Here is a 56,894-nt window from a genome sequence, read left to right as displayed (position 1 = left end):
CTTTCAGGAAACGGGCCGGAATGATCTGATCGGTATCTATGTTTTCGATCGGCAGCGGAACTGCTGATGATCGTAGTACTTCAAACTTATCCATTAGTTGAGATATTGGGTTATATCCACGATTTTACCTTCTACCGCCGTAATGGCTGCCACCAATGGGCTTGCCAGCAAGGTGCGGGCTCCAGGACCCTGGCGGCCTTCAAAGTTACGGTTAGAGGTAGAAACACAATAGGCCCCGGCCGGAATCTTGTCTTCGTTCATGGCGAGGCAGGCACTGCAGCCCGGCTCACGTAGTTCAAATCCAGCTTCAGCCAGTATTTTGTCAATTCCTTCTTCTCTGGCCTGCTTCTCCACCAGCTTAGAGCCTGGCACTATGATCGCTTCCACGTTCAGGGCTTTCCGCTTTCCTTTCACAAAAGAAGCCACGGTGCGCAGATCCTCGATGCGGGAGTTGGTGCAGCTGCCAATAAACACATAGTTTATCTCTTTGCCCAACAACGATTCGCCCGGCTCAAAGCCCATGTATTTCAGCGACTTGTCGAAGCTCACCTTTTCACTGGCAGGCACATGATCCGGAATAGACGCATTTAAGGCAATGCCCATTCCCGGGTTTGTGCCGTAAGTGATCATAGGGGCGATGTCTTCGGCAAAGTAAGTCAGGTCAGCCTCGAAGGTAGCGCCCTCTTCGGAATAAAGTGTTTTCCAGTAGGCCAGGGCCTTCTCCCACTCTTCTCCCTTGGGCGCGTACTTGCGGCCCTTAATATATTCGAAGGTAGTCTCGTCGGGGGCAATCATGCCGCCGCGGGCACCCATTTCGATGCTCATGTTGCAAACCGTCATGCGGCCTTCCATGCTCAGTGAGCGGATGGCGCTGCCGGCATACTCCACAAAGTAGCCTGTAGCGCCACCTGTTCCGAGTTTGGAGATAACATAAAGGATTACGTCTTTGGCGGTTACGCCTTTTCTAAGCTCGCCGTCTACAGTTACGCGCATGCGCTTGGGGCGGCTCAGCAGCAGACACTGCGAGGCCATTACCTGCGTTACCTGGCTGGTGCCAATACCGAAGGCTATGGCTCCAAATGCGCCGTGCGTGGAGGTGTGGCTGTCGCCGCACACAATGGTCATGCCGGGTTGTGTAATACCCAGTTCCGGACCGATTACGTGTACGATGCCCTGGTGCTGGTGCCCCAGCCCGAAAAGCTCTACGCCAAATTTCTGGCAGTTCTCGGTCAGTTTATCTACCTGCATTCTGCTCAGAGGCTCCTCTATCGGCAGATGCTGGTTTTTAGTGGGAACGTTATGATCGGCGGTAGCCACTATCTGCCTTTGTCGGTAGAGCGGCAGGTTACGCGCCTCCAGTTCATCAAAAGCCTGCGGGCTTGTTACTTCGTGAATTAAGTGCTTGTCGATGTAAAACACATCCAAGCCACCACCCGGGATCGACTTCACAACGTGCGCATCCCAGATCTTATCAAATAATGATTTTGCCATAAATTAATTAGCAGCTACCAAATTCTCCTGTTCAACAATATGGTGCAGGTCTTTGTCCACCACTTCTTTTTTCTGATCTGCCATCTGCAGGAAAGAGGCATAGGCCTTGTCCAGCGTTTCCTTATCAAAGGTGTAACCCAGTTTTTGCAAACGGTACGCTAAAGCAGCACGTCCTGAGCGGGCCGTCAGCACAATAGAGGAGTCGCTCACGCCTACATCTTTCGGGTCAATGATCTCATAGGTTTCTCTGTGCTTGATCACGCCATCCTGGTGAATGCCGCTGGAATGAGAGAAGGCATTTGCCCCTACAATGGCTTTGTTTGCCTGCACCGGCATCCGCATCATATCCGATACCATAGCCGAAGTCAGGCTAAGCAGCTTCGTGTTAATATTGGTGTCCAGGTTCAGGTATGGGTGCTGACGCAGGATCATAACAACTTCTTCGAGCGCTGTGTTCCCGGCTCTCTCCCCTACTCCGTTTATCGTGCACTCGATCTGGCGGGCGCCGTTTATAACACCTGCTATTGAGTTGGCCGTGGCCAGCCCCAAGTCATTGTGGCAGTGCGTGGAGAGCGTTACTTTATCCACACCTTTCACGTTCTCAACCAAATATTTGATTTTAGCGCCATATTCCTCCGGCAGGCAATAGCCGGTAGTGTCGGGGATGTTCAGCACGGTGGCACCGGCCTTTATCACTTCTTCGCACACCCTGGCCAGAAACTCATTGTCGGTACGGCCGGCATCCTCTGCATAGAACTCAACGTCTTCTACAAAAGATTTTGCCAGCTTAACAGCCGCGATGGCACGCTCGATCACGTTTTCCTGCGAAGTGCGCAGCTTATATTTTACATGCAGCTCCGAAGTGCCGATGCCGGTGTGGATTCTGGGCCTGGCAGCGCCTTTGAGTGCTTCTGCCGCAACCCGTATGTCGTTTTCAACAGCACGGGTCAGACCGCACACCGTGGCATGCTTGGTTTGCCTGGCTATTGCTTTGACGGCCTCAAAATCGCCTGGACTGGAGACCGGAAAGCCTGCCTCTATCACATCTACACCGAGCAACTCCAGCTGATTTGCGATCACCAACTTCTCATCCATATTCAGCTTGCAGCCAGGGACTTGCTCCCCGTCGCGCAGCGTAGTATCAAATATTTGTATTTTTTGAACCGACATTGTTACTTTGGTCATTAAAGCAGAAACAGTCTTTTTTTCTTTTCACAAGAACAGAGTTTATATGCTTTGCAAAAAACAATTATTAACTTTATCTACTATTTCTAAGTAGATTTTTATTTATTACAACACACTGAAATTAAACAAGTTACCTTTATAAATTTTACAATGCCTAACGCTAATACCGACCCGGTTTTTCAATTAGTGAAATCTTTAACACGATCTGAGAAACGGCACTTCCGCCTGTTCACCAACAGGCAGGGCTCCAGCGAAGGCCTTAAATTTTTGCAGCTGTTCGATGCCATCGAAAGCCAGGACAAGTTCGATGAGGAGAAGATCCTGAAGCAGGTGCCGGCCATCAAGAAAGTGCAGCTGGCCAACCTGAAGGCGAACCTCTACAAACAGTTACTCTCGAGCCTGCGCATTTACCACGCCAGCCAGAACCAGGACATTCAGCTGCACGAGCAGCTCGACTACGCGCGGGTGCTGTATAACAAGGGCTTTTACCAGCAGAGCCTTAAAATGCTGGAGAAAGTAAAAATAGCCTCCCGCCAGGCCGAGATGCTGCACATTACCCTGCGGGCGCTCGACTTCGAGAAGCTGATCGAGTCGCAGTACATTACCCGCAGCCTGAAAGGCAGAGCGGAGTCTTTGTCGGACGAGGCCATGGACACGGCCCGGCACGTATCGCAGATGCATGCCTTATCAAACGCTTCCCTGCGGCTCTATGGGCTCTATATTAAGGTGGGCCACGCCCGCAACAAGGAGGAACATGACCAGATCACGGCTTTTTTCCGCTCCACGCTGCCGGAAACGGATTTGCAGGGAGCCGGCTTTTTTGAGAAACTGTATTACTACCAGTCGCATGTGTGGTATTACTATATCATACAGGATTTCAGGGCCTGCTACCGCTATGCCCAGAAGTGGGTCGATTTGTTTGAGGCTAACCCCGGCATGCAGGACAGGCAGAGCACCCAGTACATAAAAGGGCTGCACAACCTGCTGGCTGCCTTGTATAACCTGCTTTACTACAGCAAATTTAAAGAGGTGCTCCAGATGCTCGAGACCTTCGCAGCCGACGAGAACAGGCGCCGAAGCTCCAACACGGAACTGCTTTTGTTTCAGTACATTTATGCCGACCGGATAAACACGCATTTTATGGAAGGCACGTTTTCGGAAGGCGTGAAACTGGTACCCGAGATTCTGGAGAACCTGAAGCTGTACCAGTCGCAACTGGACCCCTACCGGCGCCTGATCTTCTATTATAAAATTGCGAGCCTGTACTTTGGCAGCGGCGACAACCACACCTGCATCCAGTACCTGAACAAGATCATCAATTTCAGGGATGTGGGCTTGCGGGAGGATTTGCAGTGCTTTGCCCGCATCCTAAACCTGATTGCCCACTACGAGGCCGGTGAAGACGAGGTGCTGGAGTACCAGATCCGCTCCGTTTACCGCTTCCTGGGCAAGATGAACGACCAGCAGCAGATGCAGATCGAGATTTTCCGGTTTCTCAGGAACCTCGGCAACGTGGCGCCGCATGAGTTAAAGGATGCCTTTATTGCGCTGCGGGAGAAGCTGTTGATCATTGCCGCTGACCCCTACGAACGCAGGCCCTTCCTCTACCTCGACATCATATCCTGGCTCGACTCTAAAATAGAAGGCATCCCGGTGCAGGAGATCATGAAGCGCAAGCACAAGGAGATGAAGTAGGCGCACCTGTGGCAGCAGCAGAAGGGTTCAGGAACTCCGGAGGGCCATTTTTATTGAAATAATTTGGTTGCTGGTTAGTTGTTAATGGTTGCAAGGACACCAGAGCCTTTCCACGTTGTCATCCAAAAAGGATTTTGTGAGCGAGAAGCATATGACAATGGCCAAAGAACATACTGTAAATCCTTAAAATCCTTATTCTGACAAAAACCTACCAATCAATCGGCTCCTTGCCTTTAGACTCCAGGTAGGCGTTGGCTTTGCTGAAGTGGCGATTACCGAAAAAGCCCCTGTCGGCGGCAAACGGCGAGGGATGTGCTGACTGCAGCACCAGGTGTTTGCCGGCATCAATGATGGCTCCTTTCTTCTGGGCGTACGCTCCCCAGAGCATAAACACCACGTTCTCTTTCAGTTCATTTACCTTCTGCACCACGGCATCAGTAAACTGCTCCCAGCCCTTTTTCTGGTGAGAGCCCGCAGCGCCAGCCCGCACCGTGAGGGTGGCATTGAGGAGCAGCACGCCCTGCTGCGCCCAGCGCTCCAGGTTGCCGGTGGCAGGCAGGTCTTTGCCCAGGTCGCTTTTAATTTCTTTGAAGATGTTGATCAGCGAAGGTGGCATCCGGACTTCGTCTTTCACTGAAAAAGCCAGGCCGTTGGCTTGGTTAGGGCCGTGGTAGGGGTCCTGCCCAAGAATGACTACCTTTACCTGGTCGAAGGGGCACATCTCGAAGGCATGGAAGATCTGGTTACCCGGCGGATAAACTTTTTGGGAGGTGTACTCGTCTTTAACAAAAGTGACAAGCTCCTTGAAATATGGCTTTTCAAATTCATCTTGTAGCACTTTCTGCCAGCTTTCTTCTATCTTTACAGTCATGAGTTGGTTCGAATGGTGGGTTGCGATTTAAAATTCTTGAGCTTTTTTTCTGCTGATTACAGCCAGAAACGGTTCCAAGTATACAAAAAACTCTAAACATGGATGCAAAAACAACAGAAGGCGTTAAAGTGACGGTTACCACCAATTACCTTCCGGATTATTCCAGTCCGGTTCAGCAGCACTATGTTTTTGCCTATAAGATCAGTATAGAAAACAACAGCGAATTCACGGTAAAGCTGCTCCGGAGGCACTGGTTTATCCACGACTCTGCAGGTGTTGTACGGGAAGTGGAGGGAGAAGGTGTAGTGGGCCAGCAGCCGACTCTGGAGCCGGGCGAATCGCATGAATATGTGTCGGGCTGCAACCTGAAAACGGGCATGGGCAAAATGCGTGGCACTTACCTGATGGAGCGCCTCGTAGATGGCAAGCAGTTCCATGTCACCATCCCCGATTTTACACTCATCGTGCCTTACAAGCTTAATTAGGTGCCTCCGGCAGGCTAATTCCGTTAGAAAAACCTGATTGCCGGTTGTTGATTGTTAAAGTGTTCTGTTGAAGATTCTGCACACAGCAAATTCAACTCATAAATTTAACTTTTAACTCAAAAAAAGTCTTAAATCCCAGAAAGAAAAAGTGCTTCCTTTTCGATTAGCTGCTGAATACCTGCTCTACCGGCTTCGGGCCTTTAAATTACATGGTGTTCATTCCCCTTTTGTTTTTGACCTTTACCACAACGTAATCCTGCATGACGGGCATTTTGTGGCTAACGAGCGGGTAGAAACCCTGCGGCAGCAACTCCTGGAAAGCGACCAAAAGCTACAGGTAACAGATTTTGGGGCGGGCTCCAGAGCCGGGCTTAAAAAGGAACGCAAAATAAAGGACATTGCCCGCACCTCGGCCAAGCCCGCCAAATACGGGCAGCTGCTCTACCGGCTGGTGAACCACTTTCAGCCCAAAACCATTTTCGACCTCGGCACCTCGCTCGGCATTACCACCTCTTACCTGGCCGAGGCTCGGAAACAAGCCAGCCTCTACACGTTCGAAGGTTGCCCGGCTATTGCTGCTGCCGCTCAGCAAAACCTAAACTTACTGGGCCTGGCACATGTGCAACTTGTGCTCGGCAACCTCGATGAAACCCTGCAGCAGCAACTCCAGCAAATCGACAGCCTTGATTTCGCTTTCTTCGATGGGAACCACCGCTATGAGCCCACCATGCGCTACTTCGAGGCCTGCCTGCAAAAGCACCACGAGCACAGCGTGTTTGTGATCGACGACCTGTATTGGTCCGGAGAGATGAAACAGGCCTGGCAGGACATCAAAAAGCACCCGCAGGTGCACCAGTCGGTGGATCTCTTCTTTATCGGGCTGGTATTTTTCCGCAACACGCAACCAAAGGAGCATTTCACGCTGAGCTTTTGATAGTTGCCTGAATAAAAATTGCCAGAATCAGGATTTTCAGGATGGATGGATTAACAGGATTCTTTGCCAGGCATCCTACTCGCCATCAAAATTATTTAAATAAAAATGGCCCTCCGGAGCTCATCTTATAGGGACCCTACCCCAAGAATTTACAGAGTTTCTTAACCTCATAAGGAATGGTAATAAAGTCAGTACCATTTTTGATTTCTATCCTCTTTTTATCTTCTGCAGAACTCAAACCTTCCAATCAGTTCATTCTTAAATAGAGGAAAATTAGCACATAAGCACATTAAATCCTGCTGCTGGTAGCTTGAGGTCCTGATCAGCCAAGAGGGCTGAGGTAACGGGAATGATCTTATTTCTCACTCCCTAAACCTTCAAAACTCCTAACTTTCTACCTTACAGGATGGCCTGCCTGATACGGATGAGCTTTTGCAGCAATCCTTCCAACTGGTCGAGGGGCAGCATGTTGGCGCCGTCTGATTTGGCGATGCTGGGTTGTGGGTGCGTTTCGATGAACAGGCCGTCGGCTCCTACGGCAATGGCGGCTTTGGCGATGGTTTCGATCAGGGCGGGTTTGCCGCCGGTTACGCCGGAGCTCTGGTTGGGCTGCTGCAGCGAGTGCGTCACATCCATCACCACGGGTACCTGGTTGGCCTGCATTTCGGGCAGGTTACGGAAATCCACGACCAGGTCGGAGTAGCCGAAGCTGTTGCCACGATCCGTCAGAATTATCTTCTCGTTGCCAGACTCCCTTACTTTGTCTACTGCAAAACGCATGGCGGCACCCGATAGGAACTGGCCTTTCTTGATGTTCACTACTTTTCCTGTTTCAGCGGCAGCTATCAGCAGGTCGGTCTGGCGGCACAGGAAGGCTGGAATCTGGAGCACATCCACATAAGCGGCAGCCATGGCGGCTTCTTGGGTTTCATGAATATCGGTTACGGTGGGCACCTCGAACGTCTCCCCTACTTTCTGCAGAATCCGCAGGGCCTTTTCGTCGCCAATTCCCTGAAAAGAGTCGAGGCGGGAGCGGTTGGCTTTGCGGTAGGAGCCTTTAAATACAAGCGGAATCCGGAGCTTGTCGGTTATCTCTTTCAGGCGCTCTGCTATCTGCAGGGCCATTTCCTCGCCTTCGATGGCGCAAGGGCCCGCCAGCAGGAAAAAGTTTCCGGAGGTGGTATGCTTTAGCTTTGGTATTTGGAACATAAGTGTAATGACAGAATTACTATATGAATGAATGGACTGTAGGGTGCCCGCCTGGTTCTGCTGACAGGGGTAAAGGTACAAAGTAAGTAAAGTCCTCAGAATATTTTGAGTAACTAAAAATGATACAGCAGCTAAGAAAGCTTTTATGGCTATCAGGAAGCATCTTTGTAAGGACCTAGAATTTTTTAATTTCTAACTTCTAATTAGCTAAGCTTCAAAAATGGGTCTGCAAACCTATCAAACAGGCACTTACAGCTTTTGCAGACAAATAAACAGCTCTTTCCCCTGCCGCGGCGGAATAGAGTTGTAGGCCCGCTCAAAATGCAGAAATTTGAAATAGGTAGCAAAATAGCTGCGGTACTCTTCCCGGTCGCCGCCAAAAGGCGGGCCCGGTTGCTCAAACTGCGTATCGAATAATACGCCGACAAGTTTACCACGCGGCATCAGCAGGTCGGCGCATTTTTTGGCGTAGGCAGGCCGCAGGGCTGGCGCCAGGGCACAAAAGAAAGTCTGCTCCACGATCAGGTCGTACTGCCCCTGCAGCTCAAAAAAGTCCTGCTGCAGGAGCTGCTCCTTCGGAAAATCGGGCACACGGGCAGCAAAGTTCTGCAGCGGCGCCCCGGCAAAATCTGCCAGGATAATATTCCGGAACCCGGCCCTGAACAAATATTCGGCCTCCCAGCCATTTCCACAACCAGGAATAAGTATGCGCAAATTCTTATCTGTAAGCTGATCAAAATATTCTTTGAGCGGTGTCGTTATTCTGGCAGTATCCCAGCCAGTTTGCGCAACCTTATAGCGGTTCTGCCAGTATGTGGCGTTAAATTCTTGTGTCATGATATATATTTAATAAAGCTAATCTCGTATATTTGATACTTGCTCAATGCCGCAGACAATCTAAAAATCCTTAATTTTACCTCAGCTTTACATACAACTTAAACCATTTTCTATGGCAACTAACACTCCTGAAAACAGAGGTAACAGAAAGCTGCTGATTGGCGGACTTTTCGTCATCCTTGTTAGTATTAACGGTATTCTGCTCTACAGTAACTACCAGAAAAAAGAAAAAACGGAGGAGCAGGCAGAAGTTATACGCATAAAAAACAGTGAACTCGAGAATCAGATAAAAGTATACGAAGCCCTGAAATCTGACTTTGAGCGGCAAAGCCAGGAACTGCAGGCGATGGGCCTCGAAAACGATTCGCTCGAAGCCCGCATCACCGTGATCATGGCAGACCTGAACCAGTTACGCGGCTTCCGGAAAAGCAGTTTTACCCTGGCCGACCAACGCAGGTTCAGGGAGCGGGCCGGCAATTTTGAAAAGCAGCTAAAGGTGAAAGACCAGGAAATAGCCAACCTTAAAAAAGAAAACGAGGTGCTGTTTACTGAAAACACCACCCTCAAAACGACCCAGAACAAACTCAGCGACAGCCTTACCACCTTTAAATCGACAAACCAGAATCTTACCGAGAAAGTAAAACTGGCCTCCCGGCTGGAAGCCCAGGACATTGCCGTAAATATTATAAACCAGCGCGGAAAAGACAAAGACAACAAGTCTAACGAGTTCAGGACCAGGCAGGTAGACAAAATCCGGATTGCTTTTAGGCTGGCTAAAAACGATGTAGCCCCAAAAGAGCCTAAAACAGTTTATATGCGCATGATCGAGCCTGATGGTGCTGCCCTGTATAACCTCAGCACCGGCTCCGGCTCTTTCCAGATAGATGAGAAAGACATGTACTACACGGCCAAACGCGATTTCGTGTTCGACAACACCCAGCAGGAACTGAGCTTTGTGTACGACAAAGAGGCTGAGTACAAAAAAGGAGAGCACACCATAGAGCTGTATGCCGATGGCTTTATGATCGGGAGAACCTCTTTTGTGCTGAAATAGCTTCCTGGTTCAGGCACTGAACACACTTTCACGATAACCAATACGGCCTCTGTTTCTTCAGGAACAGAGGCCGTATTGGTTAGTGGCAAACGATAAAGCCATCATCTTGAGTTACCTCCACTATACTTCATTCCTGAGGTTACGCACCTTGCTCAATAGCTTCCTTTCGGGCAATTATTTGAATAAAAAAGCCCCTTCGGAGGTTCTGCTGCTCTTTATGGGGGTGTTACCCTGTCAGTGCTTTTGGTTAACTGGTGCGGAACATCTGTTAATAATTTCACAGGTCTTGTTCTGGCTTTAAGTACTATTTGGTTGAGCCCCGTGTTTAAATCTCTGAAAAAAGGCAGGCAGAAACTAAAAAAGCCCATTCCATCGGAAGGGGCCTTAGTCCATCATTCACATTGATATTTTCGGGAGTCAGGAAGCTACATCCTGCTCTATAAACTCTTTCCGGTCTTCCAGCACTTTAAAGTTCTCCACCATTTTTACCGACTCGGCCACATCTTCCGTAAAGATGGCGATCATAGCCCCCTCTTCGGCATTTTCCAGGGCGTAGGCAATGGCGCGCATCTCTTCGGGTATTACCTTCACGGGTTTATGCGCTGCCACTTCTTCTATGCCCAGCATTAGCTGGTTCACTATTTCTTCCGGGGTTTTGCCGCGCAGATCATTGTCGAGCCTGATAATGATTTCATCAAACACGTCGCCTGCCACTTTTCCCAGTTCGTAAATATCCTGCGGCCGCCTGTCGCCTACGCCCGCCACAATTCCGATTTTCCGACTCACAGGCAGGTCACTCATAAACTCACCCACTGCCTTTAATCCGCCCACATTGTGCGCGTAGTCAACCAACACCTCAAATTTCGGGAACCTGAAGAGGTTCATGCGCCCCGGCGTTTTAGCCGGCGACGGTATAAAGGTGCGCAAGGCGGTTTTAATATCTTCTATGTCGAAGTGCGAAATGTAACCTGCCAGTGCAGCAGCCAGCACGTTTTCGATGTTAAACCTGGCCCGGCCTCCAAACGTGAGGGGCACATCGGCCACACGGTCTATCCGTATTTTATAGCTGTTCTTAAAAATCGAGATATAACCGTTTTCAAACACAGCGGCTAAACCGCCTTTGGCTATGTGCTTCAGAATGCGGGGATTGTTTTCGTCCATGCTGAAGAAAGCGACCCTGCACTGCACTTCTTTGGCCATGGCGTACACCAGATCATCGTCTGCATTCAGAATGGCGAAGCCCTCTTTGCTCACGCTCTTCGGAATAACCGCTTTTACACGGGCCAGTTCCTCCAGCGTATGGATATCGTTCAGCCCCAGGTGGTCAGAGCTCACGTTGGTCACAATACCGATATCGCATTGCTGAAAACCGAGGCCAGACCGCAGCAAGCCTCCACGGGCGCACTCCAGCACGGCGAAGTTCACGGTGGGATCCTTGAGTACGAACTCGGTGCTGTAAGAGCCGGTGGTGTCGCCTTTTTCGAGCAGCTTGTCCTGTATATAAATGCCATCGGTGGTGGTGTAGCCCACCTGGTAGCCTTTGCTCCGGACCATGTGCGCCACCAGCCGCGTGGTAGTGGTTTTACCGTTGGTGCCGGTTACCGCGATAATCGGGATGCGGGAAGGCTTGCCATGCGGAAACAGCATGTCGATTACCGGCTCTGCCACGTTACGCGCCAGGCCATAAGTTGGTGAGATGTGCATCCGGAAACCAGGGGCGGCATTCACTTCGAGCACGGCGCCTTTGGTTTCGTTGAGCGGAATGGCGATATCGGTGGTCATAACATCGATGCCGCAAATGTCCAGACCGATCAACCCGGCGATCCGCTCTGCCATCAGGATATTGTAAGGGTCTACCAGGTCTGTTACGTCGGTGGCCGTGCCGCCGGTGCTGATGTTGGCGGTGCTTTTGAGGTAGAGCACCTCCCCTGCCGGCAGCACACTCTGCGCTGTAAGCCCTTTGGTGCGCAGGATCCGGCGCGTCTGTTTATCGATAGAGATCTGGGTGAGAACTTTTTCGTGTCCTATGCCTCTTCTCGGGTCCTTGTTCTCGCGGTCAACCAACTGCTTGATGGTAGAAAAACCGTCGCCGGTAATCATAGCCGGGGTGCGCATGGCAGCCGCCACAAATTTACCGTTTATCACCAGCAGCCGGAAGTCGTTGCCTTCGATATACTCCTCTACCATCACCCCGTCTGAGAAACGGCGGGCATCGGTAAACCCTTTGCTGGCATCTTTGCTGTTGGTGATGTTGATGGTGGCACCCTTGCCGTGGTTCCCGTCGAGCGGTTTGGTCACGATGGGATACCGGAGCCAGCCCAGCACGTTTTTAAGTTCCTCCTGCGAGTAAACGGTGGCGCCTCTGGCTACAGGAACCCCGGCCTGCTCCAGCATCTCCTTGGTGGCTTTTTTATCGCCGGCAATTTCTACGGCAAAGCAGGCGGTGCCGGAGGTCATGGTGGCCTGCAGGCGCTTCTGGTTGACTCCGTAGCCTAACTGGATGAGCGAGTGGCAATTGAGGCGGATATACGGAATACCTCTGCTGACGGCCTCCGACACAATAGAAAATGTGCTGGGCCCGAAATATTCATCTTCCCGAATCTGGTGGAGCCGGGCCACATCAGGTGCCAGCTTGTAATTTTCCCCTTTTACCAGCGCCTGCGCAATTCGTACGGCAGCATAGGCAGCGTATTCGCCGGCACGTTCTTCCTGGTACTCAAACACCACAAACTGGAGCCCCTCTCCCTGCGCAGGTTTGCAGAACCCATACCGGCTCTCCATGCCAGCCAGCCGCTGCAGCTCCAGCGCCACATGCTGCACTACCTGCTCCAGGGGCATGCCCTGTTCTATGGCTTTATAAATGGTTTGCTCCTCTCCTTCTTCCGCTCTGTGCCTGCTGATGCCGGGCATCAGTTTCTGCAGCCGGTACGGCAGCTGAGGAAATGAAGTGGTGAGGGTACCCTGCAGGTCTTCGAGGGCGAGTTTGATAACAATAAGTTTGGTATGGATAACTGACCAGTAGTTTGGCCCACGCATAATGCGTAAATCTATAATCTTCATGATGCTGAATCGATGTTGACGCTAAAGTTTGTCTGGCTTTGTGTTGAATGAGAGCGGAGTTTTCCTATGCGCAGGCCTGGCCTTTCTCTTAGGATCATGCTAAAAGAGCTGTCTGTTTTCTTTTTGTGTTCGTGATGCAGCCCTGTGACCGCAGAAGTGTTCATGCTTTAGGCTGCTGGCTAAACCAGTTGCTGATGTAGGCTCTTCTACGGAAATTGAGGCTCAAAAGATTGCATGATAAAGAAGATTCCGCTTTGTATATACAACTTCCTCATGATCAGATTATTATACAAAATTTCGTATGTATGCACCGTGCGTTTAACCAAAACAGCCACGCCTTTCATACAATAGCTCCAGAAATTATTTCAATGATTTTGCCCCTCCGGAGCTCAGGTTGCAGGGAAAAAGAAGGGCCCAGCTTCCTGCATTTTGTGCCAGTACGAGCCTGCAAGCTGCTTTCTGCCCACAAGTGCCACTAATTCGGGTTCAGGATATTCGACTTTCAGAACGGCAACAAGAAAAGACCATAAATATGATTCCGACCTTTAACCCTTCAGCAACCAGCAATTATTTGAATCAAAATGCCCCTCCGGAGGTAAAAGCGACTCCTGGTGCCGCCGCTAAAATGGCAAAGTGAAACAGAGAGAGTACAGGTTTGGCAGAAATTCAGAAAAGGGTGACTGTTAAGAGATAAAACAGAATACCCCAGGAAAGGCGGAGAGAATACGCGCTCGTGTGGCGACGACTGTGTGGGAATGCGCCTGCAAAGGCAGAAAAAGCAACAGCCCCTTAAACCTGGGTTTAAGGGGCTGTTGTTGTTAAAAGAGGTAACGAGCGGATTCGAACCGCTGTAGCAGCTTTTGCAGAGCTGAGCCTAGCCACTCGGCCACGTTACCGTGATTGGGAGTGCAAATATACACAGACAATGACAGGAGTCAAACTATAAGGGCAAATATTTTAAAAGGAATGGCTGTTTTGATGTCCTTACATTTTACCGCACTTCCGTATTTTCTCCTTAACAGGTCATGCTCAACAGGTTACCCTACTGGGGTCTTACAAATACTTTTTGTAAAGAATATACAGCACTCTCTTGTCTTCCTCTGTCAGCGGACTATTTATATCGCGCTGGATAAAATGCAGCTTAAAAGCCCGTATGGCAGCGGGCAAATCCTGTGTGTCGTAACCGATAATGCGCAGCGCTTCCTGTGGATTAAAGGTTTCCGGAATGCTATCGTACACCTGCTTCTGCACCAGCGCAAAGGTGGTGTCGGAAGTAGCGACGCTCTCCAGCACGATGGTGGGCAGCAGCCTGTCCTCGTCGTACCACAGCCCGAAGCCATTTTCGGCCAACTGCTTCCAGGGGAAATGGATGCTGGGGTCCACTTTGCGGGCCGGCGCAATATCGGCATGGCCAATAAAGTTGGCAGCCGGGATGTTGTAGTTCTTCTTCAGCATAGCCAGCACCTGCAGCAAACTGTTTATTTGGGCCTCCGGAAATGGATCCTGGCCATTGTTGTCGAGCTCTATACCGATAGAGGAAGAGTTCAGGTCGGAGTTGCTGCCCCACTTGCCGATGCCCCCGTGCCAGGCCCGCAAGTAGTCGTTGAGCATGTGGTACACTTTGCCATCGCGGCCAATTACGTAATGGGCGCTTACCTGCGTCTGGTGCTGTGTAAAGGTCTTCAGGGTTTGAGCTGTAGAGTCCTGCTCAGTATGGTGGATAATGACATAATTGGGCTTGCGCAGGTTAAAGTTGGTGGTGCCTACCCAGAAGTCTCCCAGCTGCAGGGCCTCTGAGCCTGGCACCGTAACTGGTGTTTCGCTGAGGGAGCGGGCATAAGCCTTCACCTGCTTTTTATAAGATCGGTTGGCAGCGGCATAAGGGTTTGTGGAGCAGGACGAAAAAAAGGAACCTCCCACTATTAGCAGGAAGGCCAGAAAATAACTCACTCTCATACGGTAATTTTTAAACCCCTAAAGCTACTCATAATTCTGAGCAAGCGCCAGTGTAAGTTAACAGGAGCCCCTATAGTACGTGCTGACCAGGCCGGCAACAAATTATGCTAATGGAAATGCCCCTCCTGAGGCGCTGCTGTTACTAAGCTTACCAGTGTAGAAAAGGCTGAAGTAACAAAAAGCCTCACTGTCCCGGAAGGCATGGTGAGGCTTTTTGATCTAATAGGAGGTGATGGTTTTACATCCCGAATTCAAAATTGGCTTTTGGATTTGGGCCATACTGGTTGTCGCCGGGCTGGCTATCGATAAACATAAATATGATGAGCACAATCCAGCCTAAAACCGGAATTAACCCAAACAAAACCCACCAGCCGCTTTTGCCGGTATCATGCAATCTTCTTACCGCTACGGCCAGACTCGGGATGAATACTGCTAGCGAATAAAGGCCACCCAGCAATCCGATGGAGCCTGTTGAAGTTGCTGTGCCAATGGTAAGGTCAACAAAAGACAACACCATCGAAATAAGAACATTAAAAAGGACGAAGTACCAATATTCGCTTCGTCTTGCACGCCCGCTAAATACGGCGTACTTTCTTAATACGGTCATGTACCAGTTCATACTACTAATTTTTTATGGTTTTAGAAATGTGTGAATGTTCTTATGCTTGTCAGCCACCTTAGGTCGGGGAATGCTAAACGCCGGGGTTCTTTTCCTTCACCACCTTCTCTGCCAGTTTCAGCGCCTCGTAAGCGTTTACGATGCCACCTGTCCTGGACAGGTTCGAAAACCTGGTCTTGCGCTTTTTGGAAGATTCACTGTTTGGCAGGTACACTTTCTTTCTGCTGTACACCGATACAGAATTCACGAGCACCTCTTTGAGTTCAACCGCTGTCAGCTCCGGGTAATAAGACCAGACCAGGGCGGCCACTCCCGACACCACCGGGCTCGAGAAGCTGGTGCCGTCCACCTTGGCGTACTTGTTATCGGGTGCCAGCGCCACAATATCTACGCCCGGCGCAAACAGATCTACCGACTGCTTGCCGTAGTTTGAAAACTCGGCCGGCATGTTTTTACCTGCGTTCATGGAGGTGGCGCCCACTTCCAGCCAGCTGCTTACCGACGTGCCATCGTCGCAGTTTCGGGTGGGGTAGTGGATGATTTCATCGATGTTGTAGGCGCTGTTGCCGGCCGCATGCACCAGGAGCACATTGTTGGCTTCGGCATGTTTAATGGCTTCGTCCACGTATTTTTTCTGCGGGGAGAACTCCTTCCCGAAGCTCATGTTAATGATATGGGCTCCATTGTCAACGGCATACCTGATGGCCAGGGCTATGTCTTTGTCGTACTCATCGCCTTCCGGCACTGCCCTGAGGGCCATGATCTCCACGTGTTCGGCTATGCCGTTTATGCCCAGGCTGTTGTTGCGGATACCCGCTATGATGCCGGCTACCGGTGTGCCGTGGTCTGCTCTTGGCCCTGTTACATCGCTGTTGCCATAGTTCCTGTCGCTTATGTCTTCGTGGTTATCGCCCAGGATCTCTCTCGGGTTGAAATCCAGGTTCAGGTGCTTGTCCAGGTAATTATCGGTTCTTTCTTTGTATTTCAGGAACGACTCTTTTTCAAAGCCCATGTTGTAGCGACTCAGCAACCAGCCTCTGGCCCGCATTACGTTTTCGTTTTTGGTCGAAACGGCTTTCAACTCTGCCACCGTAAACTGCTCCTTGCCCAGGTACTGCCCGATTACGGCTTCGCAGGTGTTAAGAATCTCCTCGAAGCGCACCAGGTTTTGCCTTGTCTCCTGCTGTTCTGCCAGCTCCTTTTCGTAGTTCTTTTTGGTTCGCAGAAAGGTGCTGTACGCTTCCTGCTGGTTTGCCGGCACCTCCTCCGCAGATTTTACATACTGATACACAGGTGCCAGTTTCCGGTAAATGCGCACATACTCATACGTTTCGTAGCGTATGTTCTCGCCTTCGGCGTTACCCAGAAAGCTCCAGCCGTGCACATCGTCCACGTAGCCATTGTTATCGTCGTCTATGCCATTGCCCGGGATTTCTTTTTGATTTACCCAGATGCGGCCCTGCAAGTCCTCGTGCTCTGTATCGAGGCCGCTGTCTATCACGGCCACCACTATTTTTTTCTTTGGCTGGCGGGAGTGCAGCAGTTCGCTGTAGGCACGGTCAACACCAACGCCCTGTGTCTTATCTTGCCTGGGGTTACGGTTGTACCAGTTCACAAAGCTGTTGTCGAACGCCGAGACCGAAGTGGCCTCGCCCTGGGCAGCAGCCAGATTAAGAAAGCCGCTGCTCAGCGTAAGCCCAAGCGAGAGTTGTAAAATTCGTTGGAGGTTGTTTTTCATTCTTAAAAGGTAATCAGATATATAAGGTATTGCTTTGTTAAGGGGTATTCAGGTTCTGGCTGCTGCTCCGGCAGAGCGCATCCAGCCACTATAGCTTGTGTTAATCTAAAATAAATTCGCAAACCCAGGAAGGCCATCAAAGTCAGCATCGGAAACAGGTAAGAGTGGCGCTATCTTCAATAAGTAGCAGTAACGTTGCCTGATCCAGGTATTTGCAGCTGGTGCCACTTGCTTTTTTTAGGAAATATAATAAAATATAGCATCTTTTACATATCCTGCTGTAGCATTTCCTGCCAGAATTTTAAAATCATGCTCTTCTCTACTCCTACCAACCAATTATTTCAAGCATTTTGCCCCTCCGGAGGCTCTGCTGTTGCTGCTCCTGTTCCTCCAGCGGAAACAGTTCAGGTCTGGAATCAGGGGAAAACTCCGGGGCCTTTCAGGCAAGATGTTACATCTGGTGCCGCTATAGCACCAGACTTGCTTTAAACACTGGCAGAAAGCCCCCGTGCTCAGAAGCGCTTTCCGCGGTGCGAAATCACACCAGTTCTATCTCCCCTTCCGGCTGCAGGTTTCTGGTGTAGAATATTTTGTGCACATCTACCAGCTCTTCCTGCGCAGAAAGGCGTTTTTTTGCATAAGTGCCGTCTTCTCGCATAATATAGGAGTTCTGGTTATCGAGCAGGTTGTAGTACAGAATATTGATCACCTCCCGCTTCAGTTCCTCGTTCACGATCAGGAAGAGCGCCTCTATGCGGCGGTCGAAGCTGCGCACCATAATATCGGCACTGCCGCCGTACACTTTGGAGTCGCCGTTGTTATGGAAGTAGTAGATGCGGCTATGCTCCAGGTTTTCGCCTACAATCGATTTGACGGAAATATTCTCGCTCAGATCCTCGCGGCCGGGGCGCAGACAGCAGATGCCACGCACAATCAGTTTAATGGGAACGCCTGCCTTGGATGCTTTGTACAGTTCCTCAATTGTCTCCCTGTCTTCGAGCGAGTTTATCTTGATCACGATGCCGCTCTTCAGGCCCTTTTTGGCATTGCGTGCCTCCGTCCGGATAAGCTCAATAAGCTCCGCCCGCATGTTTTTGGGCGAAGTGATCAGGTTTTTATACTGGTTGGGCCGTGAGTGGCCCGTAATTACATTAAAGAACTCCGACACGTCGTGCGCATAGACTTCGTTGGTGGTCAGGAGGCTCACGTCGGTGTAGAGGCGGGCCGTCTGCTCGTTGTAGTTTCCGCTGCCTAAGTGAATATAGCGCGTTACCTTCTCCCCCTCTTTCCGGATGATCATGAGCATTTTGGTGTGTGTTTTGTACTTGCCGATGCCATAGATCACAAAGCAACCGGCTTTCTCCAGCCGCTCCCCTTCCCGCAGGTTCCTTTCCTCGTCGAAACGCGCCTTCACCTCAAACAATACCGACACGTGCTTGCCGTTTTCAGCAGCCTTGAGCAAAGCAGCCGTTACCCGCGACTGGTCGGCCAGGCGGTAAATCGTCTGCTTAATGCCAAGCACATAGGGGTCTTCTGCGGCCCGCTCCAGCAGGTTCACCACCGGCTCCATGCTGTTGTATGGGTGATGGAGCAGCACATCGTGCTCCTTCAGGTAATCGAACATGTCTACGCCATCGCTTGGCAGGCTTAAGGGCATAACCGAGGCGGGCTGCTTGGGCCGCTTATCGCGGAACTGCCGGTGGCTGATGATCTGCCAGAGGCTGCGCAGATCGATCAGGCTGCTGATGGTGAACACATTGGCATTGTCTATGATCCAGCGCTCTTTGAGCAGACGCATCATAAATGGCGAGGGATTTCGCTCTATCTCCAGGCGTACTACGCGCCCCTTTTTGCGGGTGCGCAGCTTCGACTTTATCTCCTGCACAAAGTCTGCATCAATATCATCACTCTCCTCCAGGGTAAAGTCGCCGTTGCGCGTTATCCGGAACAGGTTCGCCGAAACGATCTCCACATTGCGAAAAAGCTTCTTTATCTTCCAGCGGATAATTTCTTCTATCGGCACAAACACCAGCTTGTCTTTCCGGCTGATCTCATAAAAGCGGGCCAGGTTCTGCGGGATCTGCACAAACGTCACCCTGTCCTGCTCCTTCTGCTCCTCTTCGTTGCGGGTAACCACGCCAAAGGTCAGCAGCTGGTTCATGAGCAGCGGAAAGCCGTGGTAATTGTCGTACACCATGGGTGTGAGCAGCGGGAAAATGGTGTTCTTAAAGTAAGAATCCGCCTTCTTCTGCTCGGCTTCATTTAATTCGTCCACCCGCAGAATATCAAAGCCGTACTTGCCGAAGAGCGGCTTCAGTTCGCTGTTAAACGTCAGGTACTGGTCGTTGACAAACCGGTGGGCATAATCGAGCAGTTTTTTCCGGAAAGGGATTTCGCGCAGGCCGGAGTAGTCGGTGCGCTCCTTGCCGTAATCGAGGTAATTATACAAGCTTCCGACCCTGATCATAAAGAACTCATCGAGGTTAGACGAGGTGATGGCAATAAACTTCAGCCTGTCAAAAAAGTTCTTGTCGGTGTCACGCCCCTGATCCAGCACTCTGTAGTTGAATCGTAACCAACTTAAGTCGCGGCTAATGAATTTACTCTTCTTTATCTGGTCCGAAACCTTGTTAATAAGCATGCTTTCTGTGTTAATCTTTTAAGTTTACCTCCTGCAGCAGTATAGGATCTGTGTAATAAGCGTGAAAATATAATTATTAACTAATTAGTGTTCATCTTAATCGAAATTATTTTGTAAAATACGGCTTTTGCGATTGTGCCAAGGCAGGAGCAGTCGACCTTAGCCTCCGCTAATTGGCTTGTGGTGGAGAGGGGAAAACAAAAATCTCGGCATATTACCAGCATAAAAAATAGGCCAAACCTAATTGTTGCCTTTCAAAAAGTACAGGGTTGCAATAGTACCTAAGCAAAAGCGCCACTACCCGGTTCAGTAGTGGCGCTTTTGCCTCAGTTTTCAGGTGCCGCTATTTCTCCTTTGTCTCTACCACCTCGCCATTTCTGAACACGACCGACTTTACCTGTCTGCCGTTCTCATCAAAGTACTTCCAGGTGCCGGTGGCTTTGTTGTTGCGGTGCTGGCCGGATATTTCGGTTTTGCCACTTTCGTAGAGCTGTTTATAGGTGCCAAACCGAAGCCCGTCTTTATAGGCCGTCTCGGATCTTAACTTGCCGGAAGGATGGTAGGTAAAACTCGGCCCGATTATCTTGCCTTTATCGTACTTGTACTTCTCTTTTACCTGACCGTTTTCGTGGTACACCAGCCGCTCACCGGTCAGCCGGTCGTTGGAGTAATTTTCCGAGAGGCTTGCCTTTTTGCCGGGCGCATCGAAATAGGTTTTCCAGGTGCCGTTGCGCAGCTTGTTTTTATACTGCTCCTCGGCCTGCACATGGCCTGAAGGGTAATATTTCACAATCTTTCTGTCGTCGCCGTTGTTGCTGTAGGTTCCCTCTTCCCGCAGGTTGCCTTGTTCGTAAAAATGCTGGGCGGTGCCTTGCATAGCTCCGTTTCGGTACGTGATCACGCTTCTGGGCTTGCCGCTCTCGTACCAGGCCTTTGCCTGCCCATGCATTTTACCCGCCACAAAGCTGCCTTCGGTGCTAAGCCGCCCCGACCGGTAATAGCTCTTGTAGGTCCCCTGCTGCTGCCCGGCCACATTAGTGACCTCAGTTTGCAGCTGGCCGTTGTCAAAATAGGTTTTATAGGAACCCTCCAGCATGCCGCCGCGGTAGTTTGCCTCCGTCTCCAGTTGCCCGTTTGGGAAATACGTTTTTGCCAGGCCATTCTGCTTGCTGTTGCTGTACGTGATCTCAGATTTAAGCTTGCCCGACGGATAATACTCTTTCACGACTCCTTCCGGAAAGCCGTTCACGAAAGCAGACTCCTGCCGCAGCGTACCATCCGGGTAAAATGTTTTCAGCAGGTCGCTTTGCTGGTCATTCTCAAAATTCCCTTCCTGTAGCAGGCGGCCTTCGGGGTGGTAAGAGCGGAAGGGTCCCTGCTTCACATCGTTTTGGTACGTTACCTGCAGCCGTACCTGCCCGTCAGGGTAAAACTCCGTGAAAATACTGTCTTTTTTACCCTCCACGAATTTAGCCACAGCTTCTCGCGCCCCGGTAGGGTAATAGCGGTTATAGGTTCCTATGATCAGCGAATCGGAAGTGATAAAGTAAACTTCCTTTACAGAGGAGCGCTCATCGTTGTGGTAGGTGACCACTTTGGTTTGGGCAGCCAGAGAACTGCCCAGGAGCCACATGCCCGCCATCAAGAAAAGAAATTTGCTCATGCTATTTATTTTGTTCATTTAAATTACAAATATGGCCCGCTAGAAACAAACAGGCCATCCGGAGGTACAGCACCCGCCCCTAATAGATGCCCCGAAAGCGCCTCCTCAGGCCCGGTAAAAAAAGAAGCCTTACGGTTAACGCAAGGCTTCTGACAAAACGTGTGCCGCAAAGGGCAAATTACATTTTTTCTATCACAATGGCAGAGGCGCCTCCGCCACCGTTGCAAATACCGGTCACACCTATCTTCCCGCCTTTCTTATCGAGCACGTTACAAAGCGTTACCAGGATCCGGGCACCCGAGGCTCCCAGCGGGTGCCCCAGCGACACGGCTCCCCCGTACACGTTCACGTTGCTGCCTTCCAGCCCCAGTTTCTGGTTATTCGCAATCGACACAACCGAGAAAGCCTCGTTGATCTCGTAAAAATCGACCTCCGAGGGGTCTACTCCGGCATGCTTCAAGGCCTTGGGTATAGCCAGGGAGGGCGTGGTCGTGAACCAGACAGGGTCCTGCTCTGCATCTGCAAAACCAAGGATTCTGGCAATTGGTTTCACGCCGAGCTCCCCGGCTTTTTCTTTGCTCATGAGCAGCACGGCTGCCGCGCCGTCGTTCAGGGTAGAGGCATTGGCCGCTGTGATGGTGCCTGCTTTGTCAAAAACAGGTTTAAGCGAGGTTATCTTCTCGAAATTCACTTTCAGGTATTCTTCGTCTTCTGTTACCACCAGGGCCTCTTTGCCACGCTGCGGCACCTCCACCGGCACTATCTCATCTTTCAGGTTGCCTGCTTTGGTCGCCTCTGCCACTTTCCTGTAGGAGTTTATGGCGTATTCGTCCTGCATCTCGCGGGTAATCTTCAGTTCCCTGGCTGTGTTCTCGGCAGCATTGCCCATATGGAAATCGTTGTACACGTCCCAGAGCCCATCGCGCAGCAGGCCGTCTATCATCTGCCCATGCCCCAGCTTGGAGCCGAACCTGGCCTTGTCGAGGTAATAGGGCACATTCGACATGCTTTCCATCCCCCCTGCCACAATCACATCCTTATGACCCAGCATAATGGCCTGCGCCGCAAACATGATGGCTTTGGAGCCCGACGCGCACACCTTATTTACCGTAGTACACTCCACCTCGTGGCCCAGACCGGCAAAAATGGCTGCCTGCCGGGCAGGGGCCTGCCCCAGGTTGGCCGACAACACATTGCCCATGATCACTTCCTGCACCAGCCCCTTCTCTATACCGGCTTTTTCAAGGACTCCTTTTATAGCTGCAGCACCCAGTTGGGTGGCAGACAGACTGGCCAGTGCGCCACCAAAGCTCCCGATTGGCGTCCGGACAGCCGATACGATGTATACTTCTTTTACTTGCATAGAAATTCAGGTAAATTTTGTTGAGTGAAAGTATCAGGATTGCTTCATAATTACAAACGTATGTAAGCCAGAACAAGAGACACACCGCCCGAAATCGCTTATTAAGCAGATAATCAGACCTGCAGGCTCTGTTCTGTGAAGAGTGGTTTCCGGACCTCTTTCTTAACGCAGCAGGACTTTCTGAGTTTCGGTTCCGCTTCTTGGTGCATCGCCCGCACACCATGCCACTTAGGGTAGTTCTAAAGGGCATTGCCGCCTTGCCTGCTGCGGCTCGGATGCCGCAATTATGCTAATAAAAACTGCCCTCCGGAGGCCTCTTCTTCTTCTGCTGCTGCTGCTGCCGCCTCGGCTCACATGCCACGGTTGCGACTTGAATGTATTTAGCAAATAGAGTATCTGCTGAAGGAAAAATCTGGCTGGTGTTATGTCTGCGTCAATTGTATTTTCCTGGCACGGCCCTGCTTTGCAGCCTTCACCCTGAAATTGCACTGAATTTAAGAAAAGGCTCATGCTCGTCAGAAGCCGGGGAGAAAAAAGCGCTTTCGCTCCCTGACGAGGCTTCTCGTCAACTTTATCCCAAAGCTAGCTGAAAAGCTGCCTGATGCAAATCCGGAAAAGGTTGGGAAGCGGCATTTGAAAGCCTGCAAGTGTCATTTGCACCTTTATTTCTGCTGAAAAAATATTTGAGAATCTTTTTCTGCACCAGATCTTTCAAAAACATTAGCACTCAAACACATAGCTAATAAGCCAGTTGCTGCCCCGTTAGGTAGAGAAGAAAAATGAAAATAAAACAATAACTAACCGAAACATACCCAAACTTAAAACAGTATAAGTAATACGAGAGAGTAGTTGTGAAACCACTCCGCTTGGCTATGGCACAATTCAGACACACCCGCGAAATTAATTGTGCCGTTTCTAATTCCCTATGAATACTGAAATATCATATAGAACTCCTCTTAAAGACCTGAGAAACAGCTTTTAAAAAGGCATGCACTGCTGTGCAGCTTGCCTGCACGGAGGGCATTATGAGCGACTGAATTTAAAAAATTAAATTGAAAATGAAGGAATTAGAGCAACTACGCAAAGGGCTGGCAATGGGTGATGTCCTGCTGATCGAAGACTATGGAAACTCTTTGAAGTGTATTTTTATGAAAGGCGGGCTGGCCAAGCTCACTTTTACCGTAGAGGACGATGCGTTGGTGGAGGCGCTCCGGCTAAAAGGGGAGCACGGCATTGTAGAAGGAGCCACCTTCCACGCTTTCAGAGCTACTTTCGACAGTTTTGCTTTGCATGTGAAGGCCAGAAAGCTGTATGATGAACTCAACTACAACCTGCCGATGTACATGAAACCCGAGGTGCGGGAAATCCTGCTGCAGCAAGCCGTGGCTTAACATAACACCACATCCTGTTCTGAAATGGAACAGGAACTCAGAGCATGAAACATTGCGCTCCTATTTAAGCACCTGAAACATCAACTATCCGGTGCCTGGTAAAGAGGGAGGTTGCGTCAGGCAGCCTCCCTCTTTACTTTCAACCCCACTAACGTAATCCTTTACCCGATGCTGTAGCCTTCGAGCGTTGTCATAAGTTGGTTGGTGCGCACGAACTGGCCTGTTCCGAAGGCCACTTCTTTCCCCTTTTCATTATACAAAACCGCTTCTGCTACTATCAACTGCCTGGAGGCGGAGCGCACCACCCCCTCCGCCTTTAACAGGCCAGTATGCACAGGACGTAGCAGGTTTATCTGAAAAGAGCTGGTCACGATAAAATAATCCCGCACCACGGAGGCTGCAGCAAACCAAGCGGCATCGTCGAGCAGCTTAAAATAGACAGAACCATGCACCGCTGCAGCCCCATGATAGAACTTCTGATCTGTGGGCAGCATGATCTCAGCCCGCTCCCGGCTTACCCTGATGGTGCTGCCGCTATAAAACTCTTGGATATTTGCTGAAAGAAACAATTTTTCCAGCTGCCTGTAATGGTTTTCTGTTTGCATCTCTTGTTCTGTTGGCCAAAATGCCATGGCCTACCACCTGGCAGGCCATGACATTGAGTGTAAATAACACAAATCCGTTATATATCCGAAATTTCCGTGCCGGCGCCTGCCACTCGGTTCAACAACCTGAATAACACAAGTCACATTACCGGCAATTGCCCAGGTGGTATTACTCACCCCCTGGTTTCAGTATTTTTTTCAGAAAAGGGAACTTTGAAAAAACAAGGACCCCATGTAGATACGCTGATTTTCAGGCGCTTACAATTTTGTAATTTTTCGAATATGTTCCTTTTCTTTCCAATTGTAGAATAAAGAATTAGAAGCTGGAAATAATTCTTTACTAAGTGCAATTTATTAGTATAAATACTCCATAATAAAGTATAACGGTTTTTCATTACTTCCGTACAACCAACCATATTCACCAAAAGTGCTTAGAGCCTGGCAGCCTAATTTAGGAAGGCACCTTTTGCTGGCTAATAACACTATTAAGAAGCAGTACCAAAATCATGTTCATCCGGCAGAGGCAGCATTTCAGTATCCAGACATACTGGCTTCCGCAGGCAAATATCCATAATAATTGCTCTCTGAGCCAATGAATACGCTTAAAACCAGGACTTACTTCACTTCTGCGGCCTTCTCACTAACTTATGCGCCATCTGTTCCAGTGGTCTCCGGCGCATACGCCCTGGGTCGTTTTTGCATGTTGAGGCTGTCAGATAGTCATTCGAGGATATATAGTAGCATCGTCTCTTCTGCCTTTCCAGCCTGCTGCCCTTGTCAACCAGACCAGCTTGGCACTGCTTTTCTTACAAAACCGTCCCTTTTCCACCAAATGGTTCATCCGGAAATTTCATATTGCCGTATGCAAATTAAAATATATTTTAAAAGCTTAATTTATACCTTAAAATGCAAAGACGTAATATTCTTGTTGCTGCAGCGCCTGCAGTTCGGAACCGGATGTAGTATGCACTACTTAGCAGCTTTCATCAGAAATCTTTTTTGCCTGAAACTGAATATACCTTACGGAAGGCTCCAATAAATTAGAACCGCGTACTTGCTTTAACTTACCACCAGCACTGGCGACCAGCTTTAATGAATAGCGAAAGTCGCGTTAAAAAATCAATTTTTACATGATAATACTAGATAAATACTTACAGGAACGCGAGCAGGCAGGCAACCCTATTCGCGTAGGCATTATTGGGGCCGGCGTTATGGCAAAAGGCGTTGTAAACCAGGTCATGCGCTACACGCCAGGGATGGAGATTGCCGCCATTGCCAACAGAACTGTTAGCAAGGCACTCGATGTGTATGCCTACACCGGCACCCAGGCCGAGGTTTGCAACGATGCCGCTGCGCTGCAGAAATGCCTCTCGGCCGGCGGCTTTGCCGTGACAGATAATCCCGACCTGGTTTGTGAGGCTGAAGGCATCGACATTATTGTGGAGATGACCGGCACCATCCACTACTCCACCCGGGTGATTATGAAGGCCATCGAAAATAAAAAGCATGTGCTGCTCTTTAATGCCGAGGTAGACGCCACCATCGGGCCAATCCTGAAAGTGTACGCCGACAAAGCAGGTGTGCTGATAAGCGGTGCCGACGGCGACCAGCCGGGCGTGATCATGAACCTGGTGCGCTTCGTGAAAAGCATCGGGCTAACTCCGCTGCTCTGCGGCAACATAAAAGGGCTGCAGGACTACTACCGCAACCCCACCACGCAGGCCGGCTTTGCCGCCACCTGGGACATGACGCCTGAAATGGTGACGTCGTTTGCAGATGGCACCAAGATCTCGTTTGAGCAGGCCTGTGTGGCCAACGCCACCGGCATGGGCGTGGCCAAGCGCGGCATGATCGGCATCAATTACGATGGGCACATAGACGATATGACCTCTATGTATGATGTGGAGGAGCTGAAGCGCCTGGGAGGAATTGTAGATTATGTGGTAGGACCTAAACCCGGACCAGGCGTATTCGTATATGCCACCGCCGACGACCCCATGACGAAGAAATACCTAGAGTATGGCAAGCTCGGCAAAGGGCCGCTGTACAGTTTCTACACGCCTTACCACCTGTGCTATTTCGAGATTCCGCATTCCATTGGCAAGATGGTGGTTTTTAACGATGTGATCATGGCACCTATTGCAGGACCTGTGGTAGACGTAATAACACTGGCTAAAACCGACCTGAAAGCAGGTAAGCAGCTCGACGGACTGGGTGGCTACGACACCTACGGCCAGTGCGAAAATTCTGTGACAGCACGAAAAGAGAACTTGCTGCCGATCGGGCTGGCAGAGGGAGCCGTTCTGAAACGTGACATCAAGCGCGATGAACCCATTACCTTCGATGATGTGGAACTGCAGGAAGACACCCAGGTGATGCGCCTGTACCGAGAGCAGGTGAGCATGTTCTTCCCGGAGCTGCAGGAAAAATCAGCGATGGCTTGATTTGGTTGTTGGTTGTTAAACATCAGTCGAAGCAGGATTTTGTCCGTTTCTGATGAGCAGCACCAACAAGCACAGAAACCTCTGGAGGGCCGTTTTGATTAGATTAATTCAGATAAAACCTTCTGAACTACGCTGATGGAGCCACAATAAACACCCAGCAATCAACAATAAGCAAACAACAAGTAACAACAAACAAAACAACCAGCAATACAAAAATGACAAGCGATACTATTGAGACGAAGGCAGTGAACCGGATTCTGCAGGAGGACATGGTGGCCATTTACGAAGGGCTATCAGAGCAGGAAAAGGACAAGCTGCGGAATTCAACCATACTTATTACCGGCTGCGGAGGCTTTCTGGGCTATTACTTTATGCACTTCTTCGCGCATTATGCCGAAGAGCTGCAATTGAAGCGCATTATCGGGCTCGACAATTTCCTGACCGGCACCAAAGACTGGCTCGACACGCTGGTGGAGAACAACCAGGGCAAGGTGGAGCTGAAGTATTTTAACGTGATCACCGATAATGTAGCCGATATACCTGGCGCCGCAGAAGCAGACATCGTGATCCACATGGCGTCTATCGCCTCCCCAACCTTCTACCGTCAGCACCCGATCGAGACCGTAGACGCCAACATCACCGGCCTGCGCCGCCTGCTCGATTTTTATGCCGAGAAGCGGCTGAAAGGCTTCCTGTTCTTTTCGAGCAGCGAGATCTATGGCGATCCGTTTCCGGAGTTTATCCCGACCAGCGAAGATTACAGAGGCAATGTGGCCAGCATCGGCCCCCGCGCCTGCTACGACGAGGCCAAGCGCTTCGGCGAGACCCTTTGCTACCTCTTCTCCGAGAAGCACAACATGACCATCGGCATTGCCCGGCCATTCAACAACTATGGTCCCGGCATGAACATAAACGACAAGCGCCTGCCAGCCGACTTCGCCAAAGCGGTGGTAGAAGGCCGCGACCTCGAAATCCTGTCTGATGGCACTCCTACCCGCACGTTCTGCTACATCTCCGATGCCATTACCGGTTACCTGAAGGTGCTGCTGCACGGCAAGTTCGATGTGTTCAACATCGGCATGGACAAGCCGGAGCTCTCGGTGCGGGAGTTTGCCGAGATCTTTAACCGCCAGGGCAAAGCCATATTCGACTACCAGGGCGAGATCAGGTTCAGCAAATCAGCCGATGAGCAATACCTGACCGACAACCCGAACAGGCGCTGCCCCAACATCAGCAAAGCCAGAGAAATACTGGATTACAAGCCAAGAGTTTCGGTAGAAGAAGGCATCAGAAGGTATTTGGAATTTTTACACACTTTTAACGGAAAGCTACAATGATCACAGTATTAGGATTAGGATTTGTAGGTCTTACAACAGCATTAGGCTTCAGTAAAAAAGGCTTCAAGGTGTACGGCGTAGACGTAAACGCTGAGAAGCTCGAAAAAATAAAGAATTACGAAGTGCCGTTTTACGAGCCGCACCTCGACGAGGCGCTGCGCGACGAACTGGGCAAAAGCTTTATAGTAGACGCTTCGCTGGAGGAAGCTGTCAACAACAGCAAGGCCATCATTATTTGTGTGGGCACCCCTGGTAGCGCCGACGGCAGCGCAGACCTGGCTTACCTGCTGGAGGCCGTAAAGAACGTGTTCCAGGCAAGCGACGGCACTTTTAAAGTAATAGTGACTAAGTCTACCGTGCCGCCTTCTACCGTTTCCAAAAAGGTGAAGCCCTATGTGGAGCAGCTCAACAACGAGTATAACAAACCTATTGGGCTGGCCTCAAACCCGGAGTTTTTGCGCGAAGGCTACGCCTGGGACGATTTCATGAACCCCGACCGCGTGGTGATCGGTGTGGAAGACGAGCAGAGCAAGGACATACTCAACGAGATTTATCAGCCGTTTAAGGCTCCTATCCACTACGTAAACTACAACTCGGCAGAGTTCATCAAGTACCTCTCCAACACGCTGCTGTCTACGCTCATCAGTTTCTCGAACGAGATGGCCATGGCCGCCGATCATATTGGCGACATCGATGTGGCCAGAGCCTTCAAGATCCTGCACGAGGACAAGCGCTGGCACGGTCAGCCGGCAGCTATGTCGAGCTACGTGTATCCGGGCTGCGGCTACGGTGGCTACTGCCTGCCTAAAGACACTGCCGCTCTGAGCAGTATTGCGCAGGAAAACGGTTTTAAAGCCCGGATTCTGGACGCCAACCTGCAGATAAACGAAGAGATAAAAGAGCACATGGCGGAGAAGATAGCCCGTGTCGCCTCTAAAGACAGCACCATTGGCATACTGGGCCTCTCGTTCAAGAGCAACTCTGACGACGTGCGTTTTACGCCGAGCAAGTACATTATTGAGAAGCTGCTGGAGAAGGGCTTTACTAATATTGTAGCTTACGACCCGATGGCCAACGAGGTGTTCAAGACTCATTACAACCTGCCGATCTCGTATGTAGACTCGCTGGATCAGGTGGTGGAACAGGCCGACGAGCTCGTGCTGCTCACCAGTTGGCCGGAGTTTAAGGAGAACGAGCAACTGCTGAGGACAAAGCGTTTATTCGACTTCCGCTACGTGTTTACCTCTTCCCGGGCAAAGCCAATCGCTGAGGAAGTGTAGCAAAGCCATTAGCAGTAACTAAAAACGGCTGGCAAGGGGATTCTTTCCTCTGCCAGCCGTTTTTAGTTACTGTTGTTTTTTGTTTGAATCAAAATTTACAGGATTTGAGTATGTTCAGAATAGCGTAGACCTGAATTATTCTAATGAAAATGGACCTTCGGAGGCGCTGCTGCTGCTTCTGCTGTTTGTCTGAACCTTGAGGAAAGGATTTTCCTGATTAACCTGATTCCTAATTATTCTAATGATTTTGCCCCTCCGGAGCTGCTGCTGCTGCTGCTGTTGATGGGGTTATGATCAGCAAGGGCTGAACTTTTGTATGCGTGTTAAAAGGCTCCCTACCCAAGGATCTGCAGGATGTACCTTGTTTTGCGCTTCCCGTTCACAAGATTCCTACCATACTGTCAAATTTGTGATCCGGCTTACAATTCAACCATCAAACAATTTAACAATTCACCAATCTAACAATTAAAATGCTTACCAGTCCGGTTTGGAGCTGTCTGGCTTTTTGGTGGCTTTTTTGGGTAGCTGCTGGATGTATTGCAACTCAGCGCTTTGCATGGCATTGAGCAGCATCCGGGCTTTTTCGGGGCTGATGTTCATCTGTCGCAGGCGGTTACGGCTGGTTTGGGCACGGGGGTCCTCTTCCGAAGCCGTCTCGGCGCTGGCGCTCTTGTTGCTCTGCGCCTGATCCGGGTTGGTCTCGGTACGCAGGCCTTCTGTGTTACCAGCCTCCTGCCCGGCCTCCTGCTCTTTCTCTTTAGACCTGTTGTCCTCGCTCCGATCGTCCATCTGGTCTGTTGGTTCGCCTGATTGTTTGCGGTTTTCGGGCGTGCCTTCCTCGGCTCTCTCCTCCGTTTCTATCTCCTGCTGTTCGGTGCCCTGGCTATCGGGCCTCATTTTTGGCCGGAGCGTCTGATCCTCTTCTGTTGGCGGCGGTACCTCAGAGCTGCCTGGTTCCTCTTCCTCCGGTGCAGCATCCACTGCTTCTGCCTCTTCTATTTCCGGGTGAAGCGCCAGGTACTTCTTTAGCAGCTCATAGTTGAAGCGGGCATTATCGTTACCCGGTTCTGCCACAAGGGCCCTTTTGTAGAACTGGAGCGCCTGCTTATACTTTTTCCTTTCAGCTGCAATATTACCCGACTGCAACGCGGCCACAGCTCTGATGTGCTGGAACGGGTGGCTGGCCAGTTGCTGGTACTGTTGCAGCGACTGCTCCAGCAAACCTGCTTTATAATAGGCATGGGCCAGGTTCAGGCTTATCTGGTCGTCCTGCACATCCAGCTCGTTCAGGAGGTACTCGTAAGAGGCTATGGCAGTGGCATAGTCCTGCTGCTGGTAGGCCAGCGCAGCCTCTCTGGCAAAGCGGTTTATCTGCGAAATGGTTCTGATGCCACCTCCGAACAGGCTTACTAAAAACAGGATCACGAAAAATGCCTTCATATCCGAATCAGTTTTACAGGAATCAGCACATCGAGCAGAATAAGGAAAAACGCCAGTGCGAGCGGGTAAATGTATTTATTGGCCGTAACGTCTACAGTCTTGCTTTCGCGCAGTTCGCCTTCTATGCTGTTGATGCTGCTGATGAGCCGGTTTACTTCGCTAACGCGGTCGTTCACTTCAAAGTATTCACCGTCTGTCTGTTCGGCGAGTTGCAGCAGCGTTTCCGGATTCAGTCTGGTAAAGATAACCTGCCCCGACTTGTCTTTCCGGAATCCTTCGGGCGTTAAAATACGTCCTCCTTCCGGTGTGCCAATGCCCAGGGTAAACACACGCACATTCTGCTCGCGCAGCTGATCGATCAGCCGCTGGCGGTTTTCTCCAAAATCCTCCCCATCGCTGATCAGCACCAGCACCCGCGCCTTCTGCTCCTCCGCCTCTGCTGACTGGTTCTGCGAGAATTTTTCCAGCGCCAGCTGCAGTACAGGCGTGTAATCGGTGCCGGAGGCCGGAAGCAGGCTCGTGCGCAGGGTACGGGTATAGAGTTGTAGGGCTTCCTGGTCGTAGGTTAAAGGGGTATGGAGGTAAGCCTCCGAAGAAAAAACGATAAGGCCGATCTTGTCTGAGTTGAACCGTGTAATCAAACGCTGCATCTCGTGACGGGCTTTCTCGATGCGCGACGGCTGCACGTCGGTGGCATTCATAGAGTCAGAGAGATCGATGGCGATGTAAAGGTCTTTACCAATGGTTTTGATCTCTTTTTTCATGGCCCCAAACGATGGCCCCAAGATGGCAACAACTAGCAGGAGGGCATATACGTGGCGGAGCACAAACTTGAACCATACGATATGCGGGCGCTGCTTAAAAAACAAGGCCACCTTTCGTACCCGAACCAGATACCCGATATAAACGCCTACGAAAATTGCGCCAAACAATAGCTCTAGAAACGTAATGGTCTGGTACCAGGTCATGGATACAATAAAACTTCTTTTTCAGCAACAAAGATACTAAAACAAGCCTATAATTTTATTTTGCTGAAAATTGGGCTTCTGCAGGTAAAAGCGGGCTTCCCGTGCTGCTTCAGGGGTAAGCAACTCCAGCTGAAAAAATATTTTTTTTAAAATAGGCTGACGCAGAAAAAAGGGAAGATAAATAGTATCAATCAGTTAGTATAGCCGGAGCTGTGCAGAAAGCTTAAAAGCGCTGTTTAGGGAACTATTTTTTTATAAAAGCTATTGCGTTTCGTGGAGATTGTTGTAAGTTTGCATACCCTTTAGCAGAAAGGGCCTCGGAGAGGTGGGTGAGTGGCTGAAACCAGCAGTTTGCTAAACTGCCGTACTCGTAAGGGTACCGGGGGTTCGAATCCCCCCCCCTCCGCAAGAAAAGATTTTAAAAATAAATTTTGGTTATTAAAATTCTTCTCTTACTTTTGCACCGCGTTCAACATTAACAGCGACACATCATCGTTGCTTACCGGAGTTGAAAGCATAGTTCGGGGTGTAGCGTAGCCCGGTATCGCGCCACATTTGGGATGTGGAGGTCGTAGGTTCGAATCCTGCCACCCCGACAAGAAAATTTCGGAAGTAATTCCGAAATTTTTCGTTTAAAGGAAGTTCTACCTTCCGGACAACAATGGTCTCGTAGCTCAGCTGGATAGAGCAACTGCCTTCTAAGCAGTAGGTCTTTGGTTCGAATCCAAACGGGATCACAAAAAGCCCCTTCAGATGCATCTGAAGGGGCTTTTTGCTTTTATGGGCACCAAATTGGGCACCATTTTTCAAGTTATCAGTTGATTTTTCCGGAAATAAAAAGAGCGAACAACTGGTGTCCGCTCCTTCCTTGAGTTAAACCTCAACATCCTATCCCTGGCAAACCTGACCCCTCAGGAGAGCTTCCGTTTCGGATAGTCAAAGATACAAAAATTACCCAAAAGCTTTTTCTTCCAGGTCGTTTAGCTGTTTCATTTTATCTCTGGTGTCACCTACGTTGTTGTGCACCTCCAGCTGGCGTGGCCAGGTAAATACCTCCTCTTTCAACTCACGAACCTCCTGGAGCAGCTGTTGTTCAAACTTGCTCAGGGGCCTGTTCTCATCTGCCGGCACTGGTACCGGGCTGGCAGCATCCACCGTCATGCCGCCACCGGCAAAGGCTTTCACGCCCTTCTGGCGCTCGGCCTCCAGGTAGCCCACCAGGTTGGCATACTTGGGAGACTCCACCATCCAGTTCGGGATCACCAGCTCCCGGCCAGCCTCCCCGATCAGGCCCAACTGCGCATCGTTCACCCAGCCGCCGTTGGCGAAGGCGCCGATCGAGCCACCGGAGTGGCCACTGAGCATCTCCCACATGCCGTTCACTTCCACCATCGGAATAGTCTTGCCGCCTTTGGTCATACCACCCTTGGCGAACTGCTGGGCGTGGATCTGCTTGGCGGCACCTGCGGCCCTGCCTACAGCTGCCGCTGTTTTCACGACGGCGATGGCAGTACCGGCACCAGGTACGATGGCATTGAGCGGGTTCTGGTTGGCTGTCTTCCAGATGGCCTGGATCTCCTCCACTACATCCACCCCAATCTTTCCGAGGGAGAAAGACTTGAAGGCGGCCATGGCCACACCTCTGGCCTGCGTCTCCTTACCGAGCAGCTCTATGCCCATTTTAAACGACTCCATAGCATTGCTCATGATGATGGTTTCAATCTCCTTCTTTGCCTTGGCCGTTCGCTCGGCATTCCGGGTCTTACCATCCGCCAGGTCCTTATCGATCTTCAGCATCGCGTTCTTGAACTTGAGCGCCTGGGTGGTTTCTCCCAGACCGGCCTCCTCCAGGATGGCGAGTCGCTGCTGCAGGAAACTTTTCTGCAGCTCCAGGCGGGCCTGCTCCTGATCGAACTCCGCCGTCAGGGTGGTCAGGAACTGGTTCTGCAGGCGCTCCATTCGGAGCTGCTCCTCTTCCTCCAGCTTGGTCAGATCCTCCTCCCGCTTGCGTTGTTCCTCTTCCGCTTTGGCCACGCGCACCTGCTCCTGGTACTCCTGCTCCCGGAGTTCCTGCTGCTGGCGGTAATTCTCCAGCAAGGTTTGTTTCTCCTCCTCGGTGGTGGCAATGTTGGCCAGGGTGGCCTGCTTTTGCTTCTCCAGCTCGGCCATCTCCTGGTCGTGGTGGAGCTTGAGTTTGGCCAGCGTCTGATCAATACCTTTACCCATGATCTCCACCTTCAGCTTGGCCAGCTCCAGCTCCGACTTTTCAGAAGCCCTGGCATATTCCTCGCGGGCTTTATTCAGCTTGTCCTGGTGCTCTTTTTCTTTCTTCAGTCGCTCCTTCTTCGCTTTTTCATCGCCTTTATTGGTGGCGGCCCCCACCTCTTCTCCTTTTTTCTCTGCCTCCTGCTTTTTCTTCTCATGCTCCACGGCCTCCTTCTTCTCAGCCTCCACCTTCTCAGAGGCTATTTTATCATTGTAGCCATCAGAGAAGGCTTTGCCAAGGCGCTCCCCGGAGTTCATGATCTCGGCTATCTTGCCTGCGTTTTTGATTGGGTTCATCAGGAACAGGGCAATGTCACCGGCGATGCTGAGGATCTCCATGAAGGCCCTGCCCAGACCTGCCATGCCGCCTCGTACCGCCTCCGAGCGGTTGTAGAGCAGGATAAAACCACCGACCAGGGCAGCGACAGCCCCGACAACCAGCCCGATCGGGTTGGCAGTCATAGCGGCATTCAGGAGCCACTGGGCGGCGGCGCTGGTTCTGGTGGCGATGGCCCTTCCCTTCTCCACGGCATTGTGATACAGCGTAGAGGCAGCGGTCTTGATGTTGGCAGCATTCAATGCTACTATGGCAATCCCCAACATATAGAACAGATCCTGATTCTCCTTGATGAACCGAGGCGTCTCTTTCAGAATAAGCAGGAACTGCGTGAGCAGTTGCACCCCGGCCCGCTTGGCCACGTTGAGCTTGCTGCCGATGGTGATGGCATAGGACTCCACCACTGAGTCCAGCGCCTTGGTGTCTCCCTCCAGGTTGTCGGTATTGATGGCCTGCTGCTCATAGGCGGTGTTGGTGCCGGTCACGGCCTCGGTCAGCTTCTCGAACTTGTCGACGTTGCCCAAGATAATGCCTCCGGCGATCTGGTTCTCCGCTCCGAACACCTTTGTCAGGGCAGTGGCATCTCCGGAGATCTTCGAGAACTCGCGCAGTCGCTCATTCATCGGGATGCTCTTGTCGGAGATCACCTCGATGTCCACGCTGAACTTCTCCAGCTCCTCCAGCGCGGAGGCTGGCAGGGCTTTGGCGCTGGCCATCTTGCTCAGCACATTCCGGAGCGCGGTGCCGGACTCGGCTCCTTTCATGTTATACTCGGCCAGGGTCTCCACCAGGCCCACTGATTCTTCAAACGTGACGTTGAAAGCGGCGGCGGCAGTACCGAACTTGTCAATGGAGTCGGAGATCTCTGGAATGTTGGCCGCTCCGGCTTTCGAACCGGCCGCCAGGGCATTGATCACCCGGCTGGCGTCCTCTGCCGGCAACTGGAACTGGTTCAGCGCACCGGTCATCGCCTGGGCTGCAGCGGGCAGATCGGTCTCTGCCGCCTCGGCCAGCACCACGGCCTCCGCCGTCACCGCTGCCAGTGCTTCTTTCGTTTCCAGCAAATCAGGTTTCGCAGAACCAATCAGTTTAAATGCCTCCACCGCCTGCGCCCCGGAAAGGGTGCTGGTCTCTCCGATCAGGGCCGCCTGCTCCTTGTAGTACTCCAGGTCCTGCTCAGAGGCTCCTGTCAGGGATTCCAGGCTGCTGACGGATTTCTCAAACTCCTTGGCCGCGTCGGAGGCTCCGGAAAACCAGCCGATCACGCCGGTGAGCATGCCCTCCACGCCACCGGCCAGCATGAAGCCACCGGCCGTGCCGAGTACCGTCTTCATGATGCCGCCCATGTCGTTGAGGCCCAGCTTGGCGGCCAGGGAGGCTTTCTCCACGCCGTAGAGTTCGTTTCTTACTTCCGTGATGCGGCCACGCAGGGCAGTGTAGTCCTCCGCCAGCTTCTTCCTTCCAGGATCGTCGGTTGCCATCTTCCGGAGCTGGGCGTTCATGAGTGCGGCAGAAGCGCCCATCTCTTTGAGGGAGGCGTTTACCTTGGAGCCATTCAGGACGATCTCGATCTCCCGTTGTTCTTTATTCTGGGCCATTAATAGGTGATGGTGAAATTTTGGTCAATACTTCCTTTAATTTTTTCGGTGGCCTCCTGGGCCTTGTAGCCTGACATGAGCAGGGTGAGTTTGAAGGCCTGGTAGCCGATGGCGTCGCGCCGGTTGGACCACCATTTCTTCGGCCTGCGGGCGTTGCCGCGCATTTTGCCGATGAGTTTTCTTGATTCGGTAGAATCTTTTACATCGCCGTATTTGGTGCCCTTGCCCACGCCCATGTCGACCATCTGGCCATACCATGCGTAGGCGATGGTGATCTTGATTTTGTCGCCCCCGGCCTGCTCGATGATCTGCGTTTTAAAGCTGTTGTAGAGGTCGCCGGAGCTTTTGATGCGCATCCTTTTCAGGTTGCTCTGCCAGTTCTGGACGGCATACTTGAGCCACTCCTCTGCCAGCTGGCGCTTGGTCTGCTGCTCCATCAGTACCTGGTCTTCAGTAATGTGACTTTAGCCACTTGCACGCCCCTGAGCGGGCTGACCTGCACGCTGATCTTCTCCCAGAGCGCCATCACGGTACTCTGCCCGTCGTGCACGAGCACTTTCCGATCCTGGCGCAGGGTGCGCAGGTCCGTCAGGCTCAGCTCGATCTCGGCCTCCACCGTCTCGGTTTCCAGAAGAAAGTCCAGCCAGTGGCGGTGGCTCTGCTCGTAGAGATCAGGCAGCAGGACCGGCAGCGCCTGCGGGTAAGGCACGTCGCCCGTGTCAGGCTGGAGGCCCCGGTAAGAGAGCAGGCGGAGGCTGAACTTGCCGGTGTCGCCCTCCTGGCTGGCCTGGGGCATGAGCCAGCGCAGCAGCTCCTGGGCCACCGGCAGGGAGCCCAGGCCCAGGGAGATCGGGTCCTGCCCGGCCCCCACCTGCAGCTGCTGGCTGTCAGCGGGAGGCAGCTCATCGCCCTCGTCGGGACTCAGCTCCAGCATAAAACCCTGCCGGGCTTTGGCCTCCCATTTGGTCACCTTCAGGTTGCGTTTGCGCCAGTCCACGTAGGTGCCGGAAGAGAGCACGTCGCGCAGGCGCACGATCTCCAGCTCCTTTTTGGTGGTGTTGAAGTTAAAGCCCAGCCCGAAGGCGGCGCGGATAGCCTTCAGGAAATCAGCCACCTTCATCTCGGGCACATGCAGGCTGTGCTGCACCTGGTCCCCCTCCGCGAGCGACTGCGTGTTGTAGATCACCAGGCGGCGCGTCTCCTCGGCCTCGATCCAGGGGCCGGTGATGCGGTAGCCGTAATGGGCCAGCACGCGCCGCAGCACGTGCACCAGGTAAGGGAAGGGCACCCGGAGGTAGCCTGTCTTAAACTCGCCGTCATAGTAGTTGAGGTAGGCCAGGTAGCTAGCGCCTTCCTTCAGGAAGCCGGGGTTATGGAGCGGGAACAGCGCATAGTTCGAGGCCGGGTAGATCTCCCGCACTTCGCTCACCTGCTCGTCGGTGCCCAGGTCCAGCTCCCGCAGGTTGTCCTGCTTGAGCCGGGCCGAAATGTCGCCCACATCGGACTGGAAGTTGACGCTGATGCCCTTGGCGTCGGCGGAGAGCACATAGAGCTTGCCCACCCGCCAGAGATTGTCCAGGTAGAGCTGGCAGTCGTAGGGCTCCTTGCGGTAACTCCTGACCGAGAGGTGCCCTGGAAAGCCCAGCAGGCGGCGGTTCTTTTTGCTCCAGGCCAGCGTGGCCGGCAGCGTGTAAATGCTAGGTATGCGATCGAACTGGAACAGGGAGCTGAAGTACTCCACCTGAACCGAAGTGAGCGGATCCATGTCCAGCTCCTCCCCATTTATTCTGAAAGCAATCATGACTCCTCGGTTAAATAAGGTGAGAAGCCCTCCGGCGTGAGCACCGGGGTGTAGCGGTAACGTTTCGGCAGCACCAGGTCAAACTCGAAGGCCGGGGTCCGGTTCTCATCGTCCGAGATCACCACCGACCTGTCGCCCAGGCGGGCCGGGATGTAGCGGCCGGGTCCGATGAACTGCACGTCCTCCGAGATCAGGAAATCCTGCAGGGCGTGCATTTCCTCCCGGCTCTTCTCGCCGGTGCTCAGCTGCAGCGTGGGTTTTCCGAACTTACTGATCACCGTAGAGTCTCCTTCCATGCCATTTCGCGGCAGCCTGCGCTCCACCAGCTGCGCATCGGCATCGAGGGAGTACTTGCCCCGGCCGGTGGCTGCCAGCGTGTTGTAGCCGCCCACGGAGTTGGCGAACAGCACAAAGCGCGTGTGCAGGTAGTTTTTGGTATTGAGCACAAATGTCCTGATCTCGGAGAGGGAGCGGTTCATCTCATCGATCACCCAAACCTGCCAGCTGCGCACTGTCTTGCCCGGCTGCAGCGCCGCCAGGCCCAGCTGGTCGTGACCCACCGGGATGCACCAGAGCTCAAAGCGTTTTATTCCGGCTTGGGTAAAAGCCGTGTAGGTGTAGGAGCTGGAGTCGGTGAAGGTCACGCGCACGCGCACCCGGAAATCCGTCAGGCTGAAATCATCGGGCATGAAGTAGAGGAACTCGGGCTGGGCGGTGAACACGCGCCTGGTGGTCGGCTCCCAGGTAAAGAAAGGCTTCACGCCAGCTTTAAAGGCACTGTAAGTCTGGGCATAGTACTCCAGCGCCTCCAGGCCGCCGCAGAGCACGTAGCGGTTGTCCTGCACCACCACCGGCGATAGTGTCACCGGGTCGCCGTACACCTCGCGGTAACGCAGGTAAAAGCGCTTGAAGGCTTTGTCGGCCCGCTTCACCTCCGCCTGGTTGAAGTCCGGCAGGTGCGGCTCCACAAAAGCGTCGAGGATCTCGGACACGTCGAACTCGGTGCCGCCATCGGCCTCGGCCGGGTGCTCGAAAGGCTCCGGGGTGGCCAGGATAAACTCGCCGGAAAGATACGCGGGCTCCACCCACACTTCGCACACGAAGCGCAGGAAGGGCTTGGTCTCGGGGCTCTCGGCCTGCAGGCGCAGGAGCACCGGGTTCTTGGAAAAGTAGAAGTGCTCCTCCACGATGGTGAAAGACACCTGCTTGCTGCAGCCCAGCGCATCGGTGATGGTGCAGGCGTAGGTGCCGGGAGTCACTTCCAGCCGGTCTTTGGTGGTCACGCCGTCGCTCCAGAGGAAGGCGTATGGCGCAGTGCCACCACTCACCTCCAGCAGGATGGCGTTGTTGCCCACCGAGCCGGTGACGATGATCTCCGCGTTCTGGCCCACCAGGAAGGTGAGCTCCAGCACGCCGGGATGATCCTCCGAGAAAGCCTGGTAGGGACTGTCCTCCGGCAGGCTCGGGTCGAGCGGCTGTGGCCTGGCGCTGTCGGTTACTTTTACTGAGTACTGCCCGGCAGGCAGGGCACTCACATCTTTGGTGGTGGCCCCGTTGCTCCACTGGAATGCGTAGGGAGCCTGGCCTCCGGAGATGTCGAGCAGGATGCTGCCAGTGGAACCGCTGAAGCAGAGCACCTGGCTGACGTTGCCGTTTCCGGAGGGCGGGTTGTCGTTGGTGGCCTTCACCGCAACGCCGGTGGCGCTGTGCCCCACCACCTGGCAGGGGCCGAAGTTCAGGGCATCGCTGTAGGCGGTGGCCTTCAGGGAGACCACAAAGCTGTCGGTCGTGTAGGTGCCGCCCACCTCGTAGTCCGTGATACCAGCCGCCTGCAGATAGCCCTGCAGGGCGGTGACCAGGCTGGAGAAATTGGCCGCTACGGGCGGGCCGAACTGGCCGCTGGTCTGCTGGGCAAAAAGGTTCTGGTTGCCACTCGCCTGGGAGATCGTGGCGGAGGTAAAGTACACCAGCTGCCCTTTGATGGTGAGCTCGATGTAGGTGTCGTGCGGGATTACCCCGCCGAAGTTGCTGATCTCGAGTCTTGCGAAACGTGCCATCTAGAGAATAAATTTGTCTTGTTTGTAGTGCAGGGCCGGGTTCGCGCCCCTGGTGAAGAAGAAATTGAACTTGGTGCCGTGGAAGTCCTCGCCCACCGGGCCGATGCGCTCGTTGGTGATGCCGTTGACGGTCATGTGCTTTTTGGGCAGCGTGAAGTCCTTGTTGATGCGCACCAGGGCGGCCCCCATAATCTCCTCGCCGATCTCCTCGGTGCGGTCGAGCACCTGCTCCAGCTCATCGAAGTGTCCAGGTGTGACCGGGTGCAGGATAATGAAGGAGCCGTGGTACTCCTTGATGCGCTGATCGCCGCCGTTGTCAGCGTAGTCGGCCTCGTAGCTGATCAGGATCATGGAAAAGTCCGGTCCGATGCGATCGCGCAGCGAGTCGTAGAATTCGCGGGCATCCATGATGCGCTGCAGCGGGTCGGAACTCAGGATCAGACGCACAAAGTGGCACTCCTCCTCGGAATGCCGGATGTCGACATGCTGGCTGGCCAGCTGCCGGAAGAAGTCGGTGTATTCGCTGTGTCTCATTTCTGCTGTTTTTGTCGGCGCTCCAGTTCCTCATGCTCCCTGGCCTTGCGCTGAATCTCCTTGAAAATGGTGTGCACGCGCTGCTGGCTGGTTTGCTCCACGTGCCCGAACTTCTCTCCGGAGAGGCTCAGGAGCACATCGCCCCAGTCGCCCTCGGCTGCTTTCTGCTGGTTGGTCTGGGTAAATACTTTGTCGTAGATCAGCTCGAGCTCTTTGCGGCAGCCCCGGTACCAGGTCAGGATGGCGTACTTGTCGGGCTGCGGGATGCTGGCCACCAGCTGTGCCCGTTCCCCGATCAGGTGCTCGTTAAAATCCTCCCGGATGTCGCCTTTGTAAGTGGGGCTCTTGGGGTTGTAGTCCAGGCGCTGCGGCCGGTAGAGGCAGGCGATCAGCTTGTTGAGGTAGGCCTCCTTGCCAGTTTTGGTGAAGAAGCCAAAGAGTGTGTCGGCGTAGATGAACTCGGCGAAGGTGATGTTGCGGAAGCGATCGGCCGGGCCGTGCAGCACCAGGTCTTCCAGCTTGAGGGCGGGCAGCAGTTGTTTGGTAAGTGTGCTCTCCTCGAGGAACTCCAGGATGGGGTAAAGGCCCAGGCGCTGCACGCCGGTGAACTGGTGCAGGATGGCCCACTTGACCTGCAGCAGGGTTTTGAGCAGGAGCAGTTTCTGCATGTGGTCCGGCTTGAAGGAAAATTGGATCCGGATGATCTCCAAGAGCTGCTCGCGCGTGAGCTCGTTCCAGGTGGAGGCCACTTGCTGGTGCACGACCTGGAGCTTTTTCTTTACCTGGTACTTGAGGGTGAGGTGATGCATGTAAAACTGGGTTTTACACGAATTTCACTTAGTGGGACTGGTAAAAAAAAGACAATAAAATCAAGGTATATAATTTTGCAGCAATAAATTTGCAAATAATGCTTTAGCTAATTTTCATCGTATGGCTCTTAAGAAAAAGGAAGAAAAAGATACTTATATATGGGTAATCGGTACCCTCGCAACACTGATTATTATAGGGTTTTGGTTTCTTACATACTTCAGCCTAAGAAATATGCCAGCCGAAGAACGGGGAACGTTTGGGGATATGTTTGGGAGCGTTAATGCTATCTTCTCTGGATTAGCACTGGCAGGGATAATTTTTACTATTCTTCTTCAAAGGAAAGAACTAATTCTACAGAGAAACGAGCTAAGAGAAACTAGAAAAGAGTTTAAAACCCAGAACTTTACATTAAAACTTCAACGCTTTGAAAATACATTCTTCAATCTTTTATCACTCCACCATCAAATTGTTGATGCAATAGACTTAGAGATAAGTAGAGAAAAGAGGACCAGTGCAAGGACATTAGGTCAGACAATTGCAAGTCCTACCCAATATGAAAGTATTACCCTTAAAGGCAGAGACGTTTTTAAGAAAAAATATGAAGAACTTCGGCAATGTATAGAAAAAAATATCGAGTCTGATTTCAACTCTATATATCTTGAATTATATAAGGAAGCTCAAACTGATTTTGGTCATTACTTCAGAAATCTCTATAGAATTATAAAATTAGTTAAAGAGACAGAATTTCATTCTTATCCAGAATTGGAATTAAATCCAGATAATCACTATGATAATGAGTCTTATCATGTAGAAAATTATATTACTCGTTATAGATATACATCTATGATCCGAGCACAGCTTTCAGATTATGAGCTGCTTTGGATCTTTTATAATTGTTTAAGTGAAAATGGTGAAGAAAAGTTTAAGCCTCTGGTTGAAGAATTCACATTACTTAAAAATTTGCCTTGGGAGATGCTACATGATCCAGATTGGAGGGATGAGTATAATTCAAAGGCCTTTGATAATTAACATCAGACTGTACTAAAACAAGAAAGCTCAAGCACCACCTGCCTGAGCTTTTATTTTTCACTCAATCGTATCCCCACTCTGCCTGAACCTGATCTTCCGGAGAAACTCGTGCAGGAACAGGAGCTGCTTTTGCTCTTCCTCCCAGAGCGTAAACTCATCTGAGGCATATTTTACACAGATGGTTTCCATCTGCACCAGCGTGGCCTGAAGGTCGGAGACATCGGGTATGGCTTTTAGTAGCTCAATGAGCGCGCCTAACACAGCCTCTGTTATCTGAGGCTCGTTGCGGATGATCAGTTCTTCCTGACCATCCGTTACTCTTCTGGAAATGCTCATGGCTTAGGCGCTTTTAAACTCCTGCATGCTAGCGAACATATCCTTTATATCAAAGAGGAAGGCCAGGGCGTTTTTCAGCTCCGTGGAGTCGGCTTCCTGGCTATCGAAGTAGAGGCTTACGAAGCGGATCAGCTTTTCGAGCTGGTCGTTTAGCTGGGCGGGTTTATCGTGGCAGCGCTCGTGCAGGTAGTTGAGGTAGGGCTGTATGTTTATGTAGCGGTTGGTGTGCTGGTTGAGCACCAGGTGCGGCGGCTGGTTAGTGGTTGGCATAGAGCGGCAGGTTAGAGATGAACGATTTGTGCTGCTTTTTGGCAGGCAGGTGCCACACCCCCACCGGGGCCAGTTTCTTTTTAGCAGTATTTTGCATACTTTTAAGGCTTAGTTGTTTGACAATGTATTTTGTTGAACTGGCTCGGATGCTCGTAACATCCGGGCCTTTTTATTTTAATAGCTTCGTTACGGAATCTTCGTCTTTTGCAGGTTCTACAAACTCGAACTGCAACTGGCGGTTGTTGGCCAGCCACTGCTCAAAGGTGAGGTCTTTAATGCCGTTCAGTCTTTCGCTTTCCTGCTTTAGGGAGTACTGCGTGTTGCGGAACTTGGCCCGCACCTCCTGCACCTTATCGAGCTGCTGTTGCATGGCCGCCTGCTTCTGCTCCAGGAACTCGGTGTGGTCGGAGAAGTTCTGGTACAAGATGTCGTAGCAGAGCCTCTTGTACCTACGAACAGCATCTTGCGCCTCGACTTTTACATTTTTTGAGTTAATGGAGAATAGCCAACCGAAGACATAGCGATAAGGTATGCAGAACATTTCGTAGTTCTTTCCATCAGCTCCAGTTGCCACGCTCAGGGTGGCAACTGAACCAAGAATTTCATCACCTTGAATCTTCCTTTTTTGCGAATCTTCATCAATTCCGAAGGCTTTACAGATTGGCCTTATCGGCACAAGTTTCTGACCGTTTTCAATTACCACTATATCGACCTTGTTGATGTTGGCAATAATTTTTGTTTGCGCTATCATTTTGTTTCATTTTGTTACAAAGTGTAACAAAGTAGAATAAATAATTATTAATTACCAAATGTTATTTTAAATATCTTTTGTTTCTGTTTGTTTCTATATTTGTCTATGAAGAAAGTATTAATAGAAATTTCGGATGAGGCACACACTGAATTATTAAAGATTCAGGCTGATAGGAAGATTAATAAAAAGGAAAGAGCCACTTTAAGAGATGTAGCCAGTGATGTTTTAGAGGAGTGTTTACTAGGTAAAAAGGGAGCTAAAGAAGAAAACCCCGGCAAGTAATGCTGGGGTTTAAATTATTCTAATGAAAATGGCCTTCCAGAGGTTTTATAGCTTTAGCAAGCTATGGAGGGATTTATATAAATGTATAAAAAAGGATAGACATGGAAATAAGACTTCACTTATCTGACATTAGCACAGAAAAATATATACACCCAGAAATAGAAGACGAAGCAACTCTATTTGAAAAGATTGGAATTGATGAGTCTCATCCAGGTGTAAAGGCTCTTAGAGTTGGAGACAATTTTACTTTAGAGAATAAAAATTATGAGATCAAAGAAATAGAAGTGTTTTTAGGTTCCGCTGTAGCTCCACATGATAAAGCAGATGTAAGAGTAGGTATCAGAATTTTATCTATCTCATAAAGAAATAAAATATTGGCGTCTGATGATCAGATTAATACAATGCTGAGGTTTAAATTATTCTAATGAAAATGACCTTCCGAAGGTTTTAGAGCTTCACAGATTAAAGAGCAGCCTGGCATTAGCGTTAAATTCAACCAATTTACTATATAGTGTATTGTTTATTCAGTTACGGTCGTCTGTAGAAGACGATAATAGACCGTATGTTTATTACTTTTAGCCGCTAGTTAGCTGTATTTATATAAATTATGTTCAAGCAATTTATCAAGGAATTCTATATACAATTTATTATTAGTTGCATTTGGGCAACATATAAAGTATCAACCAATGATGAATCACAAAACGATTTGACTGATTTCATAACAAATTTTTCCACCAGTTTTTTTTTACTGAGCTGGTTTTTAGGACAATTTGTTAGAATCAGTAAAACGCAAAAAGTAGATTCGAGCTTTGATAAAGTTTTGAGAAGTCTTGAAAATATTGTAAAAGACTTGGAAACCACTGGTCAGGTTATAAATCAAAACCTTCAGAAAACTGGAGTGGAACTGATGAATAAGCTGCTGGGTAAAGACAGCTTTGTTTATATGACAATTGGAAGCATCAATGCCAGTAAGGAAGAAGGAGATATAGTGTTTATAGTTAAAGGCGAAAGTCCTGTTTATGAAGTTGGAGGAGATTTTATTGACTTAAATAGTTACTGGACTACTAATATAAGGCACAAATTCCATTTGGGAAATCATCCTCCGAATGTTGCAATTCAATATAAGCGGATAAAGTTAGATAAAGAAAATGGAGTTAATATAAATACATTCTTCACATCTCGCGGCGGCCTATTCAATCAAGGCCTTAAAATGCGATTCGCTAATGACAAGTGGTATACAGCGACACAAGTTGGTTCTGATAAAGTATTATATTTCCAAATAGACTCAGGCTTTCCAATTCATGAGAATGATACAGAAATAAAAAGTTGGATTGAAATGAATGAAAAAATGACTGCAACTAACAACAATGTGTAAGCGGCAGCTATGGCCGATGTCCTTGCCGCCGCTTACACGAGTCCGTTATCCTTGCAACTTCCAAAGTGAAAAATGTAAAAGCCCAGCTGCAGTCAGAATGAAAAGTACCCACACCCACCAGTAACTTTGGCTTTTCTCCTCTAAGTTTCCTACATCTTTCTGCTTTACATTCCCCACATCCTGCTGTTGCCCGGCTTTTTTACCAACGTCCACATTGCCTACGTCTTTCTGTTTTACCTCCGAATTGCCTACATTCTTGTACTTTGTTTTTCCGGTTTTAGCGGCTGGCTGCGTGAGCAGGGCCTGCGTTTCGTTCAGGGGCGTAAGCCAAATGCCCAATTTTGCCAGCTGGGCACTGGCTTCGGGAGCCAGGTGCAGGCTATCCACGGTAATGACCGAGGTTTGGGTTTGCAAATTCCGGTTGCAGGCCAGCAGCAACAACAGGAGCACAAGGCTCAGGAGGGGCTTTTTCATTAGATTAATTTGCCTGTAGTTCTTTTTCGTCTTCGGCAGGCACCTTGCCTGTTTCTTTAAATGAGAGCAGCTTGGAGCTGATCCAATGCGGGAGTATGCCCTTGCCGATTTTGTTCAGGTTCTCCTCAATAGAGATGGCTTCGCAGGCGAGCATGTAGAAATAGCAAAGCCCCTTGATGAAGGGCACCACCAGGATCACCACCCGGTTTGGCTCCCCATCCACCATGTGGCTGGCGATGCCATGCACGATGATCAGCCCGATGGCATACTGGGCGATCTTCTCCCAAACTGAGCGCATCCTGAAGGAGTGGATGTTCCGGAGCTTAAGGCTCACATAGAAACCCGACATGGTGTCGAGGATCACGGCAATGACCAGGAACACCACAAAATTCCAGTCCGAGAAGATGTATTTGTTCACCAGCTCCTCCACGGTGGCCAGGAAGGGCGTGAGCATGAATAGGGCGATAGAGAGGCGCATGGCTTAGCTGAAGTAAAGGTCAGACTCCGCTTTTCTTCTCCGCACCAGGCCCGGCAGCTCCCGGCCACCCCCGTTTTTCCACTTGGCGAACTCAGCGGCAATGCTGCGGTCGGCGGGGTTGGCGTTTACTTTTTTGAGCAGCGTGCTTTTCTTCAGGTTCGCTTCGCCGCAGTTAAACGTGAAGCTCACCAGGGCGCTGAACTGGTTCAGGGTCAGGGGGGCGGTCACCGCCTTGCGCACCTGCTCCTCGAACCGTGGAAGAATGGTTTTAAACAGGTCCTCTGCCTGTTTCTTACTGATCCTGTCGCCCTTCTTCACGCGGGTGCCGTCCTCGTAAAAGGTGCAGCCCCAGCCGATGGTCCAGATACCGGCCGGGCACAGGTAAGCTTCGAGTCGGCAGCTCTCAAACTCATGGATGAGGGCCAGGCCGGGAGGGTTTGTCTTTAGGTGCTTGTTCATTTTAGTATGGCCACACAGGGGCTTGTTTAACAGGTTTCAAGGGCTTGCGGAGCTTCTGCTTCTTGAGCATGGTTTTCTGTGGCTCAGGGCAGCGAACGCCCATCAGCCGTGGGTTGCAGCCACCAAACAGCAACAGCAGGCAGAGCAGGTAGATAAATCTCATAAGGGGCTTAGATAAAGGCGAATACTTTAGTATTTGGCTGGTTGCGGAACACGACCTGCGTCGCATCAGGGGCCGTGTAGCGATCGCTCCCGAAGTAGATGGCGTATTTCTCGGCGGAGGCATGCTTGTTGAGGTAGTCGCGGAGCTTGTTCAGGAAGGTGTTGCCGTCGGTGTAAGCCTGCTCTATTTTCTTTAGCAGCAGTTTCTCGTTGTCGGTTTCGGCTCCCTGGCTGGAGTCATCCACCAGTTCCTCCAGGTTAAGGGAGATAGTGTCTCCGGAGAACTTGAAGCTGCGCTCGGCAATGGCCTTGGCCGCCACCAGGTGCGCCACGGCAGGGCGGATGTAGCGCTCCAGCAAAAGTTGGTTCTCCTCGCTCACCTGGCCAGCCTTCAGCTCGCTGCGGAGCTGGTAGAAAAACTCCTCCCCCAGCACCGGTTCCAGAGCGAACGGCTCCACCTTCCGGATGATCGACTGGAGGCTCAAATAAGTAAGCCGGGAGTCGTTTATGTTGTAGTGCTGGCTGAACTCTCGAGCAGAATTGACGAAGAAATCGCGAGTGACAACTACGGCGGAATTTCCTGCCAATTCCGTGATATTTTCATCATTTTTATACTCCTCCAGGAATTCCAGCACCGCCTCCAGCCCATTGTAGCCTTTGGTGACCAGGTTGAGCTTGAGCTCGCGCACCTGATAGCGATAAGCCGACTTGTCGCTTTTGGTGATGGCACCGGCCGAGATCTGCACCTGGCTCAGGGCCATGTAGCTCACCATGGCCAGGTTGGCCAGGGCGTATTGCACCAGGTGCAAAAGCTCCTGCTGCTTTTCGGTGAGGGTGCCGGCGTTGTATTTTTCATGCAGCCCCTGGTAGAGCTCCGGCCCCAGGTGCCGTTTTATCAGGTCGCGCTCCACGAGCAGAATATCGGCCATGATGGCGTCCAGCCTGTCGATGCTCTTGTTCACGCTCACGTGGGCGCGGAACTCCTCTGTTGTTTTGATTAAAGCCATGGTATAGGTTGTGTTAGGCGGTTTCCTGCTGCACCTGTTTGCCTTTGTCGAGCGTCATGATCAGCGGGTTCTGGAAGCGAAACTGCAGCTCAGGGTCCCAGCCGTTATAGTCACGGATCAGGTTAAGCGGCTCCAGCACCAAATCCTGCTCAAAGCGGGAGGTGGAGACGAAATTGTTGAAGGCCACGCGGGCATCGGAGCCGGAGCCTGCGCCCATTCCCTTGCCCGGCGAGACACCGCGCAGGGTAGGAGCCACGCCCACGGCCGTATAGATGTAGGAGGCCGCCTCCTGCGAATCCTCGATGTAGATGCCGTCCTTGATCTTGTCATCGATGGCCGTCACTTTGAAGGCCGGGATATCCTCGCCGGTGTTCGGGTTGCGAACGGTAGTGGCGATAATGGACTTGCCAGCGCCCTCGGTACCGGCCATCACAGAGTTGAAGAAGTCCAGCTCCTCTGCTATAATCTTCTGGCGCTCCTCCACCGGCTTGGCGCTCCAGTCGCCGTATTTCCACTCCCAGTAGGCATAATGCACCTCAATGAGGTACTTCACGCTCAGCTGGTTTTTGAACAGTTGTTTCTTAAACTCCGGAATAGCCTTGGCCACATCGAGCCAGCCTGTTTTGCGCACGGCGTTCCAGCTGGCCAGCTGGTACTCGGCCTTGCCCGGCGAGGGCACATTGATGGGATAGATGTACTTGAAATCGTCGGTTCTGGCCCGCAGGCTCTCCACCGGGTCGAAGTATGGGTCGATCACCGACACCCGGGTGGTGTATTCGTCAGTGATGTTGGCCCCGTTGTCCCAGTTGGCGTTGATGTAGCAGTAGTTGATCACGCCGTTTGTCTTGGGCTTGGAGAAGCGGCAGAACACCGCATCCTGCGCCGTGAGCATCACGATCTTCTTGCGATTCTTGCTCAGGATAAATTCCGGAAAAGCATTGGCGAAAAAGGAAATGTCCGTGAGCGCCTCCAGGGCATAGCGGTTGATGTTGGAGCGTTTCAGGAACTCCTCCACCTCCGGCATCCGCTTCCGGATAAACTTCTCGTTGCCCTGGTCATCCAGCTCCACGTAGCCATACACCACGCCGGAGCCGTACCAGGCCTTGGCCTTCCAGGTCAGCGTGTCGGAGAGCACCTCGCTCTTCTCCACGTCCTTCATCACGTTTTGCGGGAAAAGGTTATCCTCCCCCCAGGAGGCGATCTCGTCGCCCATGGCTTTTACCACCGGCGTGGTGGCAGCGGCTCCAGGCGCATCGGCTCCTTTGGCCGAGCTGGTGCCTCTAAAGCTAGCGTTCAGCTTGATGATGGCTCCGGCCCCTGATGGGGTATAAGCGAATGTGCCTTCTTTGTTTACAACTACACGCATCAGATAATCACTTTCATTCCGTTGAATTGAATGATGAGCCAGATGCTGCACTTCCGGATCTGCCCACTGGGTACCACCATCAGGTTGCGAGTGTAGTTCTCGTAGTGGTGCGGGTTCTTGGGGCTTTCAGAAGCCTTTGCCTGGTGCGGTTGCCCTTTTGCTTTGGCTGCTTTTCTAGGAAGAGAGGAAGTTTTAAAACAACGCGGCAGCTCCACGATCTGGCCACCTGCGCCTGTGCGTTTGTTGCACTTCACGTACCGGATAGAGAACGGCTCCGTGGCCGTCTCCATCAGCTCCAACACTTCCTTCAGCCTTATAATCTGCTTGCTCATCAAGAGCGAATTTCAGCAGTTGGAGGGAGGGGAAAAAAGACAAGAAAACTGAAGGGTATTTGAAAGTCGTTTACAATACTGAAAAATCAGTATTGTAAACGACTTTCAAATACCCTTCCTTGGTAGCTCCATTCACAGGATTCACCAATATATAACGCAATGCAAAATAATGTTCTTGATCAACATACCAACTAAAATCACTTTGACATGAAGAAGAAACTATATTATTTATTGTTAGCTGTCGTGCCGTTAACTCAATCATGTACTAGTCAGAAGGCCCTTTACAGCAGTTACAATTATGAAAAAATGGATAAGGAATATCAGGAGAGAATAATAGATGTAATTAAATTAGATTCATCACTTTCTGAACCAACTGTTGTTCAGCCGGTCACAGGATCTTCTTTTCCAGTAAACCTTCAACTAGAACTCGTCAAAATATTTGATCCTACCAACAATAGATGCAATTGTGGCGGGCAATTCATAAAAAAGTTAAAAAAGATTAAATTAGATAATACTGATGGAACCGGTTTTATTCCAAAAATAGTGCAGAACAATGTAAAAGCTGTAGATGCCTTTGCATTAAGTAAATCAGGTGGTACAGTTTTGGCTCATAGTTTTACTTTTACAAATTCTGCCGGCAAGGAGTCTAAAATTATATATGCAAGAGATGCCCCTACAAGAATAAATTTTTCTGAAGCAAATTACTTGATGAGTGGCGAAGGTGAGTACGATTCTTTTATTTATAATCTAGATTGTTCAGGATACATTTCTGCAGCAGTTAGTGCTTCTGGTGGAATTAATTCTGCCTCTATTGAATCTGCAGCCAAAAGCGCAACTACTGTGAATAATTCTATGATGGTTGTCGGAGGGGTTATGGCTTCCCCTTTATATCAAGCCTATAAGGGAGAAGGGGAGTTTGGAATGACTGATAAACAGGCACTTACAAAAAGAATTAATGTATTAAATGCAATACTTAATGAAATCCCAACACATGAGAGAATAGATTCTAATAAAATAAATCTTATTCCCAATTATGAGGTTATCCTTGCTTCAAATAAGGGAGAATCAAGCTTTAATGGCGAGGGGAAAATTACTTCATCAGCTGGAGCGACAGTAGGTGTTGCTAGTTTTACTTCTGACGTTTCAACAGGGGGGGCAATTAATAGAAAATCTAGTTATAAAAATTACAATACTTACATAACCGGAACATCTATTGGCAAACTTACTGATATTATTACTGTAAAGTCTCTAAAAGATTTAGTATCATCCTTAACGACATCTTTAGCGAAATTGTAGTTAGTATATTTATTTGATTCATTTAAGATGAATTGTAGAAAATTTCAATTTCTTTCCTCGGTAAAACCCAGTCTCAAGTTTTTTTTGCAAAAACCGCGTTTCCGGCTCGCATTCTGTATTTTTAGCCCTCCAACACTATTTCCCAGTCTCAAAATGCCTGTTCTCACCCCGACGGTGCACTGACGCGACGCGGCAATTGCCACGGCTTTCCTCGGTGATATATGAATGGAAATAAAAAAGCCGCAGCTGGTAGGCTGCGGCTTTCGGCTTTGGCTAAAAGTCGATTGTTATGCGGAGAGCAGGATGAAGTCCGAGAAGTCCAGCAACGGGTTGACGATGTGCTTGTCGATCGATAGGAAGTGCAGGTCCACCGTGTCGGTGAAGTGGGTGGCCTCCTGCCCCGGTACCGTGAGCTTCTTCTCACTGCTCTTGTCTTTCATGATCTCCCCATTGCGGCCCTGCTTCACAGGTGCCAGGCTCATGGCCGTGAGGATATCCTTGCAATTGTCTTTGTTAAAGCGGATGGCAGGCATCCTGGTATCTTTCTCCCCAAGCAACTCATGTGCCAGGTGGTAGCGCGTCTGGTGCGCCGGCACCCTGCCCATGTTCACCACCTTCACGTCCCAGCGTGCCTGGCGCAGGCGTTGGGCAAACTGCTCGTTGTAGGTCATGTCTGAGTCAGGCCTGCGGGCATTGCCCCACTCACTATCCTGAATAAAGATAAACTCCTTCTTCAGGTGATAGGCATAATACACAATGAACTGATCTGCCAGGTCATTGATCAGTTTCGGGTGCTTCACATACATCCCCTTCAGGAATCGGTACTGGCCTGGGTGCTGTTGGGCCAAAGATAGCACCGATATCTTGGAGCCCCAGTCCACGGCTCCCCGGATCGGCATGGAGCTCACACAGTCGGAATCCATACGGGAGTCCTTCTGCGAGAGCTTCTTTAAATTAAAGTCCAGCCCGATCAGGTAGTCGTTGTTGTTGCAGTCCTCGGCATGTCGCTTATGGAGCATCGGGTAAAAGCCCTCCTCCACAGTGCCAGGCCTGCGGTTGAGCACCTCAGTCAGAAATACAAAATCCGTCAGCTCCAGGCGCTGTTGCTCCAGGTATTTAAGGCCCAGGTTGGTGATGTTGTCAAAGGCGTTTGCCTCCGAGTACAGCAGGCCTTTTTCATCCGGGGTGAAGCGGATCTGCTTGCTCACCTCCTGCATGTCCAGCCAGAGCTGTTTTCTAAACTCGCGGTCCCTGGAATCAATAAACTTGAGCTGCAGGTCGGTGATTTCCTTCTGGAGGGAGAGCAGGTCGTACCTGTCGAGGATATAGTTTCCTGCCTCCACCAGCCACCGCCCCTGGTCGCCGTACGGCATCGAGGAGAAGTGAAAAACGCCGTGGTGCAGCGGGTTCTTGCCAAAATAGCGCCTGTTGCCCCGGTTACCGGCTGAAACCTCCTTGTCAAAGCGCTCTTTGTTCAACAGCAACGATTCGTCACAAATAATTCCATCCAGGTTATTTCCCCTGGCGCTGGAGCCGTTGGCGTCCTGGGTCACCAGCTGGATGCAGGCCCCGGTGTAAAAGTAAATGGCGTACTGGTCATCCAGCGGCGGCTCGTACGGCAGTGGCCACCGGTATTTGGCCGGTGGCTTTTTGCCCACAAAGTAGTGCTTGTCCTTTATATAGCCGATCCGCTCGAGCGAGGCGATCGTGGAGGGCAGCGTCACGGCCAGGATCTGCTTGTAAGTCGATCCCACCAGCACCCACTTGCTGCGTGGCATGGTCTGCACGATCAGGTGGATGAGCCAGGCGATCAGCGAGGACTTGCCGGTGGCACGGCCCCAGAGGGAGATGGCGGAGGCGATTTTAGAGACGATGAAGCGCAGCTGAGGCCTGTTGAACTTCAGTTGCCTGAAATCCTGGCTTTTACTCATCTTCGTCCTCCCGCTCAGGCTCCTCAATGATGTTGTCCAGGATATTGTCGATCAGCTCATCGCCCAGGCCGGTTGACTCCACGGCATCGACCAGCTCCTCGTACTCGTGCTCCGGAAGCTGCGCAATTTTGGAGGTGTCTAGCGTCAGCGGCTCTTTCCCGACCCCGGCTGAAATCTGGATCAGGTACGTGTGCGCCTGCAGCAGCTCGGCATCGAAGGCAGAGGTATCTTCTGAATTCAGGCCTTTGAGCATGGCCATGTTCTTGATGGCCGTGTTCATCTGCTTCAGATCCGGTGGCTTCTGGGAAGCTGCCAGCTGGAATACCTTCATGGAGTACTCGTAGAGGATGTGGCGCAGGCCCTGCTTACTGGTCTGCGTCACGTCCCCGAAAAGCTTGGTGGCGTTGGTGAGCATGCGGTAGGCCGTGGCCCTGCTCAGGTCAAAGCGGCTCATTAAAAGCGGTACCGACTGCTCAAAGGAGTGGTAGTTGACCAGCAGGGACCAAGCCGCCTCTATCTGGCTGCGCTTGGTCATTTCTACTTCCGTCAGGCCAGCCTCCGCCTCCTCATCCAGGTAGGAGTCGTAGAGCCGGTCCAGGAGCGTTTCCCTGCTCTTGTCTACCTTAGTTTTTGTTATGGAATTGATCAAGTTCTGACTCATGGAGCAGGGTGCCGTTACGTTTCACTGAATAGGGGAGGTTGTTGTCTTTCATGTACTGCACCCAGCGCCTCACTTCCACATCCACGTAGCGCGGATCCAGCTCGGTACCACGGCACTGGCGCTGGAGCTGCTCGCAGGCGATGATCTGGCTGCCGGAGCCCAGGAAACCGTCAAACACGACGTCACGGCGCTGGGTGCTGTTCTCCAGCAGGTAGCAGAGGATCTCCACTGGCTTCATGGTCGGATGGTCAGCATTGCGGCTCGGCCGGTTGAACTCCAGTACGGTGCTCTGCTTGCGGTCCGAGTACCACTTGTGGGCTGCTCCCTCTTTCCAGCCATACAGGATCGGCTCATGCTGCCAGTGGTAGTCCTGGCGGCCCATCACGATCGACTGCTTCACCCAGATCAGGCACTGGGCAAGTTTTAAAGAGGCATCTTTTAATGCCTGGCGGAAGTTGGCGCCTTCCGAATCAGCGTGAAACACGTAGATCGGGCCTCCCGCCTCCAGGTAAGCGTAGCAGTTAGTGTAGAAGTCATAGAGGAACTGGTAAAAGTCCGAGTCCGTCATTGAGTCGTTCTCGATCTTAAGTTTCTCTTTGGTAGCGCCTTCGTAGTTCACATTGTAGGGCGGATCGGTGATAATGGCGTTAGCCAGCTTGCCCTGCAGCGCCCTGGCCACCACATCGGCATCCAGCGAGGAGCCGCACACGATCACGTGCCTAAGGTGCTTGAACTCGCTCTCCAGCTCATACACATCGCCCAGCACGGAGATCGGCTCCTTGGGAGGCTCGGGGTTAAATTCCTGCTCCTCCTCCGGATTAAGTTCCTTCAGCACCGAGTCGGGCATCTTGAAGTCGTCCACGTTGAGGCCCAGCGCTCCCAGGTCGATGTCACCGAAGACAGCGTCCAGTATATCCAGGTCCCACATGCCGATGCTCACATTCGAGCGGATGTTGTATTCCTTCAGCTCCAGTTCGGTGAGCATGCGGTTGGGGCAGCGCACGTCAATAAGCTCCTCGCCCCGCTCCAGGAGCATCAGTACCGTCAGGCGCTGGTGCCCGGCAATCACGGTGTCGTCCTGGTTAATTACCGGTATCTCCACCAGGTTAAACTTCTCGATGCTCTCAATCAGGCGTTGCTTCTGGGTCTCGGTCAGGATCCTGGGGTTATGCTCATAGGGCACCAAGTCGGCGACCTTGCGCTTCACGGTGGTCCATTCCAACTGCGCGGTTTCGTTCGTCATTTTTTTATTAGTGTGGTAAGTCGTTGTATTTCTTTCTCGGTGGCCTCCAGTTCTGCGGCCCTCTCCGGGTTTTTCCGGAGCTTTGACCTGGTGCTGCGCAGGTTGTTGCGCCGTTGGATCAGGCTGGTCAGGTCACTCTCGTCCACTTCAGGTTTGCCTTTTCCCTCCGGGAGCGAGCCGTGCTCGAGCACGTGGGCCCGGAGCTGCTGCAGCTTTTTGAGCTGGGCCGAGAGCTCATGGATCCGGAGGGCCAGCTGGAGGCGATCAGCATCCGTGATCCGGGTGGAGTCCAGCTGCGAGTGGGCAAGGGTGCGCTCATCGAAGAGCGGGCGGAGCTGTGCCATGATCTGCTCCAGCAACTTCGGATCGGCCGGAATATTCTCCTTCGGTTTTGGGGAATGTTCCGGAGCGGATTTGCGTGGGCTGGGTGCTTTGGCGGTTTTAGGTTCCGGCTCAGCTGGTACCAGCTCCTGGAGGGACTCCAGCAACTTCTCCCTGTTGAAGGAGGAAGGCCCTGAGGCAAACATGCGCTTGCGCACTCCGCTGGAGCCATACTTCTCATAGAGCGCCACCCCATCAGCATAGTCCTGCCCAGAGTTCAGCCAGTTCTTTATTTCCTCCACCATGGATCAAATTTCACCAGGCGATGGCTCTGAAAAAAAGACACAAAAAAAGCCCTGGCCAGTGACCAGGGCTTTAGTATATGCAACAAAAAGTACTCAATTCATCTTTCTTGGCACCGGCTTGGGCTTTCGCACCAGGTACGGGAAATTGCCTGCGGCCACATACTCATTCGCCTTCTCCAGCGTGATGGTCCGCAGGTCGATCTCTCCGAACCGGGGGTGCACGATGCGCGTGTGGTGCGTGCCCAGCCTGTACTTGCGGGCCACCCGCTTATCAAGCTTCACCGGCTTCATGCTGTTATACTACCGGAGCAGCGTCACGCTTCAGGGCGATGGCTCCCTCGTAGTAAAGCACACCTGACTGGTAGCCGGTCACTTTGAAGGTATAGCCTCTGCGGCCTCCGGATAGCTTAGCCAGCGAGAAGTCGCTTGGAATGCTCATGCCCAGACCCTTGGTGCCGAACTGCAGCGTCACGCCGTCCTGGGTTTTCACCAGGATGATGCAGGAGCTGTTGCGGATCCAGCGGGCGAACTCGGCCGCCTCCTTCTTCACGCCTGGGTGGAAGAACTCAAACTCCACCTTGCCGCCGTAGCCGTCGATCTCACCCACGGTGGTGATCTTCGGCTCAGCGGAGTCCTGGGTGGCGTAGCACTCCACGAAACCTTCGCCTTCCTTAAACTCGTGATCACCGTCGATGGTCACGCTGTCGCCAGGCTCTGTGGTGGTCTTCACGCCTTTCAGCCCGTTAGGGGCGAAAGCGCGCATGGGGGCGATATACACCTCCTCGGTGATACCGGCCGGGTTATCCTCGCCCGCAGGGGGCAGTAAATCTAAAAAATCCATACCTAAGCCTCCTTATTTAGACGGTTCCACATAAGCCACCAGCAGGCCGGACTTCTTCTCGATCAACAGGTCGATCAGGTTTTTGTCCTTCGCCAGCTCATCGGCCTTCACATCCTCACCCGTAACAGGGTGCTGAAACTTGGCGGCCAGCACCTGGTACTTTTTCTTCTTGCTGTCCTGAACGACAGGAAGCGCTCTGCCTTTCTGTGCCTCGGCCAGTGCCAGGCGCTCGTTCTGCTCATCGATCAGGGCAGCCTGCTCCTCCTTCTCAGAGTTAGACTTTGCAAGCTCTGCCTTCAGCTGAGCG

The 56,894-nt window shown here is 51.5% G+C and carries 52 protein-coding genes and 4 tRNA genes (2 of these 56 running past the window's edge); 16 read left to right on the top strand and 40 right to left on the bottom strand.

Annotated features, from left to right (window positions below):
• The 3 genes in view from leuD to FJM74_RS04405 are tightly spaced (at most 3 nt apart) and all read right to left on the bottom strand, a layout consistent with a single transcriptional unit that may run on beyond the window.
• Positions 1-94, bottom strand: the beginning of a protein-coding gene (gene leuD, locus FJM74_RS04415; protein WP_187261357.1) for a 3-isopropylmalate dehydratase small subunit. It extends 503 nt beyond the left edge of the window; 94 of the gene's 597 nt are visible here — the first part of the coding sequence; its start codon is at positions 92-94; its stop codon lies off the left edge, out of view.
• The gene (leuC, locus tag FJM74_RS04410; RefSeq protein WP_187261356.1) at positions 94-1,491 is read right to left on the bottom strand and encodes a 3-isopropylmalate dehydratase large subunit; all 1,398 of its coding nucleotides are present in this window, start codon (positions 1,489-1,491) and stop codon (positions 94-96) included. Before leuC ends, leuD begins: the two co-directional genes overlap by 1 nt.
• Positions 1,492-1,494: 3 nt before the next feature.
• Complete coding sequence (locus tag FJM74_RS04405) at positions 1,495-2,661, bottom strand: 2-isopropylmalate synthase (protein ID WP_187261464.1); 1,167 nt, start codon at positions 2,659-2,661, stop codon at positions 1,495-1,497.
• A gap of 165 nt (positions 2,662-2,826) precedes the next feature.
• On the opposite strand from FJM74_RS04405, the gene FJM74_RS04400 reads away from it, so the two are divergent.
• Complete coding sequence (locus FJM74_RS04400; protein WP_187261355.1) at positions 2,827-4,371, top strand: hypothetical protein; 1,545 nt, start codon at positions 2,827-2,829, stop codon at positions 4,369-4,371.
• 208 nt (positions 4,372-4,579) lie between these two features.
• Here the strand turns inward: FJM74_RS04400 and ung are convergent, their stop codons facing one another.
• Positions 4,580-5,242 (bottom strand): uracil-DNA glycosylase, encoded by a 663-nt coding sequence (ung, locus tag FJM74_RS04395; RefSeq protein WP_187261354.1) that lies wholly within the window; start codon positions 5,240-5,242, stop codon positions 4,580-4,582.
• Between the two features lie 98 nt (positions 5,243-5,340).
• On the opposite strand from ung, the gene apaG reads away from it, so the two are divergent.
• Together apaG and FJM74_RS04385 are read left to right on the top strand one after the other, a co-directional pair.
• A complete protein-coding gene (gene apaG, locus FJM74_RS04390; RefSeq protein ID WP_187261353.1) occupies positions 5,341-5,727 on the top strand; it encodes a Co2+/Mg2+ efflux protein ApaG in 387 nt (128 codons plus the stop codon).
• 148 nt (positions 5,728-5,875) lie between these two features.
• Positions 5,876-6,661, top strand: a complete 786-nt coding sequence (locus tag FJM74_RS04385; protein WP_187261352.1) for an O-methyltransferase — start codon at positions 5,876-5,878, stop codon at positions 6,659-6,661.
• 399 nt (positions 6,662-7,060) lie between these two features.
• On the opposite strand, the gene kdsA is transcribed toward FJM74_RS04385, so the two are convergent.
• Entirely contained in the window at positions 7,061-7,870 is an 810-nt protein-coding gene (gene kdsA / locus FJM74_RS04380) for a 3-deoxy-8-phosphooctulonate synthase (protein WP_187261351.1), read from the bottom strand.
• A gap of 249 nt (positions 7,871-8,119) precedes the next feature.
• Positions 8,120-8,707, bottom strand: a complete 588-nt coding sequence (locus FJM74_RS04375) for a methyltransferase domain-containing protein (RefSeq protein WP_187261350.1) — start codon at positions 8,705-8,707, stop codon at positions 8,120-8,122.
• Positions 8,708-8,819: 112 nt separating this feature from the next.
• Here FJM74_RS04375 and FJM74_RS04370 point away from each other — a divergent pair, with 112 nt between their 5' ends.
• Positions 8,820-9,761 carry a hypothetical protein gene (locus tag FJM74_RS04370; protein ID WP_187261349.1) on the top strand — a complete coding sequence of 314 codons (942 nt, stop codon included), beginning with the start codon at positions 8,820-8,822 and terminating at the stop codon, positions 9,759-9,761.
• Positions 9,762-10,178: 417 nt separating this feature from the next.
• Here FJM74_RS04370 and cphA read toward each other — a convergent pair whose 3' ends face one another.
• From cphA to FJM74_RS04330, 8 genes are all read right to left on the bottom strand, one after another.
• Positions 10,179-12,821 carry a cyanophycin synthetase gene (gene cphA, locus FJM74_RS04365; RefSeq protein WP_187261348.1) on the bottom strand — a complete coding sequence of 881 codons (2,643 nt, stop codon included), beginning with the start codon at positions 12,819-12,821 and terminating at the stop codon, positions 10,179-10,181.
• A gap of 825 nt (positions 12,822-13,646) precedes the next feature.
• Positions 13,647-13,717 (bottom strand) — tRNA-Cys (locus tag FJM74_RS04360).
• A gap of 157 nt (positions 13,718-13,874) precedes the next feature.
• The gene (locus FJM74_RS04355) at positions 13,875-14,777 is read right to left on the bottom strand and encodes an N-acetylmuramoyl-L-alanine amidase (RefSeq protein ID WP_187261347.1); all 903 of its coding nucleotides are present in this window, start codon (positions 14,775-14,777) and stop codon (positions 13,875-13,877) included.
• A 238-nt stretch (positions 14,778-15,015) separates the two neighbouring features.
• Complete coding sequence (locus tag FJM74_RS04350) at positions 15,016-15,396, bottom strand: DUF805 domain-containing protein (protein WP_187261346.1); 381 nt, start codon at positions 15,394-15,396, stop codon at positions 15,016-15,018.
• A gap of 73 nt (positions 15,397-15,469) precedes the next feature.
• Complete coding sequence (locus tag FJM74_RS04345) at positions 15,470-17,134, bottom strand: S8 family peptidase (protein WP_187261345.1); 1,665 nt, start codon at positions 17,132-17,134, stop codon at positions 15,470-15,472.
• Between the two features lie 538 nt (positions 17,135-17,672).
• Positions 17,673-19,775 (bottom strand): polyphosphate kinase 1, encoded by a 2,103-nt coding sequence (ppk1, locus tag FJM74_RS04340; RefSeq protein WP_187261344.1) that lies wholly within the window; start codon positions 19,773-19,775, stop codon positions 17,673-17,675.
• A gap of 343 nt (positions 19,776-20,118) precedes the next feature.
• Positions 20,119-21,438 carry a toxin-antitoxin system YwqK family antitoxin gene (locus tag FJM74_RS04335; RefSeq protein WP_187261343.1) on the bottom strand — a complete coding sequence of 440 codons (1,320 nt, stop codon included), beginning with the start codon at positions 21,436-21,438 and terminating at the stop codon, positions 20,119-20,121.
• 178 nt (positions 21,439-21,616) lie between these two features.
• Positions 21,617-22,801, bottom strand: a complete 1,185-nt coding sequence (locus FJM74_RS04330; RefSeq protein ID WP_187261342.1) for an acetyl-CoA C-acyltransferase — start codon at positions 22,799-22,801, stop codon at positions 21,617-21,619.
• Between the two features lie 1,058 nt (positions 22,802-23,859).
• Between FJM74_RS04330 and FJM74_RS04325 the strand changes: the two genes are divergently transcribed.
• Positions 23,860-24,192, top strand: coding sequence for a hypothetical protein (locus tag FJM74_RS04325; protein WP_187261341.1), 333 nt, complete (start codon positions 23,860-23,862; stop codon positions 24,190-24,192).
• Positions 24,193-24,353: 161 nt separating this feature from the next.
• Here FJM74_RS04325 and FJM74_RS04320 read toward each other — a convergent pair whose 3' ends face one another.
• Positions 24,354-24,797, bottom strand: coding sequence for a PaaI family thioesterase (locus tag FJM74_RS04320; protein WP_187261340.1), 444 nt, complete (start codon positions 24,795-24,797; stop codon positions 24,354-24,356).
• Between the two features lie 1,130 nt (positions 24,798-25,927).
• Between FJM74_RS04320 and FJM74_RS04315 the strand changes: the two genes are divergently transcribed.
• The 3 genes from FJM74_RS04315 to FJM74_RS04305 all read left to right on the top strand — a co-directional run bounded on the left by FJM74_RS04315 (position 25,928) and on the right by FJM74_RS04305 (position 29,858).
• The gene (locus tag FJM74_RS04315) at positions 25,928-27,241 is read left to right on the top strand and encodes an NAD(P)H-dependent oxidoreductase (RefSeq protein ID WP_187261339.1); all 1,314 of its coding nucleotides are present in this window, start codon (positions 25,928-25,930) and stop codon (positions 27,239-27,241) included.
• A 215-nt stretch (positions 27,242-27,456) separates the two neighbouring features.
• Complete coding sequence (locus tag FJM74_RS04310) at positions 27,457-28,578, top strand: NAD-dependent epimerase/dehydratase family protein (RefSeq protein ID WP_187261338.1); 1,122 nt, start codon at positions 27,457-27,459, stop codon at positions 28,576-28,578.
• Positions 28,575-29,858 (top strand): UDP-glucose dehydrogenase family protein, encoded by a 1,284-nt coding sequence (locus tag FJM74_RS04305; RefSeq protein WP_187261337.1) that lies wholly within the window; start codon positions 28,575-28,577, stop codon positions 29,856-29,858. The genes FJM74_RS04310 and FJM74_RS04305 overlap by 4 nt, the downstream gene beginning before the upstream one ends.
• Positions 29,859-30,332: 474 nt before the next feature.
• Here FJM74_RS04305 and FJM74_RS04300 read toward each other — a convergent pair whose 3' ends face one another.
• Positions 30,333-31,298: an aerotolerance protein gene (locus FJM74_RS04300; RefSeq protein ID WP_187261336.1), complete on the bottom strand. Its 966-nt coding sequence runs from the start codon at positions 31,296-31,298 to the stop codon at positions 30,333-30,335.
• Positions 31,295-32,266: a vWA domain-containing protein gene (locus tag FJM74_RS04295; RefSeq protein ID WP_187261335.1), complete on the bottom strand. Its 972-nt coding sequence runs from the start codon at positions 32,264-32,266 to the stop codon at positions 31,295-31,297. Before FJM74_RS04295 ends, FJM74_RS04300 begins: the two co-directional genes overlap by 4 nt.
• Before the next feature lie 319 nt (positions 32,267-32,585).
• Between FJM74_RS04295 and FJM74_RS04290 the strand changes: the two genes are divergently transcribed.
• The 3 genes from FJM74_RS04290 (at position 32,586) to FJM74_RS04280 (ending at position 33,003) form a co-directional block, all read left to right on the top strand.
• Positions 32,586-32,672 (top strand) — tRNA-Ser (locus FJM74_RS04290).
• Between the two features lie 116 nt (positions 32,673-32,788).
• Positions 32,789-32,862 (top strand) — tRNA-Pro (locus FJM74_RS04285).
• 67 nt (positions 32,863-32,929) lie between these two features.
• Positions 32,930-33,003: transfer RNA gene (locus FJM74_RS04280), tRNA-Arg, on the top strand.
• Positions 33,004-33,217: 214 nt separating this feature from the next.
• Here the strand turns inward: FJM74_RS04280 and FJM74_RS04275 are convergent.
• From FJM74_RS04275 to FJM74_RS04250, 6 genes are read right to left on the bottom strand one after another with little or no spacing between them, the layout of a single operon-like run.
• Positions 33,218-36,466 (bottom strand): phage tail tape measure protein, encoded by a 3,249-nt coding sequence (locus FJM74_RS04275; RefSeq protein ID WP_187261334.1) that lies wholly within the window; start codon positions 36,464-36,466, stop codon positions 33,218-33,220.
• Positions 36,466-36,903, bottom strand: a complete 438-nt coding sequence (locus FJM74_RS04270) for a hypothetical protein (RefSeq protein ID WP_187261333.1) — start codon at positions 36,901-36,903, stop codon at positions 36,466-36,468. The genes FJM74_RS04275 and FJM74_RS04270 overlap by 1 nt, the downstream gene beginning before the upstream one ends.
• A complete protein-coding gene (locus FJM74_RS04265; RefSeq protein WP_187261332.1) occupies positions 36,903-38,267 on the bottom strand; it encodes a hypothetical protein in 1,365 nt (454 codons plus the stop codon). Before FJM74_RS04265 ends, FJM74_RS04270 begins: the two co-directional genes overlap by 1 nt.
• Positions 38,264-40,324, bottom strand: coding sequence for a SprB repeat-containing protein (locus FJM74_RS04260; protein ID WP_187261331.1), 2,061 nt, complete (start codon positions 40,322-40,324; stop codon positions 38,264-38,266). Before FJM74_RS04260 ends, FJM74_RS04265 begins: the two co-directional genes overlap by 4 nt.
• Positions 40,325-40,858 carry a hypothetical protein gene (locus tag FJM74_RS04255; RefSeq protein ID WP_187261330.1) on the bottom strand — a complete coding sequence of 178 codons (534 nt, stop codon included), beginning with the start codon at positions 40,856-40,858 and terminating at the stop codon, positions 40,325-40,327.
• Positions 40,855-41,667: a hypothetical protein gene (locus tag FJM74_RS04250; RefSeq protein WP_187261329.1), complete on the bottom strand. Its 813-nt coding sequence runs from the start codon at positions 41,665-41,667 to the stop codon at positions 40,855-40,857. The genes FJM74_RS04255 and FJM74_RS04250 overlap by 4 nt, the downstream gene beginning before the upstream one ends.
• A 121-nt stretch (positions 41,668-41,788) precedes the next feature.
• Between FJM74_RS04250 and FJM74_RS04245 the strand changes: the two genes are divergently transcribed.
• On the top strand, positions 41,789-42,697 hold the full coding sequence (locus FJM74_RS04245) for a putative phage abortive infection protein (protein WP_187261328.1): 909 nt from the start codon (positions 41,789-41,791) through the stop codon (positions 42,695-42,697).
• A gap of 57 nt (positions 42,698-42,754) precedes the next feature.
• Here FJM74_RS04245 and FJM74_RS04240 read toward each other — a convergent pair whose 3' ends face one another.
• The 3 genes from FJM74_RS04240 to FJM74_RS04230 form a co-directional block, all read right to left on the bottom strand.
• Positions 42,755-43,033 (bottom strand): hypothetical protein, encoded by a 279-nt coding sequence (locus FJM74_RS04240; RefSeq protein ID WP_187261327.1) that lies wholly within the window; start codon positions 43,031-43,033, stop codon positions 42,755-42,757.
• 3 nt (positions 43,034-43,036) lie between these two features.
• Positions 43,037-43,303 (bottom strand): hypothetical protein, encoded by a 267-nt coding sequence (locus tag FJM74_RS04235; RefSeq protein ID WP_187261326.1) that lies wholly within the window; start codon positions 43,301-43,303, stop codon positions 43,037-43,039.
• Positions 43,304-43,472: 169 nt separating this feature from the next.
• The gene (locus tag FJM74_RS04230) at positions 43,473-44,054 is read right to left on the bottom strand and encodes a phage antirepressor N-terminal domain-containing protein (RefSeq protein WP_187261325.1); all 582 of its coding nucleotides are present in this window, start codon (positions 44,052-44,054) and stop codon (positions 43,473-43,475) included.
• Between the two features lie 105 nt (positions 44,055-44,159).
• On the opposite strand from FJM74_RS04230, the gene FJM74_RS04225 reads away from it, so the two are divergent.
• From FJM74_RS04225 to FJM74_RS04215, 3 genes are all read left to right on the top strand, one after another.
• Positions 44,160-44,336, top strand: coding sequence for a hypothetical protein (locus FJM74_RS04225; protein ID WP_187261324.1), 177 nt, complete (start codon positions 44,160-44,162; stop codon positions 44,334-44,336).
• Between the two features lie 101 nt (positions 44,337-44,437).
• Complete coding sequence (locus tag FJM74_RS04220; protein WP_187261323.1) at positions 44,438-44,698, top strand: hypothetical protein; 261 nt, start codon at positions 44,438-44,440, stop codon at positions 44,696-44,698.
• A 245-nt stretch (positions 44,699-44,943) separates the two neighbouring features.
• Complete coding sequence (locus tag FJM74_RS04215; protein ID WP_187261322.1) at positions 44,944-45,711, top strand: hypothetical protein; 768 nt, start codon at positions 44,944-44,946, stop codon at positions 45,709-45,711.
• Between the two features lie 45 nt (positions 45,712-45,756).
• Here the strand turns inward: FJM74_RS04215 and FJM74_RS04210 are convergent, their stop codons facing one another.
• The 7 genes from FJM74_RS04210 to FJM74_RS04180 are packed head-to-tail and all read right to left on the bottom strand — an operon-like array spanning position 45,757 to position 49,989.
• Positions 45,757-46,185 (bottom strand): hypothetical protein, encoded by a 429-nt coding sequence (locus FJM74_RS04210; RefSeq protein WP_187261321.1) that lies wholly within the window; start codon positions 46,183-46,185, stop codon positions 45,757-45,759.
• Positions 46,186-46,189: 4 nt separating this feature from the next.
• Complete coding sequence (locus FJM74_RS04205) at positions 46,190-46,663, bottom strand: phage holin family protein (RefSeq protein WP_187261320.1); 474 nt, start codon at positions 46,661-46,663, stop codon at positions 46,190-46,192.
• A gap of 3 nt (positions 46,664-46,666) precedes the next feature.
• Positions 46,667-47,122 carry a lysozyme gene (locus FJM74_RS04200; protein WP_187261319.1) on the bottom strand — a complete coding sequence of 152 codons (456 nt, stop codon included), beginning with the start codon at positions 47,120-47,122 and terminating at the stop codon, positions 46,667-46,669.
• A gap of 1 nt (position 47,123) precedes the next feature.
• Positions 47,124-47,285 (bottom strand): hypothetical protein, encoded by a 162-nt coding sequence (locus FJM74_RS04195; protein WP_187261318.1) that lies wholly within the window; start codon positions 47,283-47,285, stop codon positions 47,124-47,126.
• Between the two features lie 7 nt (positions 47,286-47,292).
• On the bottom strand, positions 47,293-48,291 hold the full coding sequence (locus FJM74_RS04190; RefSeq protein WP_187261317.1) for a DUF6712 family protein: 999 nt from the start codon (positions 48,289-48,291) through the stop codon (positions 47,293-47,295).
• A gap of 13 nt (positions 48,292-48,304) precedes the next feature.
• Positions 48,305-49,657 carry a hypothetical protein gene (locus tag FJM74_RS04185; RefSeq protein ID WP_187261316.1) on the bottom strand — a complete coding sequence of 451 codons (1,353 nt, stop codon included), beginning with the start codon at positions 49,655-49,657 and terminating at the stop codon, positions 48,305-48,307.
• Positions 49,657-49,989, bottom strand: coding sequence for a hypothetical protein (locus FJM74_RS04180; protein ID WP_187261315.1), 333 nt, complete (start codon positions 49,987-49,989; stop codon positions 49,657-49,659). Before FJM74_RS04180 ends, FJM74_RS04185 begins: the two co-directional genes overlap by 1 nt.
• A gap of 207 nt (positions 49,990-50,196) precedes the next feature.
• On the opposite strand from FJM74_RS04180, the gene FJM74_RS04175 reads away from it, so the two are divergent.
• Positions 50,197-51,285, top strand: coding sequence for a hypothetical protein (locus tag FJM74_RS04175; RefSeq protein WP_187261314.1), 1,089 nt, complete (start codon positions 50,197-50,199; stop codon positions 51,283-51,285).
• 287 nt (positions 51,286-51,572) lie between these two features.
• Here FJM74_RS04175 and FJM74_RS04170 read toward each other — a convergent pair whose 3' ends face one another.
• The 7 genes from FJM74_RS04170 to FJM74_RS04140 form a co-directional block, all read right to left on the bottom strand.
• Positions 51,573-53,216, bottom strand: a complete 1,644-nt coding sequence (locus FJM74_RS04170; RefSeq protein WP_187261313.1) for a hypothetical protein — start codon at positions 53,214-53,216, stop codon at positions 51,573-51,575.
• Complete coding sequence (locus tag FJM74_RS04165; RefSeq protein WP_187261312.1) at positions 53,209-53,877, bottom strand: hypothetical protein; 669 nt, start codon at positions 53,875-53,877, stop codon at positions 53,209-53,211. The genes FJM74_RS04170 and FJM74_RS04165 overlap by 8 nt, the downstream gene beginning before the upstream one ends.
• Positions 53,840-55,120, bottom strand: coding sequence for a DNA modification methylase (locus tag FJM74_RS04160; protein WP_187261311.1), 1,281 nt, complete (start codon positions 55,118-55,120; stop codon positions 53,840-53,842). Before FJM74_RS04160 ends, FJM74_RS04165 begins: the two co-directional genes overlap by 38 nt.
• Complete coding sequence (locus FJM74_RS04155) at positions 55,117-55,746, bottom strand: hypothetical protein (protein WP_187261310.1); 630 nt, start codon at positions 55,744-55,746, stop codon at positions 55,117-55,119. Before FJM74_RS04155 ends, FJM74_RS04160 begins: the two co-directional genes overlap by 4 nt.
• A 93-nt stretch (positions 55,747-55,839) precedes the next feature.
• Positions 55,840-56,037, bottom strand: a complete 198-nt coding sequence (locus tag FJM74_RS04150) for a hypothetical protein (RefSeq protein ID WP_187261309.1) — start codon at positions 56,035-56,037, stop codon at positions 55,840-55,842.
• Positions 56,038-56,041: 4 nt separating this feature from the next.
• Positions 56,042-56,587: a hypothetical protein gene (locus FJM74_RS04145; RefSeq protein WP_187261308.1), complete on the bottom strand. Its 546-nt coding sequence runs from the start codon at positions 56,585-56,587 to the stop codon at positions 56,042-56,044.
• 12 nt (positions 56,588-56,599) lie between these two features.
• Positions 56,600-56,894 carry the 3' portion of a hypothetical protein gene (locus tag FJM74_RS04140; protein WP_187261307.1) on the bottom strand. Its footprint extends 35 nt past the window's final position, so 295 of the gene's 330 nt are visible here — the last part of the coding sequence; its start codon lies off the right edge, out of view — the gene reads right to left on this strand; the stop codon is at positions 56,600-56,602.

The organism is Pontibacter beigongshangensis (assembly GCF_014332515.1).
GTDB classification, from domain to species: domain Bacteria; phylum Bacteroidota; class Bacteroidia; order Cytophagales; family Hymenobacteraceae; genus Pontibacter; species Pontibacter beigongshangensis.
Note: the sequence above shows the minus strand (reverse complement) of the source record. Positions and strands in the feature narration are given on the sequence as shown.

Bases quoted from the DNA above. Each gene is read 5' to 3' on its own strand.
- leuC (WP_187261356.1), bottom strand. From the start codon at position 1,491: ATGGCAAAATCATTATTTGATAAGATCTGGGATGCGCACGTTGTGAAG.
- FJM74_RS04405 (WP_187261464.1), bottom strand. From the start codon at position 2,661: ATGTCGGTTCAAAAAATACAAATATTTGATACTACGCTGCGCGACGGG.
- FJM74_RS04400 (WP_187261355.1), top strand. From the start codon at position 2,827: ATGCCTAACGCTAATACCGACCCGGTTTTTCAATTAGTGAAATCTTTA.
- ung (WP_187261354.1), bottom strand. From the start codon at position 5,242: ATGACTGTAAAGATAGAAGAAAGCTGGCAGAAAGTGCTACAAGATGAA.
- apaG (WP_187261353.1), top strand. From the start codon at position 5,341: ATGGATGCAAAAACAACAGAAGGCGTTAAAGTGACGGTTACCACCAAT.
- kdsA (WP_187261351.1), bottom strand. From the start codon at position 7,870: ATGTTCCAAATACCAAAGCTAAAGCATACCACCTCCGGAAACTTTTTC.
- FJM74_RS04375 (WP_187261350.1), bottom strand. From the start codon at position 8,707: ATGACACAAGAATTTAACGCCACATACTGGCAGAACCGCTATAAGGTT.
- FJM74_RS04370 (WP_187261349.1), top strand. From the start codon at position 8,820: ATGGCAACTAACACTCCTGAAAACAGAGGTAACAGAAAGCTGCTGATT.
- cphA (WP_187261348.1), bottom strand. From the start codon at position 12,821: ATGAAGATTATAGATTTACGCATTATGCGTGGGCCAAACTACTGGTCA.
- FJM74_RS04355 (WP_187261347.1), bottom strand. From the start codon at position 14,777: ATGAGAGTGAGTTATTTTCTGGCCTTCCTGCTAATAGTGGGAGGTTCC.
- FJM74_RS04350 (WP_187261346.1), bottom strand. From the start codon at position 15,396: ATGAACTGGTACATGACCGTATTAAGAAAGTACGCCGTATTTAGCGGG.
- FJM74_RS04345 (WP_187261345.1), bottom strand. From the start codon at position 17,134: ATGAAAAACAACCTCCAACGAATTTTACAACTCTCGCTTGGGCTTACG.
- ppk1 (WP_187261344.1), bottom strand. From the start codon at position 19,775: ATGCTTATTAACAAGGTTTCGGACCAGATAAAGAAGAGTAAATTCATT.
- FJM74_RS04335 (WP_187261343.1), bottom strand. From the start codon at position 21,438: ATGAGCAAATTTCTTTTCTTGATGGCGGGCATGTGGCTCCTGGGCAGT.
- FJM74_RS04330 (WP_187261342.1), bottom strand. From the start codon at position 22,801: ATGCAAGTAAAAGAAGTATACATCGTATCGGCTGTCCGGACGCCAATC.
- FJM74_RS04325 (WP_187261341.1), top strand. From the start codon at position 23,860: ATGAAGGAATTAGAGCAACTACGCAAAGGGCTGGCAATGGGTGATGTC.
- FJM74_RS04320 (WP_187261340.1), bottom strand. From the start codon at position 24,797: ATGCAAACAGAAAACCATTACAGGCAGCTGGAAAAATTGTTTCTTTCA.
- FJM74_RS04315 (WP_187261339.1), top strand. From the start codon at position 25,928: ATGATAATACTAGATAAATACTTACAGGAACGCGAGCAGGCAGGCAAC.
- FJM74_RS04310 (WP_187261338.1), top strand. From the start codon at position 27,457: ATGACAAGCGATACTATTGAGACGAAGGCAGTGAACCGGATTCTGCAG.
- FJM74_RS04305 (WP_187261337.1), top strand. From the start codon at position 28,575: ATGATCACAGTATTAGGATTAGGATTTGTAGGTCTTACAACAGCATTA.
- FJM74_RS04300 (WP_187261336.1), bottom strand. From the start codon at position 31,298: ATGAAGGCATTTTTCGTGATCCTGTTTTTAGTAAGCCTGTTCGGAGGT.
- FJM74_RS04295 (WP_187261335.1), bottom strand. From the start codon at position 32,266: ATGACCTGGTACCAGACCATTACGTTTCTAGAGCTATTGTTTGGCGCA.
- FJM74_RS04275 (WP_187261334.1), bottom strand. From the start codon at position 36,466: ATGGCCCAGAATAAAGAACAACGGGAGATCGAGATCGTCCTGAATGGC.
- FJM74_RS04270 (WP_187261333.1), bottom strand. From the start codon at position 36,903: ATGGAGCAGCAGACCAAGCGCCAGCTGGCAGAGGAGTGGCTCAAGTAT.
- FJM74_RS04265 (WP_187261332.1), bottom strand. From the start codon at position 38,267: ATGATTGCTTTCAGAATAAATGGGGAGGAGCTGGACATGGATCCGCTC.
- FJM74_RS04260 (WP_187261331.1), bottom strand. From the start codon at position 40,324: ATGGCACGTTTCGCAAGACTCGAGATCAGCAACTTCGGCGGGGTAATC.
- FJM74_RS04255 (WP_187261330.1), bottom strand. From the start codon at position 40,858: ATGAGACACAGCGAATACACCGACTTCTTCCGGCAGCTGGCCAGCCAG.
- FJM74_RS04250 (WP_187261329.1), bottom strand. From the start codon at position 41,667: ATGCATCACCTCACCCTCAAGTACCAGGTAAAGAAAAAGCTCCAGGTC.
- FJM74_RS04245 (WP_187261328.1), top strand. From the start codon at position 41,789: ATGGCTCTTAAGAAAAAGGAAGAAAAAGATACTTATATATGGGTAATC.
- FJM74_RS04240 (WP_187261327.1), bottom strand. From the start codon at position 43,033: ATGAGCATTTCCAGAAGAGTAACGGATGGTCAGGAAGAACTGATCATC.
- FJM74_RS04235 (WP_187261326.1), bottom strand. From the start codon at position 43,303: ATGCCAACCACTAACCAGCCGCCGCACCTGGTGCTCAACCAGCACACC.
- FJM74_RS04230 (WP_187261325.1), bottom strand. From the start codon at position 44,054: ATGATAGCGCAAACAAAAATTATTGCCAACATCAACAAGGTCGATATA.
- FJM74_RS04225 (WP_187261324.1), top strand. From the start codon at position 44,160: ATGAAGAAAGTATTAATAGAAATTTCGGATGAGGCACACACTGAATTA.
- FJM74_RS04220 (WP_187261323.1), top strand. From the start codon at position 44,438: ATGGAAATAAGACTTCACTTATCTGACATTAGCACAGAAAAATATATA.
- FJM74_RS04215 (WP_187261322.1), top strand. From the start codon at position 44,944: ATGTTCAAGCAATTTATCAAGGAATTCTATATACAATTTATTATTAGT.
- FJM74_RS04210 (WP_187261321.1), bottom strand. From the start codon at position 46,185: ATGAAAAAGCCCCTCCTGAGCCTTGTGCTCCTGTTGTTGCTGCTGGCC.
- FJM74_RS04205 (WP_187261320.1), bottom strand. From the start codon at position 46,663: ATGCGCCTCTCTATCGCCCTATTCATGCTCACGCCCTTCCTGGCCACC.
- FJM74_RS04200 (WP_187261319.1), bottom strand. From the start codon at position 47,122: ATGAACAAGCACCTAAAGACAAACCCTCCCGGCCTGGCCCTCATCCAT.
- FJM74_RS04195 (WP_187261318.1), bottom strand. From the start codon at position 47,285: ATGAGATTTATCTACCTGCTCTGCCTGCTGTTGCTGTTTGGTGGCTGC.
- FJM74_RS04190 (WP_187261317.1), bottom strand. From the start codon at position 48,291: ATGGCTTTAATCAAAACAACAGAGGAGTTCCGCGCCCACGTGAGCGTG.
- FJM74_RS04185 (WP_187261316.1), bottom strand. From the start codon at position 49,657: ATGCGTGTAGTTGTAAACAAAGAAGGCACATTCGCTTATACCCCATCA.
- FJM74_RS04180 (WP_187261315.1), bottom strand. From the start codon at position 49,989: ATGAGCAAGCAGATTATAAGGCTGAAGGAAGTGTTGGAGCTGATGGAG.
- FJM74_RS04175 (WP_187261314.1), top strand. From the start codon at position 50,197: ATGAAGAAGAAACTATATTATTTATTGTTAGCTGTCGTGCCGTTAACT.
- FJM74_RS04170 (WP_187261313.1), bottom strand. From the start codon at position 53,216: ATGAGTAAAAGCCAGGATTTCAGGCAACTGAAGTTCAACAGGCCTCAG.
- FJM74_RS04165 (WP_187261312.1), bottom strand. From the start codon at position 53,877: ATGAGTCAGAACTTGATCAATTCCATAACAAAAACTAAGGTAGACAAG.
- FJM74_RS04160 (WP_187261311.1), bottom strand. From the start codon at position 55,120: ATGACGAACGAAACCGCGCAGTTGGAATGGACCACCGTGAAGCGCAAG.
- FJM74_RS04155 (WP_187261310.1), bottom strand. From the start codon at position 55,746: ATGGTGGAGGAAATAAAGAACTGGCTGAACTCTGGGCAGGACTATGCT.
- FJM74_RS04150 (WP_187261309.1), bottom strand. From the start codon at position 56,037: ATGAAGCCGGTGAAGCTTGATAAGCGGGTGGCCCGCAAGTACAGGCTG.
- FJM74_RS04145 (WP_187261308.1), bottom strand. From the start codon at position 56,587: ATGGATTTTTTAGATTTACTGCCCCCTGCGGGCGAGGATAACCCGGCC.